This window comes from Streptomyces sp. NPDC046915 (assembly GCF_040644935.1).
Classification (GTDB): domain Bacteria; phylum Actinomycetota; class Actinomycetes; order Streptomycetales; family Streptomycetaceae; genus Streptomyces.
Genome location: NZ_JBEYXB010000006.1, coordinates 113,419 through 167,497, shown reverse-complemented (window position 1 = coordinate 167,497; position 54,079 = coordinate 113,419). Strand labels below are relative to the sequence as shown.

The 54,079-nt window shown below is 72.4% G+C and carries 54 protein-coding genes (2 of these 54 running past the window's edge); 20 read left to right on the top strand and 34 right to left on the bottom strand.

Features of this window, described 5'->3' with window-relative positions; genetic code table 11:
* The 3 genes from ABZ915_RS17365 to ABZ915_RS17355 form a co-directional block, all read left to right on the top strand.
* Positions 1–748, top strand: the 3' portion of a protein-coding gene (locus tag ABZ915_RS17365) for a helix-turn-helix transcriptional regulator (protein ID WP_361802923.1). The gene continues 119 nt to the left of window position 1, outside the view; the window shows 748 of its 867 coding nt (coding positions 120–867); its start codon lies beyond the left edge, outside the window; its stop codon occupies positions 746–748.
* A 97-nt stretch (positions 749–845) separates the two neighbouring features.
* Positions 846–1,709 (top strand): helix-turn-helix transcriptional regulator, encoded by an 864-nt coding sequence (locus ABZ915_RS17360; RefSeq protein WP_361802921.1) that lies wholly within the window; start codon positions 846–848, stop codon positions 1,707–1,709.
* Positions 1,710–1,846: 137 nt separating this feature from the next.
* Positions 1,847–2,662: an SAM-dependent methyltransferase gene (locus ABZ915_RS17355; protein WP_361802918.1), complete on the top strand. Its 816-nt coding sequence runs from the start codon at positions 1,847–1,849 to the stop codon at positions 2,660–2,662.
* Between the two features lie 26 nt (positions 2,663–2,688).
* Here ABZ915_RS17355 and dnaK read toward each other — a convergent pair whose 3' ends face one another.
* The 4 genes from dnaK to ABZ915_RS17335 form a co-directional block, all read right to left on the bottom strand.
* Positions 2,689–4,551 carry a molecular chaperone DnaK gene (dnaK, locus tag ABZ915_RS17350; RefSeq protein ID WP_361802915.1) on the bottom strand — a complete coding sequence of 621 codons (1,863 nt, stop codon included), beginning with the start codon at positions 4,549–4,551 and terminating at the stop codon, positions 2,689–2,691.
* A 152-nt stretch (positions 4,552–4,703) separates the two neighbouring features.
* Positions 4,704–5,129, bottom strand: coding sequence for an OsmC family protein (locus ABZ915_RS17345; RefSeq protein ID WP_361802912.1), 426 nt, complete (start codon positions 5,127–5,129; stop codon positions 4,704–4,706).
* Between the two features lie 128 nt (positions 5,130–5,257).
* A complete protein-coding gene (locus tag ABZ915_RS17340; protein WP_361802909.1) occupies positions 5,258–7,357 on the bottom strand; it encodes a phage holin family protein in 2,100 nt (699 codons plus the stop codon).
* Positions 7,358–7,440: 83 nt separating this feature from the next.
* Positions 7,441–7,872 (bottom strand): hypothetical protein, encoded by a 432-nt coding sequence (locus tag ABZ915_RS17335; RefSeq protein ID WP_361802906.1) that lies wholly within the window; start codon positions 7,870–7,872, stop codon positions 7,441–7,443.
* Between the two features lie 84 nt (positions 7,873–7,956).
* Here ABZ915_RS17335 and ABZ915_RS17330 point away from each other — a divergent pair, with 84 nt between their 5' ends.
* The gene (locus ABZ915_RS17330) at positions 7,957–8,730 is read left to right on the top strand and encodes an MBL fold metallo-hydrolase (protein WP_361802903.1); all 774 of its coding nucleotides are present in this window, start codon (positions 7,957–7,959) and stop codon (positions 8,728–8,730) included.
* Positions 8,727–9,353 carry a VTT domain-containing protein gene (locus tag ABZ915_RS17325; protein WP_361802900.1) on the top strand — a complete coding sequence of 209 codons (627 nt, stop codon included), beginning with the start codon at positions 8,727–8,729 and terminating at the stop codon, positions 9,351–9,353. Before ABZ915_RS17330 ends, ABZ915_RS17325 begins: the two co-directional genes overlap by 4 nt.
* Before the next feature lie 41 nt (positions 9,354–9,394).
* Here the strand turns inward: ABZ915_RS17325 and ABZ915_RS17320 are convergent, their stop codons facing one another.
* The 4 genes from ABZ915_RS17320 to ABZ915_RS17305 all read right to left on the bottom strand — a co-directional run bounded on the left by ABZ915_RS17320 (position 9,395) and on the right by ABZ915_RS17305 (position 13,603).
* Positions 9,395–10,471: an MBL fold metallo-hydrolase gene (locus ABZ915_RS17320; protein WP_361802897.1), complete on the bottom strand. Its 1,077-nt coding sequence runs from the start codon at positions 10,469–10,471 to the stop codon at positions 9,395–9,397.
* Positions 10,468–11,826 (bottom strand): aminotransferase class I/II-fold pyridoxal phosphate-dependent enzyme, encoded by a 1,359-nt coding sequence (locus ABZ915_RS17315; RefSeq protein ID WP_361802894.1) that lies wholly within the window; start codon positions 11,824–11,826, stop codon positions 10,468–10,470. Before ABZ915_RS17315 ends, ABZ915_RS17320 begins: the two co-directional genes overlap by 4 nt.
* A 61-nt stretch (positions 11,827–11,887) precedes the next feature.
* Complete coding sequence (locus tag ABZ915_RS17310; protein ID WP_361802891.1) at positions 11,888–12,607, bottom strand: hypothetical protein; 720 nt, start codon at positions 12,605–12,607, stop codon at positions 11,888–11,890.
* 201 nt (positions 12,608–12,808) lie between these two features.
* Positions 12,809–13,603 carry an RNA polymerase sigma factor SigF gene (locus ABZ915_RS17305; protein ID WP_361802888.1) on the bottom strand — a complete coding sequence of 265 codons (795 nt, stop codon included), beginning with the start codon at positions 13,601–13,603 and terminating at the stop codon, positions 12,809–12,811.
* Between the two features lie 268 nt (positions 13,604–13,871).
* On the opposite strand from ABZ915_RS17305, the gene ABZ915_RS17300 reads away from it, so the two are divergent.
* The 5 genes from ABZ915_RS17300 to ABZ915_RS17280 all read left to right on the top strand — a co-directional run bounded on the left by ABZ915_RS17300 (position 13,872) and on the right by ABZ915_RS17280 (position 19,494).
* A complete protein-coding gene (locus ABZ915_RS17300) occupies positions 13,872–15,680 on the top strand; it encodes a thiamine pyrophosphate-requiring protein (RefSeq protein ID WP_361802885.1) in 1,809 nt (602 codons plus the stop codon).
* A 99-nt stretch (positions 15,681–15,779) separates the two neighbouring features.
* Positions 15,780–16,157 carry a DUF2795 domain-containing protein gene (locus ABZ915_RS17295; protein WP_361802882.1) on the top strand — a complete coding sequence of 126 codons (378 nt, stop codon included), beginning with the start codon at positions 15,780–15,782 and terminating at the stop codon, positions 16,155–16,157.
* Positions 16,154–16,810: a diguanylate cyclase gene (locus ABZ915_RS17290; RefSeq protein ID WP_361802879.1), complete on the top strand. Its 657-nt coding sequence runs from the start codon at positions 16,154–16,156 to the stop codon at positions 16,808–16,810. The genes ABZ915_RS17295 and ABZ915_RS17290 overlap by 4 nt, the downstream gene beginning before the upstream one ends.
* A gap of 36 nt (positions 16,811–16,846) precedes the next feature.
* Complete coding sequence (locus ABZ915_RS17285; protein WP_361802876.1) at positions 16,847–17,389, top strand: type 1 glutamine amidotransferase domain-containing protein; 543 nt, start codon at positions 16,847–16,849, stop codon at positions 17,387–17,389.
* Positions 17,389–19,494 carry a catalase gene (locus ABZ915_RS17280; RefSeq protein ID WP_361802873.1) on the top strand — a complete coding sequence of 702 codons (2,106 nt, stop codon included), beginning with the start codon at positions 17,389–17,391 and terminating at the stop codon, positions 19,492–19,494. The genes ABZ915_RS17285 and ABZ915_RS17280 overlap by 1 nt, the downstream gene beginning before the upstream one ends.
* A gap of 89 nt (positions 19,495–19,583) precedes the next feature.
* Here the strand turns inward: ABZ915_RS17280 and ABZ915_RS17275 are convergent, their stop codons facing one another.
* Complete coding sequence (locus ABZ915_RS17275; RefSeq protein ID WP_361802870.1) at positions 19,584–19,871, bottom strand: DUF6158 family protein; 288 nt, start codon at positions 19,869–19,871, stop codon at positions 19,584–19,586.
* Positions 19,872–19,928: 57 nt separating this feature from the next.
* On the opposite strand from ABZ915_RS17275, the gene ABZ915_RS17270 reads away from it, so the two are divergent.
* Entirely contained in the window at positions 19,929–21,044 is a 1,116-nt protein-coding gene (locus ABZ915_RS17270) for a Vms1/Ankzf1 family peptidyl-tRNA hydrolase (protein WP_361802867.1), read from the top strand.
* A gap of 4 nt (positions 21,045–21,048) precedes the next feature.
* Here the strand turns inward: ABZ915_RS17270 and ABZ915_RS17265 are convergent, their stop codons facing one another.
* Both ABZ915_RS17265 and ABZ915_RS17260 read right to left on the bottom strand, forming a co-directional pair.
* Positions 21,049–22,668 carry an ATP-binding cassette domain-containing protein gene (locus tag ABZ915_RS17265; protein ID WP_361802864.1) on the bottom strand — a complete coding sequence of 540 codons (1,620 nt, stop codon included), beginning with the start codon at positions 22,666–22,668 and terminating at the stop codon, positions 21,049–21,051.
* 42 nt (positions 22,669–22,710) lie between these two features.
* A complete protein-coding gene (locus tag ABZ915_RS17260; protein WP_361802861.1) occupies positions 22,711–23,367 on the bottom strand; it encodes a histidine phosphatase family protein in 657 nt (218 codons plus the stop codon).
* A gap of 129 nt (positions 23,368–23,496) precedes the next feature.
* Here ABZ915_RS17260 and ABZ915_RS17255 point away from each other — a divergent pair, with 129 nt between their 5' ends.
* The 3 genes from ABZ915_RS17255 to ABZ915_RS17245 all read left to right on the top strand — a co-directional run bounded on the left by ABZ915_RS17255 (position 23,497) and on the right by ABZ915_RS17245 (position 26,115).
* Positions 23,497–24,990, top strand: a complete 1,494-nt coding sequence (locus tag ABZ915_RS17255; protein WP_361802858.1) for a phosphatase PAP2 family protein — start codon at positions 23,497–23,499, stop codon at positions 24,988–24,990.
* 90 nt (positions 24,991–25,080) lie between these two features.
* The gene (locus ABZ915_RS17250) at positions 25,081–25,896 is read left to right on the top strand and encodes a class I SAM-dependent methyltransferase (RefSeq protein ID WP_361802855.1); all 816 of its coding nucleotides are present in this window, start codon (positions 25,081–25,083) and stop codon (positions 25,894–25,896) included.
* A 48-nt stretch (positions 25,897–25,944) separates the two neighbouring features.
* On the top strand, positions 25,945–26,115 hold the full coding sequence (locus tag ABZ915_RS17245; protein WP_361802852.1) for a hydrophobic protein: 171 nt from the start codon (positions 25,945–25,947) through the stop codon (positions 26,113–26,115).
* 19 nt (positions 26,116–26,134) lie between these two features.
* Here ABZ915_RS17245 and ABZ915_RS17240 read toward each other — a convergent pair whose 3' ends face one another.
* From ABZ915_RS17240 to ABZ915_RS17180, 13 genes are all read right to left on the bottom strand, one after another.
* The gene (locus tag ABZ915_RS17240; RefSeq protein WP_361802849.1) at positions 26,135–26,425 is read right to left on the bottom strand and encodes a gas vesicle protein K; all 291 of its coding nucleotides are present in this window, start codon (positions 26,423–26,425) and stop codon (positions 26,135–26,137) included.
* The gene (locus ABZ915_RS17235; protein ID WP_361802846.1) at positions 26,422–26,610 is read right to left on the bottom strand and encodes a gas vesicle protein; all 189 of its coding nucleotides are present in this window, start codon (positions 26,608–26,610) and stop codon (positions 26,422–26,424) included. Before ABZ915_RS17235 ends, ABZ915_RS17240 begins: the two co-directional genes overlap by 4 nt.
* On the bottom strand, positions 26,607–27,395 hold the full coding sequence (locus ABZ915_RS17230) for a GvpL/GvpF family gas vesicle protein (RefSeq protein WP_361802843.1): 789 nt from the start codon (positions 27,393–27,395) through the stop codon (positions 26,607–26,609). The genes ABZ915_RS17235 and ABZ915_RS17230 overlap by 4 nt, the downstream gene beginning before the upstream one ends.
* Positions 27,392–27,754 (bottom strand): gas vesicle protein, encoded by a 363-nt coding sequence (locus tag ABZ915_RS17225; RefSeq protein ID WP_361802840.1) that lies wholly within the window; start codon positions 27,752–27,754, stop codon positions 27,392–27,394. The genes ABZ915_RS17230 and ABZ915_RS17225 overlap by 4 nt, the downstream gene beginning before the upstream one ends.
* A complete protein-coding gene (locus ABZ915_RS17220) occupies positions 27,751–28,872 on the bottom strand; it encodes an SRPBCC family protein (protein WP_361802838.1) in 1,122 nt (373 codons plus the stop codon). Before ABZ915_RS17220 ends, ABZ915_RS17225 begins: the two co-directional genes overlap by 4 nt.
* Positions 28,869–29,528, bottom strand: coding sequence for a DNA primase (locus ABZ915_RS17215; RefSeq protein WP_361802836.1), 660 nt, complete (start codon positions 29,526–29,528; stop codon positions 28,869–28,871). The genes ABZ915_RS17220 and ABZ915_RS17215 overlap by 4 nt, the downstream gene beginning before the upstream one ends.
* Complete coding sequence (locus tag ABZ915_RS17210) at positions 29,525–29,788, bottom strand: gas vesicle protein GvpG (protein ID WP_361802833.1); 264 nt, start codon at positions 29,786–29,788, stop codon at positions 29,525–29,527. Before ABZ915_RS17210 ends, ABZ915_RS17215 begins: the two co-directional genes overlap by 4 nt.
* A gap of 29 nt (positions 29,789–29,817) precedes the next feature.
* Positions 29,818–30,588, bottom strand: coding sequence for a GvpL/GvpF family gas vesicle protein (locus ABZ915_RS17205; protein ID WP_361802830.1), 771 nt, complete (start codon positions 30,586–30,588; stop codon positions 29,818–29,820).
* Positions 30,585–31,013: a gas vesicle structural protein GvpA gene (locus ABZ915_RS17200; RefSeq protein ID WP_361802827.1), complete on the bottom strand. Its 429-nt coding sequence runs from the start codon at positions 31,011–31,013 to the stop codon at positions 30,585–30,587. Before ABZ915_RS17200 ends, ABZ915_RS17205 begins: the two co-directional genes overlap by 4 nt.
* 67 nt (positions 31,014–31,080) lie before the next feature.
* Complete coding sequence (locus tag ABZ915_RS17195; protein ID WP_361802824.1) at positions 31,081–31,527, bottom strand: gas vesicle protein; 447 nt, start codon at positions 31,525–31,527, stop codon at positions 31,081–31,083.
* A gap of 106 nt (positions 31,528–31,633) precedes the next feature.
* The gene (gene ligD / locus ABZ915_RS17190; protein ID WP_361802821.1) at positions 31,634–32,575 is read right to left on the bottom strand and encodes a non-homologous end-joining DNA ligase; all 942 of its coding nucleotides are present in this window, start codon (positions 32,573–32,575) and stop codon (positions 31,634–31,636) included.
* On the bottom strand, positions 32,572–34,419 hold the full coding sequence (locus ABZ915_RS17185; protein ID WP_361802818.1) for a transketolase: 1,848 nt from the start codon (positions 34,417–34,419) through the stop codon (positions 32,572–32,574). The genes ligD and ABZ915_RS17185 overlap by 4 nt, the downstream gene beginning before the upstream one ends.
* Positions 34,416–35,984, bottom strand: a complete 1,569-nt coding sequence (locus ABZ915_RS17180; RefSeq protein ID WP_361802815.1) for an FAD-dependent oxidoreductase — start codon at positions 35,982–35,984, stop codon at positions 34,416–34,418. Before ABZ915_RS17180 ends, ABZ915_RS17185 begins: the two co-directional genes overlap by 4 nt.
* A gap of 175 nt (positions 35,985–36,159) precedes the next feature.
* Here ABZ915_RS17180 and ABZ915_RS17175 point away from each other — a divergent pair, with 175 nt between their 5' ends.
* Positions 36,160–37,119: an LLM class F420-dependent oxidoreductase gene (locus ABZ915_RS17175; RefSeq protein ID WP_361802812.1), complete on the top strand. Its 960-nt coding sequence runs from the start codon at positions 36,160–36,162 to the stop codon at positions 37,117–37,119.
* Positions 37,120–37,191: 72 nt separating this feature from the next.
* On the opposite strand, the gene ABZ915_RS17170 is transcribed toward ABZ915_RS17175, so the two are convergent.
* A complete protein-coding gene (locus tag ABZ915_RS17170) occupies positions 37,192–37,674 on the bottom strand; it encodes a phage holin family protein (protein ID WP_361802809.1) in 483 nt (160 codons plus the stop codon).
* A gap of 133 nt (positions 37,675–37,807) precedes the next feature.
* Between ABZ915_RS17170 and ABZ915_RS17165 the strand changes: the two genes are divergently transcribed.
* The 3 genes from ABZ915_RS17165 to ABZ915_RS17155 all read left to right on the top strand — a co-directional run bounded on the left by ABZ915_RS17165 (position 37,808) and on the right by ABZ915_RS17155 (position 39,248).
* Entirely contained in the window at positions 37,808–38,359 is a 552-nt protein-coding gene (locus ABZ915_RS17165; RefSeq protein ID WP_361802803.1) for a hemerythrin domain-containing protein, read from the top strand.
* Between the two features lie 48 nt (positions 38,360–38,407).
* The gene (locus ABZ915_RS17160; protein ID WP_361802800.1) at positions 38,408–38,755 is read left to right on the top strand and encodes a VOC family protein; all 348 of its coding nucleotides are present in this window, start codon (positions 38,408–38,410) and stop codon (positions 38,753–38,755) included.
* Positions 38,756–38,900: 145 nt separating this feature from the next.
* Positions 38,901–39,248: a DUF6204 family protein gene (locus ABZ915_RS17155; protein WP_361802797.1), complete on the top strand. Its 348-nt coding sequence runs from the start codon at positions 38,901–38,903 to the stop codon at positions 39,246–39,248.
* Here the strand turns inward: ABZ915_RS17155 and ABZ915_RS17150 are convergent.
* The 9 genes from ABZ915_RS17150 to ABZ915_RS17110 form a co-directional block, all read right to left on the bottom strand.
* Positions 39,226–39,771 carry a GNAT family N-acetyltransferase gene (locus ABZ915_RS17150; protein WP_361802794.1) on the bottom strand — a complete coding sequence of 182 codons (546 nt, stop codon included), beginning with the start codon at positions 39,769–39,771 and terminating at the stop codon, positions 39,226–39,228. The two genes, ABZ915_RS17155 and ABZ915_RS17150, sit on opposite strands and share 23 nt — an antisense overlap.
* Before the next feature lie 60 nt (positions 39,772–39,831).
* Entirely contained in the window at positions 39,832–40,758 is a 927-nt protein-coding gene (locus tag ABZ915_RS17145) for an LD-carboxypeptidase (RefSeq protein WP_361802791.1), read from the bottom strand.
* Positions 40,755–42,719: a prolyl oligopeptidase family serine peptidase gene (locus ABZ915_RS17140; protein ID WP_361802788.1), complete on the bottom strand. Its 1,965-nt coding sequence runs from the start codon at positions 42,717–42,719 to the stop codon at positions 40,755–40,757. Before ABZ915_RS17140 ends, ABZ915_RS17145 begins: the two co-directional genes overlap by 4 nt.
* Positions 42,720–42,722: 3 nt before the next feature.
* Positions 42,723–44,027, bottom strand: coding sequence for a M20/M25/M40 family metallo-hydrolase (locus ABZ915_RS17135; RefSeq protein WP_361802785.1), 1,305 nt, complete (start codon positions 44,025–44,027; stop codon positions 42,723–42,725).
* Entirely contained in the window at positions 44,020–44,853 is an 834-nt protein-coding gene (locus tag ABZ915_RS17130; RefSeq protein WP_361802782.1) for a M55 family metallopeptidase, read from the bottom strand. Before ABZ915_RS17130 ends, ABZ915_RS17135 begins: the two co-directional genes overlap by 8 nt.
* A 78-nt stretch (positions 44,854–44,931) precedes the next feature.
* On the bottom strand, positions 44,932–45,663 hold the full coding sequence (locus ABZ915_RS17125; RefSeq protein WP_361802779.1) for a class I SAM-dependent methyltransferase: 732 nt from the start codon (positions 45,661–45,663) through the stop codon (positions 44,932–44,934).
* A gap of 143 nt (positions 45,664–45,806) precedes the next feature.
* A complete protein-coding gene (locus tag ABZ915_RS17120; RefSeq protein WP_361802776.1) occupies positions 45,807–48,308 on the bottom strand; it encodes a SpoIIE family protein phosphatase in 2,502 nt (833 codons plus the stop codon).
* A 182-nt stretch (positions 48,309–48,490) separates the two neighbouring features.
* Positions 48,491–50,881: an MFS transporter gene (locus ABZ915_RS17115; RefSeq protein WP_361802773.1), complete on the bottom strand. Its 2,391-nt coding sequence runs from the start codon at positions 50,879–50,881 to the stop codon at positions 48,491–48,493.
* Between the two features lie 138 nt (positions 50,882–51,019).
* Complete coding sequence (locus ABZ915_RS17110) at positions 51,020–51,463, bottom strand: SRPBCC family protein (RefSeq protein WP_361802770.1); 444 nt, start codon at positions 51,461–51,463, stop codon at positions 51,020–51,022.
* Between the two features lie 201 nt (positions 51,464–51,664).
* Between ABZ915_RS17110 and ABZ915_RS17105 the strand changes: the two genes are divergently transcribed.
* Positions 51,665–52,717, top strand: a complete 1,053-nt coding sequence (locus ABZ915_RS17105; RefSeq protein WP_361802768.1) for an Rv2578c family radical SAM protein — start codon at positions 51,665–51,667, stop codon at positions 52,715–52,717.
* 136 nt (positions 52,718–52,853) lie between these two features.
* Positions 52,854–54,079, top strand: the 5' portion of a protein-coding gene (locus ABZ915_RS17100) for an alpha/beta hydrolase (RefSeq protein WP_361802765.1). The gene runs 373 nt beyond the window's last position; the window shows 1,226 of its 1,599 coding nt (coding positions 1–1,226); it begins with the start codon at positions 52,854–52,856; its stop codon lies beyond the right edge, outside the window.

The window sequence follows — 54,079 nt, the reverse complement described above, 5'->3', positions numbered from 1 at the left end:
GGAGCGGCGGCGGATCAGTCAGCTGGAGCTGGCGCTGCGTGCCGACTCCTCCGCCCGGCACATCAGCTTCGTGGAGACGGGCCGGTCGCGGCCGAGCGAGGAGATGGTGCTGCGGCTGGCCGAGCACCTGGACGTGCCGGTGCGGGAGCGCAACGCGCTGCTGCTGGCGGCCGGTTACGCCCCGCACTATCCCGAAACCCCTTTGAACGACCCGGGGTTGGACGCGCTGAGGGACGGAATGGAGCGGCTGATCACGGGTTATGAGCCGTATCCGGCGCTGGTGGTCGACGCGACGTACACGGTCGTCGCCGCCAACCGGGGCATCGCGATGCTGCTGGAGGGCGTACCGGAGTCGCTGCTGGTGCCGGCGCCGAACGCGATGCGGCTGACTCTGCATCCGGAGGGGCTGGCGCCGCGTATCCGTAACCTGAGGGAGTGGCGCGGGCATCTGCTGGCCCAGATGGAGCGGCAGATCGCGCTGCACCGCTCGGACGCGCTGCGCGCGCTGTACGAGGAGGTGGCCGCCTATCCGGTGCCCGAGGCGGGGCACGCGGACGAACCAGCCGAGCCGGTGGCGTACTTCGCGCTGCCGATGCGGATCGAGCACGAGGGCCGGGTCCTGTCCTTCGTGTCCTCGATCTCCACCTTCAACACACCGATGGACGTGACGGTCGCCGAGCTGGCGATCGAGACGTTCCTGCCGGCGGATCCGGCGACGGCCAAGTACTTGCACTCGCTGCTCGGTTGACCGGAGTTGTGAGGTCCCTTTCGGCGTCGACCAGGTGTGCGAGCCCGTCTCGCATGGCACACTGCTCGCGTACTTGGGCGCGTAGGGGAGGCGTGGCGTGAGTGAGCGGCGGGCTGCGCCCACCGTGGGCCAGGTGGTGCTCGGCAAGCGATTGCAGGAGCTGCGGGAGGCGGCCGGGCTGGGGCGTGACGAGGCGGCCCGGGTGCTGCGGGTGGCGTCGGCGACCGTGCGGCGGATGGAGATGGCCGAGGTCGCGCTGAAGATCCCGTACGTGCAGGTGCTGCTCGCGACGTACGGTGTGGCCGAGGAGGAGGCCACGGCGTTCGTGACGCTGGCCGAGGAGGCGAACCAGCCCGGCTGGTGGCAGCGGTTCCATGACGTGCTGCCGGACTGGTTCAGCATGTACGTGAGCCTGGAGGGTGCCGCCCAGGTCATCCGCTGCTACGAGCCGCACTTCGTGCCCGGTCTGGTGCAGACGGAGGCGTACGCGCGTGCGGTGATGGAGGCGGGCACGATCGGCCAGACGGGGCCGGAGACGATCGAGCGCCATGTGTCGCTGCGGATGGCCCGGCAGGGGTTGTTGGAGCGGGAGGATCCGCCGCACCTGTGGGTGATCATGGATGAGACGGTGCTGCGGCGGCCGGTGAGCGCGCACGCCGAGGTGATGCGGGACCAGTTGGACAAGCTGCTGGAGTACGCCGAGCGCGACCGCGTCACGATCCAGGTCGCCGAGTTCGCGAACGGGCCGCACCCGGGGACGTACGCGCCGTTCTCGCTGTTCCGTTTCGCCGAACCGGAGTTGCCGGACATGGTCTACACCGAGTATCTGACCGGCGCCCTGTACCTGGACTCCCGCAAGGAGGTCTCCGCGCACCTGGAGGTCCTCGACCACATGACGGCGCGCGCCGCATCGGTACAACGGACCCGGAAGATCCTTCAGGAGTGCCGTGCGACGTACTGATCCCGCATCCCGCATCCCGCATCACGCGTCCCGAATCCGGCCCCGTCACCGCGCACCGTCCGACCGATCCACACAGCCCCCTCCGGCTCAGCCGATTCAGCGGACTCAGCCGACTCACGCCGAGGAGCACACACCGCATGACCGGATCCGACGCCGCAGTCCCGCGCATCGACACCAGCCGGCCCCATCCGGCTCGTGTGTACGACTGGTGGCTGGGCGGCAAGGACAACTACCCGGTGGACGAGGAACTGGCGCGGAAGATCCTCGCCGTGGACGGCACCGTGGTGCGCGGGGCGCGCGCCAACCGCCGGTTCATGCAGCGGGCGACCCGTGCGGTGGCCGAGGCGGGGGTGCGGCAGTTCCTCGACATCGGTACCGGTATTCCCACGGAGCCGAACCTGCACCAGGTGGCCCAGCGAGTGGCTCCGGAGTCCAGGGTCGTGTACGCGGACAACGACCCGATCGTGCTGCGGCACGCCCAGGCGTTGCTGCGCGGCTCCGCCGAGGGCCGCACCGATTATGTGCACGCGGACGCTCGCGAGCCCGACACCATCCTGCGGCTGGCCGCCGAGTCCCTGGACTTCTCCCGGCCCGTCGCGCTGTCGCTGGTCGCGCTGACGCACTATCTGGGTGACGCGGTCGACGGGGACGACGTGCACGGTTTGCTCAAACGGTACGTCGACGCCCTCGCTCCCGGCAGCTACCTGATTCTGTCCCAGGTCACTCCGGATCTGAACCCGGCGGCCATCGAGAAGGCCGCCGGCTTGTTCCGCCGCAACGGCACCCCGTTCCACCCGCGCGCCCTCGCCGAGTTCTCCCGTTTCTTCGAGGGGCTGGAGCTGCTGGGCCCCGGGGTCATCCCGGTCACCGGCTGGCGGCCGGAGCCCGAGGACGTGGTGGCCCAGGCGGAGGGCATCGTGCCGGTGTACGCGGGGGTGGCCCGCAAGCCCTGAACCCGGCCCTGAGCCCAGTCCTCAGCCTAGGCCGCTCCGCCCTTGGTGTTCTTGTCGTCGTCGACGATCTCCGCGTCCACCACGCCGTCGTCGTCCTGGTGTGCGGTGTGCTGTTCGGCGGTGTCCGTGGGGGTCTGCTGGGCCTGGGCGTACATGGCCTGCCCCATCTTCTGGCTGACGGTGGCGAGTTTCTCGACGCCGGTGCGCAGGGCACCGGTTTCGGCGTTCTGTTCCAGCAGGCTTCTGACGTCCGCGCACGCCGACTCGACCTCGGGTTTGGTGTCGGCCGGGATCCTGTCGCCGTTGTCGCGCAGGAACTTCTCGGTCTGGTAGACGAGTTGTTCGGCCTGGTTGCGGGTCTCGGCGGCCTCGCGGCGCTTGCGGTCCTCCTCGGCGTACTGTTCGGCCTCGCGCATCATGCGGTCGATGTCGTCCTTGGGCAGGGCCGAGCCTCCGGTGACGGTCATCTTCTGTTCGCGGCCGGTGGCGAGGTCCTTGGCGGAGACGTGCATGATCCCGTTGGCGTCGATGTCGAAGGCGACCTCGATCTGGGGGACGCCGCGCGGGGCGGGCGGCAGGCCGCTGAGGTCGAAGACGCCGAGCTTCTTGTTGTAGGCGGCGATCTCGCGTTCGCCCTGGTAGACCTGGATGCCGACCGAGGGCTGGTTGTCGGTCGCGGTGGTGAAGATCTCCGAACGGCGGGTGGGGATCGTGGTGTTGCGTTCGATCAGTTTGGTCATGATGCCGCCCTTGGTCTCGATGCCCAGGGACAGCGGGGTGACGTCGAGGAGGAGTACGTCCTTGACGTCGCCGCGGATGACGCCCGCCTGGAGGGTGGCGCCGACGGCGACCACCTCGTCGGGGTTGACGCCCTTGTGCGGGTCCTTGCCGGTGAGTTCCTTGACGAGGTCGGTGACCGCGGGCATACGGGTGGAGCCGCCGACGAGGATGACGTGGTCGATCGCGGACAGTTGGACGCCGGCGTCCGTGACGGCCTGGTGGAAGGGGGTCCTGCACCGGTCGAGCAGGTCGGCGGTCAGCTCCTGGAACTGAGCCCGTGTCAGTTTCTCCTCCAGGTGCAACGGGCCCTCGGCGGAGGCGGTGATGTAGGGCAGGTTGATGCCGGTCTCGGAGGACGACGACAGTTCGATCTTGGCTTTCTCGGCGGCCTCGCGCAGTCGCTGCACGGCCATCTTGTCGCCGGTGAGGTCGATGCCGTACTGCCCCTTGAACCGCCCGGCGAGGTGTTCGACGATCCGCTGGTCCCAGTCGTCGCCGCCGAGGTGGGTGTCGCCGTTGGTGGCCTTCACCTCGATGACGCCGTCGCCGATCTCCAGGAGGGAGACGTCGAAGGTGCCGCCGCCGAGGTCGAAGACGAGGACGGTCTGCTCCTCGCCGCGGTCGAGGCCGTAGGCGAGGGCGGCGGCCGTCGGCTCGTTGATGATCCTGAGGACCTTCAGGCCGGCGATCTCCCCGGCCTCCTTGGTGGCCTGCCGCTGGGCGTCGTCGAAGTACGCCGGTACGGTGATCACCGCGTCGGTGACGTCCTCGCCGAGGTAGGCCTCCGCGTCCCGCTTGAGTTTCTGGAGCACCCGCGCCGACAGTTCCTGGGCGCGGTAGCGGGTGCCGTCGACGGAGCCCTGTTCGGGGAAGCGCCAGTCGGGGTCGCCCATGTGCCGTTTCACCGAGCGGGCGGTGCGTTCGACGTTGGTGACGGCCTGCCGTTTGGCGACCTCGCCGACGAGTACCTCGCCGTTCTTGGCGAAGGCGACGACCGACGGTGTGGTCCGCGCGCCCTCGGCGTTGGCGACGACGGTGGGCTCACCGCCTTCCAGGACGGCCACCACCGAGTTCGTGGTTCCGAGATCGATTCCCACCGCGCGTGCCATCTGCTCTCCCCTTCCGCCAGGGCGCCGGCTCGTTCCGCCTTCCCAGCACAGGATGCGAGTGGGCCGTTGTCAATGGCGGGTACCCCCGGGGGCGCGGACAAGACGGTGCCGCGCCCCGGTCGCGGGGCGCGGCACAGGTCCAGGGGCAGGAGTCAGGCGAGCTTCGCCGTCAGGGTGATGGTGGTGCCGGTGAGGGCCTGACTGACGGGGCAGTTCTTCTTGGCGTCCTCGGCGGCGGCGACGAACGCGTCGTTGTCGAGGCCGGGAACGGTGCCCTCGACGGTGAGGTGGATGCCGGTGATGCCCTCGCCCGGCTGGAAGGTGACGTCGGCGGAGGTGACGAGCTTGGTGGGCGGGGTGCCGGCGCCGGTCAGGCCGTGCGACAGCGCCATGGAGAAGCAGCTGGAGTGGGCGGCGGCGATCAGCTCCTCGGGGCTGGTCTTGCCGTTCGCCTGTTCGGCGCGCGACGGCCACGACACCGGCTGCTGGCCGATGCCGGAGGAGTCGAAGGTGACGACGCCGTTGCCCTCGAGCAGGTTGCCTTCCCAGACGGTGTGTGCGGTGCGCGTGGTTGCCACGGTGTGTCCTTTCGCGTGTGATCCCGGGTCCGGGATCCGTTGTCCGGGTGCGTCGCCCCCATCCGATCACATTCCGGCCCGTCGTACCCGCAGGACCCCGTTCACCCCGGGTGAACGGCGAGCGGTGCTCAGGCGGCCCTGCTGTTCCGCTCCGTCTGCGCTTCGGCGTCCGTGACCGGCACCTCGGGTCCGTTGGACTCGCGCAGCCAGCGGCGCAGGACGCGGTGCACCTGCTCGGCGCCGGTGATCCGCTCCCCGTCGTCGACGGGCGGGGACAGGGCGAGCGGGGACAGCAGGAACGGGCGGGCCTGGGTGCCGCCGAGGCCGCCGTGGGAGCCGATCTGCTCCTCGAAGGCGAGGACTTCGCCGTCGGCGGGGTCGTGGAAGGAGTTGACCATGATGTCGGCGGTGTGCGGGAAGGAGTGGGTGCGGCGGACGGCGTCGGCGGCGCCGGGGCCGAAGACGGCCAGCGGGCCGGGTTCGTCGTCGAGTCGCCCGAGGGGGATCTCCGCGCCGTACGCGCCGAGCACCACGCCGTCGTGTTCTGCGCTGCGGACCAGCAGGAAGCCGATGCCGGGATGGTTGGCGAGGGTGGCGAGCAGGGCGGGGTGGCGGGCGTCGATCTCCTCCTTGGTCATGCGGTGCGGGACGTCCGGGAAGGAGATCAGACCGAGGTTGCCGGAGGCCAGCACGATCGGCTCCGAGTGGCGGGCGGGGCGGTTGCGTTCGCCGCGGGTCTCGGCCGGGCGGCGCAGGGCGGCGCGGACGGCGGCGCGGGCCTCGGCGCCGCTGTGGGTGCGTTCGGCCTTGCGCGGGACGGGCAGGCCGCAGCCGGCGCGGACGAGGTCGGCGAGGGTGAGGCCGTAGCGGGCGCGGAAGGTTTCACCGGGGCTCTGTCCGTGGTCGGACAGGACGACGATCCGGTAGGGGCGGGGGGCGTGTTCGGCGACGTTCTCGATCAGGGCGAGGGAGCGGTCCAGCCGGGCCAGGACCTTCTCGGCGTCCCGGCTGCGCGGCCCGGAGTGGTGGGCGACCTCGTCGTAGGCGACGAGGTCGGCGTAGACGGCGGTGCGGCCGGCGAGCATGTCGCCCATGACGGCGGTGACGACGACGTCCCGTTCGACGACGGTGGCGAAGGCGCGCACGAACGGGTAGAGGCCGCCGCGGCCCACGCGCGGCCGCTGCTTGCGCATCCTGGCGTGGGTGGACTGGCCGATCTCGCGGGCGACCTCGGCGATGAAGGACAGGGCGGTGCGGACGGCGTTGGCGGGGTCGGAGAAGTACGCGAAGTAGCCGGCCCGCGAGCGGTTCTCACGGCCGCGGCGGCGGGTGGCGATGGACAGCACGAGGGCCTGTTCGTCGGCGCCGCCGCTGAAGAGGTTGCCGCGGCTGGCGCCGTCGACGGTGAGCAGTCCGCCGTCGCCTGTATGCGATGTCGCGCGGCGTTGCAGTTCGGCGGCACTCGTCGGTCGATTGCATACCATCACCTCGCCGCGGTCCTTCTCGTACCAGCGGAAGGCGGGGACGTCGTAGGTGCTGCCGTGCAGGATGCCGAGCTGGCTGGCGCCGGTCTGGCTGGACCAGTCGGTGTGCCAGGGGGTGAGCCGGTGGGTGGGCCGCGCGCCGTCGCCGGCGGCGAGCCAGCGGCCGACGGTGGGCATCACGCCCTTGGCGACGGCGTCGCAGAGGACGTCGTGGCCGACGCCGTCGAGCTGGACGAAGACGGTGCCGGGGCCGGCCGGGCAGGGCGGGCGGGTTCTTCGGCGGCGGTCGGCGAGCCGGTGGAGCCTGCGCCGGTAGGCCTCGTCGTCGCGGACGGTGAGGGCGGCGCCGGTCGCGGAGGCGACCGCGGACATCACGGCGGCGACGATGACGGCGGTCTCGGGTGCGGCCTCGCTGTCGCCGGAGGGGTTGATCCGCAGGGCGAGCAGCAGCAGCGAGCCGTTGAGGAAGAACACCAGCAGGCCGAGGACGAGCGCGGGCACGAGCAGCAGCAGCCGTACGAGGAGGGGCCAGACGACGGCCGACAGGACACCGAAGGCGCCGGCGCCGAACGCGGCGGTGACGGCGATACGGGTCGTGCTGTCGCCGTCGGTGGACTGGAGCTGGAAGTCGGGCAGCAGGCCGGCGAGAACGAGCATGGTGAAGGTGGAGACCGCCCACACCGCGATGCTCCGCCCGATCTGACCGGCGATCCGCCGCCACCGCCCGCCACGCACGCCCCGCACCCCTTTGACGTCCTCGGCCCGCGGCCGCCGCGGGCGTTCGGTCCCCCACCCTGTCATACGGGCCGGGCGACCGCCGCGCGCGGTTACCGGCCGTCGTAGCCGGCGGTCGGCATCGACAGCCGGCGGTGCACCTGTGCCTTCATCTGCGCGTCGTAGCGGGGTTCGGCCCGTCCGACGGTCTCCACGCGCACTCCGCGCCGGCTCGCTTCGGCGGTGAACTCCTCGACGGAGGACAGCGCGGACTCCAGGACGCGGCGGCTGGGGGCGACGAACAGGTCGAGTCCGGGGCGGACGCCGTCCCAGAGCGCCGCGTGGTCGTGGCGCAGCCGTCGTACGAGGAGTTCGCGGGCGACGACGTAGCCGTGCTCGGCGGCCCAGCGGGCGCACATCGCGTGCTGGCTGCGGGAGTCGACGAGGAAGGGGTCGATCTCCAGCTCCTCCAGGGGAGTCAGGCTGGCGATCGCGGTGACCCGTACCAGCGCGGCCCTGCCGGAGGCAACCCGTAGCTGTCCCATGGCGTCCCCCCTCACCTCCGGGTTTTCCCGCCGACCCTACTCCTGCCCGTAGGCTTCGGGGAGTCGCGCGAAGGAGGCAAAGCGGTGCCGGTGGAGATCACCTGGTGGGGCCATGCCACCTGCACGGTCGAGGACTCGGACACGCGCGTGCTCACCGATCCCCTGTTCGCCCGCCGGCTCGCGCATCTGCGCCGGCGCCGGGGTGCGCTGCCGCCGCCGGGGGCGTGGCACGCGGACGTGGTGCTGGTGTCGCATCTGCACGCCGACCATCTGCATGTGCCGTCGCTGGCGCGGCTCGCGCCGGGCACGCGCCTGCTCGTGCCCCGGGGCGCGCCCCATGCGGTGCCGGGGCTGCGCCGGCTCGAGGGGCTGCGGATCACCGAGGTGGTGCCCGGGGACCGGGTGGAAGTGGGTCCGCTGGTGGTGCGGGCGGTGTCCGCGCGGCACGACGGGCGGCGGCTGCCGGTGGGTCCGCATCGCTCCCCCGCGCTCGGGTATGTCGTCCAGGGTGAGGCGCGGACGTACTTCGCGGGGGACACGGGCCTGTTCGAGTCGATGGCCGAGGAGGTCGGGCCGGTGGACGTGGCACTGCTGCCGGTGGGCGGCTGGGGCCCGCATCTCGGTGAGGGGCACCTGGACGCGGGGCGGGCGGCGCGCGCGCTGGCCGGGCTGGCGCCGCGGGCCGCGGTGCCGGTGCACTACGGGACGTACTGGCCGATCGGCATGGACGCGGTGCGCCCGCACGAGTTCCACGCGCCGGGTGACGAGTTCGTGCGGCGGGCGGCCCTGCACGCGCCGGAGGTGATGGTGCACCGGCTCGGGCACGGGGAGAGCGTGCGCCTGGAGGTCGCCCGGTGATACGGCTCGCCGCCGTGGTCACGGTCGTGCCGGCCGAGTCGACCCAGCAGGCCGTCGGGTATCCGTCGTTGTTCCTGCTGGTGCTGATCGGGGCGCTGGTGCCCGTGGTGCCGACGGGGGCGCTGGTGAGTTCCGCCGCGGTGGTGGCGTTCCATCAGACGGCGCCGTTCTCGCTGGCGCTGGTGTTCGTGACGGCGTCGCTGGCGGCGTTCCTCGGGGACGCGGCGCTGTACTGGCTGGGGCGGCGCGGAATGGGGTCGAGGAACGGGTCGCGGTGGCTGGCGGCGATCCGGGCGCGGGCGCCGGAGGACCGGCTGACGCAGGCGCAGGAGAAGCTCGCCGAGCACAATGTGGCGGTGCTGGTGCTGTCCCGGCTGGTGCCGGCCGGGCGGATACCGGTGATGCTGGCCTGTCTGATGGCCGAGTGGCCGCTCGGACGGTTCGCACGGGGCAATCTGCCCGCGTGCCTGGCCTGGGCGGCGACGTACCAGGTGATCGGGATCCTCGGCGGGTCGCTGTTCCCCCGCCCGTGGGAGGGTGTGGTCGCGGCGGTCGCGCTGACCGTGCTGGTCGGCGCGACGCCGAGTGTGTGGCGCAGGGCCCGCCGGGCCGTCAAGGCCTGAGGGGCCGACGGGCGCTCACGGCCCGCGGGTTCGACGGGCCGTCACGGAAGGATCCGTGAGCCTCCCACCGGCAGGTCCCACAGGTCCTCCCGGTCCAGTCCCGCCTTCTCCCAGGCCGCGTGTACGCGCGTGAGCGGTTCCAGGACCGGCTCCGCCGACAGGACGAAGGTGCCCCAGTGCATGGGGGCCATGCGCCGCGCGCCCAGGTCCAGGGCGGCCTGCACCGCCTCCTCCGGGTCGCAGTGGACGTCGCTGAGCCACCAGCGCGGATCGTAGGCGCCGATGGGCAGCAGGGCGAGGTCTATGCCGGGGTAGCGGCGGCCTATGCGGGAGAACCAGTGGCCGTACCCGGTGTCGCCGGCGAAGTGGACGCGCTGTCCGTCGGCGGAGCTGAGGACCCAGCCGCCCCACAGGCTGTGGCAGGTGTCGGTGAGGGTGCGCTTGGACCAGTGGTGGGCGGGCACGAAGTCGAAGCGGACACCGGTCAGTTCGGCCGCCTCCCACCAGTCCAGTTCGGTGATGGCGGTGAACTTGCGGCGGCGGAACCAGCTGCCGAGGCCGGCGGGCACGAACACGGGCGTGTCGCGCGGGAGTCGGCGCAGGGTGGGGGCGTCCAGATGGTCGTAGTGGTTGTGGCTGATGACGACCGCGTCGATGCGCGGCAGTTCCTCCCAGGCGACGCCCACGGGCGTGATGCGGGCGGGGGTACCGAGGATGCGGCGGGACCAGACGGGGTCGGTCAGGACGGTCAGCCCGCCGATGGACACCACCCAACTGGCGTGGCCCGCCCAGGTGACGGCGACGGTGCGGGCGTCCACGCGCGGCGGCGGACCGGGGGCGTAGGGCAGCCGGGGGATGTCGGCGAGGCCCTCCTTGCCGGGGCGCACGGCACCTTCGCGGGCGAAGCGGGCGATGGCCTTGAGGCCGGGCAGCGGAGCGGTCAGCCGGTCGTGGAAGGTCCGCGGCCACACCCGGGTCTCGCCCAGGGGACGGGGCGCGGCGAGCGGGGGGCAGGGAGGTGTGAGGGGGGACGTGGCCGTCGGGTGGTCGGCTTCCGTGGTGGCGGTGGTGGCGGTGGGGACGGCGGTGGTGGTGGTCGACTCGGACTGCTGCGTCATCGAGGAGGCTCCCATCGCTGGGCGTCGTCGCGGAGATCGTCGAAGACCGACCTCAAGGAGATCAACGCGCGTTGCACGTGTGGCAGTTCCAACGGCGCGGGTGCCGTGAGGCATTCCGTGCGTTCCTCGTCCGTGCCGCCCAGCAGCGGCCCGGTGGCGAGGCGCACGCGCAGTGCCGCCAGGTCGTCGCCGAAGCGATGGCCGCCGGGAGCGGGCATGCCGAGCCGGGCGGTGAGGAAGTCCTCCAGTTCCTGCGCGTCGCCGACGCCTTGCGCGGCGAGCGCGGCGCGCAGCGGTTCGAGATCGGCGTACAGGTGCCGGCCGGCCTGGGGCGGCCGGGCCAGGGCGCCCGCGGCGGTGACGGCGGCGTGCGCGGCGGCGGCCACGCGCGCGTGCAGCCGTACGGCGGCGGCGCGGCGTTCGGTGACGGGCTCGGGTTCGTCCAGCGCGTACCCGGCGGCGGCCGCGACCGGCCCGGCGACGCTCGCGCCCAGCGCGGTGAGGACGTCGAGCACGCGCGCGTGGAGCCCCGCTCCGGTGTCCGAGGCGGGGAAGCGGGCGACGGCCGCGGGCCAGCCGGGCGGCAGCAGGGAGCCGGCGAGGTCGGTGACGACGCTGACGTGGTCGGGCAGCATCTCGGCCGGGCTGAGCAGCACGGTGTCGTGCGCGGCGTGCAGGGTGTCGCGCCAGGTCTCGTCGCTGACCAGGTGCAGTCCCTCACCGACGGCGGCCTCAAGGGTCTCGTGCAGCAGTTCGGGCGGTGCGACGGTGGCGGTGGGGTCGTCGGCGACGGAGAGCACGAGCAGCCGCGGGTCGCCGCCTTCGGCACGGACGCGGCGTACGGTCTCCAGCAGCGCGTACGGGTCGGGCACACCGCCGGACTCGGCGGGGGTGGCGACGTGGAAGGCGGGCCTGCCGAGCAGGCGCGCGTACGGTGCCCACCAGGCGGCGCAGGGCCGGGGCACGAGAACGTCGCCGCCCTGCGCGGCGGTCAGCGCGAGCAGCAGCGACGGCGCGCCGGGGCCGGCCGCCGCCTGGCCGGGCTGCGTGGGAAGGCCGCGCCGCGTCCAGTAGCCGCACGCCGCCTCCAGCAGTGCCGGGCCGCCGCCGGCCGGCTGGCCCTCGGCGCGGCCCGCGGCGGCGGCGAGCACGGCGGACAGTTCGGGCAGGACGGGCAGTCCGTCGCCGGGCAGGGCCGGGCCGTAGCGCACCGGGCCGTGGCCTTCGGGGGCGTGGCTTTCGGGGCTGCGGCCTTGGGGGCTGTGGCTTTGGGGGTTGTGGGCACCGGCGTTCCGGCCGCCGGTGCCCGGGTCGGAACGGACGGAGCCGTCGTCTTCCGGGTCCGTCCGCCGCATGTCCGCCTCCGCGCTGTCCGTGTGCCGTGTCCGGTCGTGTCCTGGCCCCGTCCCGGCCCCGTTACGGGCCATCGCTGTGTCGTGATGCTCCGGGGACTCTCCAGTGCCACGGGTACCCAGAGGTGAGCCCGCGCATCCGGTACACCGCACCCGCGCCCGCCGCCGCGATCAGCACCGCGCCGGCCACCAGCGCGGGCACGGACACGTCGAAGGTGCCGCCCGCGCCCGCGTGCGCGCCGTGCTGGACGGTGGGCGGGGCGCAGGAGGGGTCGTCTCGGGACTCGGCGCAGTCGTGGCCGGCGTCGTCCCGACCACCGGTGTCCGGTCCTGCGGTGTCCGAGTCTCCGGTGTCCTGTCCGCCGCCCTCCTGCCGATCGCCCTCGTGCCGATCGCCCTCCTGCCGACCGGCGCCCTGCCCACCGGCGTCCCACGCGCCGTCATCCCGGCCGCCCTCGTCCCGCCCGGTCCCGCAGGGCTTGGCGCTCGGACCGGTGGTATGCGGAGCGGCGCTGGTCGGACCGACGGCATCAGGCGCAACGGCATCAGGCCTGACGGCATCAGGTGCGACGGCATCAGGCCCGACCGCATCCGCACCGCCCCCGTCGGCGTCGCCGGAGTCTATTCGGGTGGTCCCGCGGTCGGCGGTCCCGGCCGACCGGCCGTCGGCGCCGGTGAGCGCGCCGCAGGACGCGGGGACGGGCTTCGCGTACGCGTCCGGCGCGACGGCGAACGCGGCCGCGGCCAGGGCGGCGACGGACAGGGCGCGTGCGGTGCGGCGCATGGTACGGGCTCCTCGGAACGACGGCTGCGACGGCGGCTGCGACGAGCGCGGCCTGCGCGTCCTTGCCTGCCATCACAGCCCGCCGCACCGCGCGCCGCGCGCGGCCGGAGCCCATTGGCGGGACGCCCGGGGGCCTTCCGGGTGATCCGGCTCCCCGGCTGGTTTCGGTCCGGCGGGTTTCACCGCAGGCCCGGCGCCGTCCTACGCCACGTCCCTCATCACCTGCTCGCGCAGCCGGTCGCAGCAGCGGCTGATCAGCCGGGAGACGTGCATCTGGGAGATGCCCATCTGCTCGGCGATCCGGCTCTGGGTCATGTCGCCGAAGAACCGCATGTACAGGATGGCCCGCTCGCGTTCGGGCAGGGCGGCCAGCCGGGGCTTGACGGCCTCGCGGTCGACGACGGTGTCGAGCGCGGGGTCGGCGGCGCCGAGGGCGTCGCTGAGGGAGTAGCCGTCGTCGCTGCCCGGCAGTTCGGCGTCCAGGGACAGCGCGGAGAAGCTCTCCAGTGCCTCCAGGCCGACCCGGACGTCCTCCTCGGTCATGTTGGCGTGCTGGGCGATCTCCGCGACGGTGGGACGGCGGCCGGGGATGGTCTGGGAGAGGTCCTGGGAGGCGAACCGGACCCGGTTGCGCAGGTCCTGGACCCGGCGGGGCACGTGCAGGGTCCACATGTGATCGCGGAAGTGCCGCTTGATCTCGCCGGTGACGGTGGGCACGGCGTAGCTCTCGAAGGCGTTGCCGCGTTCGGGGTCGTACCGGTCGACGGCCTTGACCAGGCCGAGGGCGGCGACCTGCCGCAGGTCCTCGTAGCTCTCGCCGCGGCTGCGGAACCGTCCCGCTATCCGTTCGGCCATGGGCAGCCAGGCCTCGACGATCTCCTCGCGCAGGGCGTCGCGTTCGACTCCGGGCGCGAGGCCGGTGAGGTGGCGGAAGGCGTCCGTGGTGTCGGGGGCGTCGTCGTGGGGGTGGTGCTTCGTGCTCGCTCGGTTCGGCATGGTGCGTCGCAACTCCCCTGGAGTGCTGGGTTCGACGGTCACCGTGGGAGCGCATCCGGTCCCGGACAGACGCACCCATGGCGACGCTTCGCCGCTCCCACGGGGGTGTGCCTCCTGTCCGAAGCACTGTGCTGCTGCGCCTGCCCCCGGCCCGAGGGGGCAAACACCCGTCCGACGACCCGCCGGCGAGGTTTTCCGCATGCCCGGGGGGTGACTCGGAAACCGCTGACCGGATCGTCCGCTTCCTCACCACCTGGAGGTTGTCTCCATGAGCACCAAGGTCTCCGACCACATCCTCGCGCGGCTGCGCGAGTGGGGTGTGGAGCAGGTCTTCGGCTATCCCGGCGACGGGATCAACGGCCTCCTCGCGGCCTGGGGACGGGCCGATGACCAGCCGCGGTTCATCCAGTCCCGGCACGAGGAGATGTCCGCCTTCCAGGCGGTCGGCTACGCCAAGTTCTCCGGGCGTCTCGGGGTGTGCGCGGCGACTTCGGGGCCGGGTGCCATCCATCTCCTGAACGGGCTGTACGACGCGAAGCTGGACCATGTGCCGGTGCTGGCGATCGTCGGTCAGACGCACCGGTCCGCGATGGGCGGCTCCTACCAGCAGGAGGTCGACCTGCACACGCTGTTCAAGGACGTGGCCTCCGACTTCCTGGAGACGGTGACCGTTCCCGAGCAGCTGCCGAACGTGCTGGACCGGGCGATCCGCACCGCGTACGCCCGGCGCTGCCCGACGGCCGTCATCATCCCGGGTGACGTGCAGGAACTGGACTACTCGGCGCCCACGCACGAGTTCAAGATGGTGCCCTCCAGCCTGGGCATGAGCGAGTCGACGGCGATCCCGACCGACGACGCGCTGCGCAGGGCCGCGGAGATCCTGAACGCCGGTGACAAGCCGGCCATCCTGATCGGCCAGGGCGCCGCCGGGGCGGTCGCGGAGGTGCAGCGGATCGCGGAGCTGCTCGGCGCGGGCGTCGCCAAGGCGCTGCTGGGCAAGGACGTGCTCAGCGACGAGCTGCCGTACGTCACCGGTTCGATCGGCCTGCTGGGCACGCGCCCGTCGTACGAGCTGATGCGGGACTGCGACACGCTGCTGACCATCGGCTCGTCGTTCCCGTACACGCAGTTCATGCCGGAGTTCGGCAAGGCTCGGGGCGTGCAGATCGATCTCGATCCGCACATGGTCGGGATGCGCTATCCGTACGAGGTGAATCTCGTCGGCGACGCGAGGGCGACCCTTCAGCGGCTGATCCCGCTGCTGGAGACCGACCGCGGGGGCCGGCCCGAGGACCGGGAGTGGTTCGACACGGTGTCCGCGAACGTGCGGCGCTGGCACGAGACGATGGAGCGGCGGGCGCATCTGTCGGCCGACCCGATCAACCCGGAGTACGTGGCGCGGGCGCTGGACCCGCTGCTGCCCCAGAACTCGATCATCACCTCGGACTCCGGTTCGGTGGCCAACTGGTACGCGCGGCACATCACCATGCGGCCGGGCATGCGGGGTTCGCTGTCCGGGACGCTGGCGACGATGGGCGCCGGGGTGCCGTACGCGATCGGCGCGAAGTTCGCGCATCCGGACCGGCCGGTGTTCGCGCTGGTCGGTGACGGTGCGATGCAGATGAACGGGCTGGCGGAGGTGATCACCGCGGCGAAGTACCGGGACCGGTGGACGGATCCGCGGCTGGTGTTCGCGGTGTGGAACAACCAGGACCTCAACCAGGTCACCTGGGAGATGCGCGCGATGGAGGGCGCTCCGTCCTTCCTGCCCTCGCAGGAGCTGCCGGACGTGCAGTACGCCGCGTTCGCGCGTTCTCTGGGGCTGACCGGGATCCGGGTGGAGAAGCCTCAGGACGTGGAGGCGGGCTGGCGCGCGGCGCTGGAGGCGGACGGGCCTTCGGTGGTGGAGTTCCTCACCGACCCCGCGGTGCCGCCGATTCCGCCGCACGCCTCCTGGGAGCAGATGGAGGCGACGGCCGAGTCGATCCTGAAGGGCGACGCGGACCGCGGGTCGATGATCAAGCAGGGTTTCATGGCGAAGGTGCAGGAGTTCCTGCCGGGGCACGACGGGAAGTAGCGGCGGCTGCGTTTCCGGCGCGTTTTCACCCCGTGGATCCCGTGTCGGTGTGCGGTCCCCGGGTACGCGGTGCGGACCCCCGAAGATCTGGAGGGAGACATGCAGCGAGGCAGTGACCGGCTGAGCGTCCACCGGGACGACGAGATGAAACACGAGCTCCAGGGCCTGCTCCGGTCCGGGCACCCGACGCGCACGGAGGAGTGGCACGACCCGGAGCCGACCGCCGAGGACGACCCGGAGGTGTGGGGCGGCCCGGTGGCGCCGGGACGTTCCGGGGCCACGTTGGAGACGGTCCGGTTCGAGCTGGCCCGGATTCTGGGGCGCAGCGCGTTCCCGGCGGGGCCGGCCGACCTGGCGCGGATCCTGCGTCGCAAGAACGCGCCGGACGCCATGATCGAGGCGGTGTCGCGGCTGCCGCGTCAGGGGCACTTCACCACTGTGCAGGAGCTGGCCGAGGCGTTGGTGGGCCGCGGATGAGCCGGGGCCAGGCGGCGGAGATCGCCGCCACGGGCGTCACCGTCGATGTCGGTGACGCCACCACCCGGTACCTGCTGTACGGGCTGCTGCCCGGCTGGTTCGTACCGGGTCTGGCCGACTGGGTGATGCACCGGCGCACCCGTATCGAGGACACGGCCGGGACGAAGGAGTCCCTGATCCATTCGCTGATGATGGCCGAGGTGGGTCTGCCGATCGCGCTGACGCTGCGCTACGAGGTCAACCCGCTGCTGCTGTCGGTGCAGCTCGGGGCGGCCGCCGTGCATGAGGCGACGGCGCTGTGGGACGTGCGGACGGCGGTGGACAGCGATCGTGAGGTCAAGCCGGTCGAGCAGCACATCCACAGTTTTCTGGAGGCGCTGCCGTTCGGTGCGCTGAGCGCCCTGATGTGCCTGCACGCCGACCAGGTGCGGTCGTTGCTGCGCGGCGGCCGGGGCGATCCGGGCGCGTGGCGTCCGGTGCGGCGCCGGCGGCCGCTGTCGCCCGGCTATCTGGCCGCCGTCGGCGTCGCGATCGGCGCGTGTGTGCTCCTGCCGTACGGCGAGGAGCTGCTGCGCTGCCGGCGGGCGGGCCGGACGAAGAAGAAGCACGTCGAGGACGACGCGGCCCGGTGGCATGCGGCCGACGAAAGCTGAGGCGTTGCAATCGCGTATACGGAAAGGAGGCCAGCCATGCGCATCGCGTTCCTGGTGGCTCCCGAGGGGGTCGAGCAGGTCGAGCTGACCGAGCCGTGGAAGGCGGCTTCGGAGGCCGGGCACGAACCGGTGCTGGTGTCGACGAAGTCCGGGAAGATTCAGGCATTCAATCATCTGGACAAGGGGGACACGTTCCCCGTGGACGAGGTGGTGGGCGAGACGTCGGCCGGTTCGTTCGGGGCGCTCGTCCTGCCCGGCGGGGTGGCCAATCCGGACTTCCTGAGGATGGACGAGAAGGCCGTCGCGTTCGTGAAGGACTTCTTCGACCAGAGCCGTCCGGTCGCCGCGATCTGCCACGCCCCGTGGACGCTGGTCGAGGCGGATGTCGTACGCGGCCGGACGCTCACCTCATGGCCGAGCCTGCGGACGGACATCCGGAACGCGGGCGGCACCTGGGTGGACGAGCAGGTGAAGATCTGCGACGCCGGCTCCAACCAGCTGATCACCAGCCGCAAGCCGGACGACCTGAAGGCGTTCTGCGACGCGTTCCTGCATGTGTTCGCCGGGGAGGCCGGCTGATGGGTACCCCTTCCGACGGCAAGCAGCGGCAGCGCGAGGCGTTCCACGCCGAGGATCCGGCGTCGGGTCCGCTCACCACCGACCAGGGCGTCGACGTCGACCACACCGACGACTCGCTGACGGTGGGCGAGCGCGGGCCGACCCTGATGGAGGACTTCCACTTCCGGGAGAAGCTCACCCACTTCGACCACGAGCGGATCCCGGAACGGGTGGTGCACGCGCGCGGTGCGGGCGCGTACGGGTATTTCGAACCGTACGAGTCCTGCGCTCAGTTCACGCGGGCGGCGTTCCTCCAGGACCCGTCCGTGCGGACGCCGGTGTTCGTGCGGTTCTCCACCGTGCAGGGCCCGAGGGGGTCGGCGGACACGGTGCGGGACGTGCGGGGCTTCGCCACGAAGTTCTATACGTCCGAGGGCAATTACGACCTGGTGGGGAACAACTTCCCGGTCTTCTTCATCCAGGACGGCATCAAGTTCCCGGACTTCGTGCACGCGGTGAAGCCGGAGCCGCACAACGACATCCCGACGGGCGCGTCGGCGCACGACACCCTGTGGGACTTCGTGTCGCTGCAGCCGGAGACGCTGCACGCGATCATGTGGCTGATGTCGGACCGGGCGATCCCGCGCAGCTTCCGGATGATGCAGGGCTTCGGCGTGCACACCTTCCGGTTCGTCGACGCCGAGGGGCGCGGGACGTTCGTGAAGTTCCACTGGAAACCGAAGCTGGGCGCGCATTCGCTGGTGTGGGACGAGGCGCAGGAGTGCCAGGGCCGCGATCCGGACTTCAACCGGCGGGACCTGTGGCTCGCGATCGAGGCGGGCGAGTACCCGGAGTGGGAGCTGGGTGTCCAACTGGTGCCGGAGGAGGACGAGTTCGCGTTCGACTTCGATCTGCTGGACGCGACGAAGGTCATTCCGGAGGAGCAGGTGCCGGTCCGGCCGATCGGCCGGATGGTGCTGGACCGCAATCCGGAGAACTTCTTCGCGGAGACCGAGCAGGTCGCCTTCCACACGGCGAACGTGGTGCCCGGCATCGACTTCACCAACGATCCGCTGCTCCAGGCGAGGAACTTCTCCTACCTGGACACGCAGCTGATCCGGCTGGGCGGCCCCAACTTCACGCAGATCCCGGTGAACCGGCCGGTGGCGCCGGTGCGCACCAACCACCGCGACGGCTACCACCAGGGCGCGATCCACCAGGGCACGAACTACTTCCCGAACTCCCTCGGCGGCGGCTGCCCCGCGCACGTCGGGGCCGGCGGGTCGGCGTTCACGCACTACACCGAGCGGGTGGACGGCGCGACGATCCGCCGGCGCAGCCCCAGTTTCCAGGACCACTACAGTCAGCCCGCGTTGTTCTGGCACAGCATGTCCGACTGGGAGAAGCAGCACATCGTCGCCGCGTTCCGGTTCGAGCTGGGCAAGGTCGACGCGCGCGCGGTGCGGGCGCGTACGGTCGAGCAGCTGGCCAGGGTGGACGGCGGATTGGCGGCGCAGGTGGCGCGCGGTATCGGGTTGCCCGAGCCGTCGGCCGAGGGGGCGGCGCAGGTCAAGCAGGTCTCGCCCGCGCTGAGCCTGGAGGCGCTGCGCGGCGACGGTTCGATCCGGACCCGGCAGGTGGCCGTGCTGGTCGCCGACGGTGTGGACGCCGGACAGCTGGGGTCGGTGCGCGAGGCGCTGGTGGCCGAGGGGGCGAACGTGGAGGCGCTGGCGGCGACGGAGGAACCGGTGACGGGGGCGGACGGGCGATCGTATACAGTCGACCGCTCATTGTCCACGGTCGCTTCCGTCCTGTATGACGCCGTCCTGCTCCCCGGCGGGCCCACCGGCACCCCCGCGGTCACCGGCGATCCGGACGCGGTGCGTTTCGTCCGCTCCGCCTACCGGCACGGCAAGCCGATCGGCGCGCTCGGGTCGGGCGTCGGGATCCTGTCGGCGCTCGAGCCGGAGGGTCTGAGGCTGTCGACGGAGTTCCACCACATGATCAGCGACCGGGGCGTGGTCACGGACACCGCTCCCGGTACCGCGCACACGGATTTCGTGAGGGCGTTCGTGGCCTCGATCGCGGCCCACCGGCACTGGGGCCGGCCTCCGCTGCGCTGCTGACGGCGGACCGGCGGAGCCGGCGCGGCGTACGGGCTGCGCCGTGGCCGTCAGACATCCTTTTGGGGCTCCCCGCGCGGGGAGCCCCTTCTTCAGGTGCCGGAGCCGTCGGGCGTCGCCGTCTCCGCGCAGCTGCGTTCCCGGGCGCCCTCCCGGGTGCGGCCCGCGGCGACCAGACGGCGCGGATTGCGGCGCAGATACTCGCCCTCGAGCTGGGCCATGCGTTCGTTGTGGGCCCGCAGCGCGTCGTTCGAGCCGTACAGCAGGGTGTCGTGGCGCGTGCGGTGGATCGTCTCCAGCTCCTTCATGAGCTGCTGATCGTCCAGGCGGCTGGGGTCGACTCCGGTCATCGTGATGTCCCGCTCGTCGTGTTCGTTCATGCGGTACGGGTACCCGCCCCGGACGCAGTACCCCCGAGCGGCATCCGGGAGGGAGCCATGGATCTCGCGTTTCTCAATCCACTGTACGAACAGTCCGGCCCCTGGGCCTCCGTGTACGTCGACACCTCCCGGCGCACGGAGGACACGCCGCACGAGCTGCGCCTGACCGCCCAGGCGATGGGGCGCGAGCTGAGGGAGCAGGGCTCGGACGACGCCACGTCCCGGGCGGTGGAGGAGGCGATCGAAGCGCTGGGCCACTCCCCCGATCCGCACGGCAGGGCCGTGTTCGCGCGGCGCGGCGAAGTGGCCCTCGACCCGGTGCTGGCGCACGCCCCGCCGGGCGACCGGGCGGTGTGGGCACCGCTGCCGCGGGTGGCCCCGCTGCTGGACCTGGCCGGGGAGGACCCGCTGGCGATCGTGTCGTACATCGACCGCCGCGGCGCCGACTTCGAACTGCGCAGCGCGCTGGGCCGGCGGAAGGCGGGCGCTGTCGTCGGCCGGCAGCATCCGATCCACCGCACGTCCAGCGCCGACTGGTCGGAGCGGCACTTCCAGCTGAAGGTGGAGAACACCTGGGAGCACAACGCGGCGGAGATCGCCGATGCGCTCGCCGTCTGCCAGGACGAGACAGGGGCTGACCTGCTGATCCTCGTCGGTGCCGAGCGGGAGCGGCGCGAGGTGCGCGAGCGGCTGCCGAAGCGGCTGCACGAGCATGTGGTGGAGTCCGAGCACGGCACCGGCAGCAGGCTGCTGGACGACGAGGTGGAGCGGGTGCGCACCGACCACGTGCACCACCGGATCGAGGCGGAGCTGGACCGGTTCCGTGCCGCGCGCGCCCCGGACGGCCAGGGCCGCGTCCGCGCCGCCGAGGGCGTGCCCGAGCTGGTGGAGGCCGCCCGCGAGCACCGTCTGGAGGAGCTGCTGATCCGGCCGGACGGGCCCGACGCCCACCGCGAGGTGTGGATCGGCGAGGACCCCGACCAGCTGGCGGTGCGCCGTACCGAGTTGCAGATCCTCGGCGAGCAGAACTCCTGGTCCGCGCGCGCCGACGACGCGCTGCTCCGCTCCGCCGTGACGACGGACGCCGCCGCGCTGTCCCTGGCGGCGGTGCTGGAGGGCACGGGGGACGACACTCCGGCGGGCGGCCTGGGCACGCTGCTGCGCTGGAGGTGACGGGCTACCGGGCCCGCTCCACCCTGCGCTCGTCCCACACCGGCTCGGGTGTCTCACGCACCCGGCCGTCGCTGCCGAAGACCAGGAAGCGGTCGAAGGAGCGGGCGAACCAGCGGTCGTGGGTGACCGCGAGGACGGTGCCGTCGAAAGCCTCCAGGCCCTCCTGGAGGGCTTCGGCGGACTCCAGGTCCAGGTTGTCGGTCGGCTCGTCCAGGAGCAGCGCGGTGACGCCGGCCAGTTCCAGCAGGAGGATCTGGAAGCGGGCCTGCTGGCCGCCGGAGAGCCGGTCGAAGGGCTGCTCGGCCTGCTGGGTGAGTTCGTAGCGGCGCAGCCGGGACATGGCCGCGCCCCGGTCCTGGGAGTGTTCCTTCCACAGGATGTCGAGCAGGGTGCGGCCTTCCAGCTCCGGGTGGGCGTGCGTCTGCGCGAAGTGTCCGGGGACGACCCGCGCCCCCAGCCTCCACTCCCCCGTGTGGGCGACGTCGTCGCCGGCGAGCAGGCGCAGGAAGTGCGACTTGCCGGAGCCGTTGGAGCCGAGGACGGCGACCCGTTCGCCGTAGAAGACCTCCAGGTCGAACGGTTTCATCAGGCCGGTCAGTTCGAGGTCCTCGCAGGTGACGGCCCGTACGCCGGTGCGGCCGCCCTTCAGGCGCATGCGGATGTCCTGCTCGCGCGGCGGCTCGGGCGGCGGCCCGGCCTCCTCGAACTTGCGCAGTCTGGTCTGCGCCGCCTGGTAGCGGGAGGCCAGCTCGTGGCTGATGGAGGCCGCCTGGCGGAGGTTGAGGACGAGCTTCTTCAGCTGGGCGTGCTTCTCGTCCCAGCGGCGGCGCAGCTCCTCGAAGCGGGCGAAACGTTCGCGGCGGGCCTCGTGGTAGGTGGCGAAGCCGCCGCCGTGCACCCAGGCGTCGGCGCCGGCCGGTCCGGGCTCCACGGAGACGATCTTCCCGGCGGCGCGGGCGAGCAGTTCACGGTCGTGGGAGACGAACAGGACCGTCTTGCGGGTCTCCTTCAGCCGTTCCTCCAGCCAGCGCTTGCCGGGTACGTCCAGGTAGTTGTCCGGCTCGTCCAGCAGCAGCACCTCGTCGGTGCCGCGCAGCAGCGCCTCCAGGACCAGCCGTTTCTGCTCGCCGCCGGACAGGGTCCGCACCTGCCGCCACTGCGCCCGCTCGTAGGGCATGCCGAGCGCGGCCGTGGTGCACATGTCCCACAGCGTCTCCGCCTCGTACCCGCGTGCTTCGGCCCAGTCGGCGAGGGCCTGCGCGTAGGCCAGCTGGGCGGCCTCGTCGTCGACGGTCATCACGGCGTGCTCGGCCCTGTCGACGGCCCGCGCGGCTTCCCGGATGCGGGGCGGGGCCACGGAGACCAGCAGGTCACGGACGGTCGTCTCGTCCCGTACGGAGCCCACGAACTGACGCATGACGCCCAGGCCGCCGCTGACGGTGACCGTGCCGCCGTGCGGCTTCAGCTCGCCGGCGATCAGCCGGAGCAGGGTGGTCTTGCCGGCGCCGTTGGGACCGACCAGGGCGACGGCGGCGCCTTCGCCGACCCGGAAGGACACGTCCCCGAGCAGGGTCCTCCCGTCGGGGAGGTGGTATTCGAGGTGCGCGGCTTCCAGGTGTCCCATGGGCAGGCATTCTGCGGGGCGCCCGCGACCTGGGGCAAACGCTTATCCGGCCGCGTCGAGGGGCTGTCCGGCCGGTCCGCTCTCCCCCGCCGGGGCCACGACCGCGCCCTGCCAGGTCAGTGCCTTCCAGCCGTCGGACGGGGAGCCCTCCAGCACCACCACGCCGGTGTTGTCCAGGGGACGGGCGGCGGCGAAGGGCACGTCGACGTTGTCCGCGCGGGCGGCGGTCCACATCCGGATGGCCGCGCCGTGGCTGACCAGGGCGACGGTGCCGGCACCGCTGTCCGCGGCCTCGGCGACGACGGCGTCGTACCGGGCCAGCGCCTCGGCGCCGCTCTCCCCGCCCGGTATGCGCGGCGCGGTGTCCCCGGCCGCCCACGCGAACACCGTGCGCATGTACAGCTCGCCCCGCTCCGAGTGGCCGGGCAGCATCTCCAGGTCGCCCGCGGACACCTCGCGGATGCCGTCCCGGACGATCACCTCGAGGCCGTGGGCGGCGGCCAGCGGGGCGGCCGTGAGCCGGGTGCGGACGAGGGTGGAGGCGTAGACGGCCTCGATGTCCTCGCCCGCGAGGGCCTCGGGGAGGGCGGCGGCCTGCCGCTCGCCGAGCTCGGTCAGCCCCGGGCCGGGTACGGCGGTGTCCAGCAGGAAACCGGCGTTGGACGGGGTCTGGCCGTGCCGGATGAGGAGCAGGCGCATACAGGGGTCCTTCCGCGTCGTGGCCCTTCCGCGTCGAGGTCCGTCCGCGTCGGGGTCCGTCCGCGTCGGACGGTCGCCGGCGCACCGTGGGCCGACAAGAAACGGCCACTTCAGGGTATCCGGACCCACATGAGCCCAGACGTCGACCTCACCGTTCCCCTGCCCGGCCGGCACGTCCTGCGCGACAAGCTGCTCGCGCTGGACTGCCGGCTGTTCGAGGTGGCCGCCGAGCGGCACTGGCCCGGCGCCGAGCGGGTGCTGCCGCGGCTGAGCCGCAGCGCCAACCACGGAGTGCTGTGGTTCGCGACCGCCGCCGCCATGGCCGCCGTCCGCACCCCGCGCGCCCGCCGGGCCGCCGCCCGGGGCCTGGCCTCCCTGAGCCTGGCCTCCCTGACCATCAACACCCTCGGCAAGCGCTCGGTGCGCCGCCCGCGGCCGGCACTGGACCCGGTGCCGCTGGTGCGGCAGCTGAAGCGGCAGCCGATCACCACGTCCTTCCCGTCGGGTCACTCCGCGTCGGCGGCCGCGTTCGCCACCGGGGTGGCACTGGAGTCGCCCGGCTGGGGCGCGGTGGTGGCGCCGCTGGCGTTCTCCGTCGCCATGTCCCGGGTCTACACCGGTGTCCACTTCCCGAGCGACGTCCTCGCCGGCGCCGCTCTCGGCGCGGGCGCCGCGTACGCGGTCCGGGGCCTGGTGCCGACCCGGGCGCAGAGCAGCCCGCCGGCCCGGCCCCGTGCCGAGGCGCCGGCCCTGGAAACGGGCGACGGTCTGGTGGTCGTCGCCAACAACGGCTCGGGCACCGCCGACCGGGCCCGCGCCCTGCGGGACGCCCTGCCCGGGGCGGAGGTCGTGGAGTGCGCACCGGGCGAGGTGCGGACCGAACTGGAGAAGGCGGCGGCGCGGGCCCGGGTGCTCGGGGTGTGCGGCGGCGACGGCACGGTGAACTCGGCCGCCGGGGTCGCCCTGCGGCACGGCCTGCCGCTCGCGGTGCTGCCGGGCGGCACGCTCAACCACTTCGCCTACGACCTCGGCGTGGAGGACGTACGGGACCTCGCCGGGGCCGTCCGGCAGGGCGAGGCGGTGCGGGTGGACGTCGGCCGGTTCCGCGCCCGCGACCGTGAGGGCGTCTTCCTCAACACCCTCAGCCTGGGCGTGTACCCGGAGCTGGTGCGCGAGCGGGAGCGCTGGTCGGGCCGGATCGGCGGCTGGTCGGCCGGGGTGCTCGGGGCGGCGCGTGTGCTGCGCGCCGACCGGCATCCGCTGGCGGTGGAGGTGGGCGGCAGGACCCGCCCGCTGTGGCTGCTGTTCGTCGGCAACGGCGTCTACCACCGCCGGGGCCTGGCGCCCGGCCGCCGTGCCGACCTGGCGGACGGGCTGCTGGACGTCCGGGTGGTGCACGGCAGCCGCAGGCCCGCGCTGCGCCTGCTCGCCGCCGCCGCGGCGGGTCCGCTGACCCGCTCCCCGGCGCATGCGGCGGTGCAGGTGGGCCGGCTGCGCCTGGCCGGGGTGGAACCGGGGACGCCGCTGGCGTACGACGGCGAAGTCACCGAGGTGTCGGGCGAGGTGACGCTGGAGAAGCTGCCGGAAGCACTGACGGTCTACCGTCCGCTGCCCCGGAATTGACGCCCTGTCAGTCCATATGCCAAAACGCGGGTCTCATGATGCGGCATGCGGGCGTACGGTGATCCCACCGACGACACAGGGGGTTCAGCGATGCCGAAACCGCAGGAGACCGCCGTATACACGCACGGGCACCACGAGTCGGTGCTGCGCTCGCACACCTGGCGGACCGCCGCCAACTCCGCGGCGTACCTGCTCGGTTCGCTCAAACCGCACATGCGGATCCTGGACATCGGCTGCGGCCCGGGGACCATCACCGCCGACCTGGCGGCGCTGGTCCCCGACGGGCACGTCACCGGCGTCGACCACGCGCCGGGCATCCTGGAGCAGGCCCGGGCCACGGCCGCCGGGCGGGGCCTGGCGAACGTCGATTTCGCCGTCGCCGACGTGCACGCCCTGGAATACCCGGACGACACGTTCTGCGTCGTCCACGCCCACCAGGTGCTGCAACACGTCGGCGACCCGGTGCAGGCGCTGCGCGAGATGCGCCGGGTCACGAAGCCCGGCGGCTTCATCGCCGTCCGCGACTCGGACTACTCGGCGATGACCTGGTATCCGGCGGAGCCCGGCCTGGACGACTGGCGCCGGCTGTACCTGCGGGTGGCCCGGGCGAACGGCGGCGAGCCGGACGCCGGACGCCGGCTGAAGTCCTGGGCGCTGGCCGCCGGGCTCAGGGACATCACGGCCACCTCCGCCACCTGGACCTTCGCCACGGCCGAGGAGCGGGCCTGGTGGAGCGGGCTGTGGGCGGACCGCACCGTCGCCTCCGCCTACGCCGACCGCGCCACCGCGGGCGGGCACGCCACCACCGAGCAGCTCACGGCGGTGGCACGGGCGTGGCGGGAGTGGGGCGAGCGGGAGGACGGCTGGTTCGCCGTACTGCACGGAGAGATTCTGTGCCGCAAATGAGCCTGATCCACGTATTCCGGGAAACCCGGAATACAGGAGGTTCACATTATGGTTCCCATCCTGCTGGTACTGCTTCTGATGCTTCTTCTTTTCGGCGCCGGATTCGCGGTGAAGTTGCTCTGGTGGCTCGCCCTGGCAGTTCTCGTCGTCTGGCTGCTGGGTTTCCTGGTTCGCGGAACCGCCGCGAGCGGCGGCAGGGGCCGCTGGTACAGGTGGTGAACTGACCCCGGGGGCGCCGTCATTCCCGGGGCAGCAGAGGTCCGAGCGGCCCGAGGTCCAGATTCAGGTCCTCGGGCCGCAGGCCGTAGCGGTCGCGCAGCTCGGCCATCCGGTCCTCCAGGAGCATCAGGGTGAGCCCGATCCGCTCCTCCTGCTCCTCGGTCAGATCGCCCACGTCGAAGCGGCGCAGCGCCTGCCGTTCCATCAGCTGCCGCAGCAGCTCCACGACGGTCAGGACGAGTTTCACCAGGTCGCGCTCGACCGTGTCGGGCTCGAGGTCCAGATGGTTGCGTGGTCGGCGCGCGGTCATGACGGCTCCTCGAACGGTGACGGCACCTGCGCGTTCACCGAGCTGATGAGAGCGTTCAGGTCGATGCGGACGAGGTCGACGTCCGCGATGCGCAGCGTGACGTCACCCGTGATCACCACCCCGCCGGCCAGCAGCCGGTCCAGCAGGTCCACCAGGGCGACCTCGCGGCGTTCTATGACGGTCACGCGCCTTCCCCACCCTCTTCCGGCGCCTCGGCCGGGTTGTCGCCGGTGAAGGAGTAGGGAGCCCAAGGGCCGGTGAGTTCCACACGCAGCCCGGGTGTCTCGTCCTTCGCACTGTCCACGATTTCCACGAATTCCTCGGAATCCGCACGCTGCACGAGATAGGCCGCGTTGAGCACGTTCCGCCCCGAGGCCCCGGAAAGCGCGGGATTCTGCGGGGCGTGCAGACGGGAATCCTCCGCCCATCCGGAAAGCGCACTGTGCAGGTGTTCCGCGAACGATTCCGCTTTCTGCCACGTGTCCTCGTGCGACCGGGTCTGCGCGCGTCGCTGCCGCAGATAGTCACGGCCCGAGGCGGGTTTGGAAGCGGGTTGTTCCGGCTGGGCCGGGGCGAGGTCGGCGTACACCTTCACCCCCCATTCCACCCGGCCCTCCAGCCGGTCGAGGGTGCGCAGGAACTCCGCCTCCCGGGCCTCCATCATCGTCCGTACTCCGCTGTCGTCCCGGAAGACGGTGGCCAGGCGCAGCGGCAGCGGGGTGGTGACGGTGGTGAGCGCGTCGACCACGCCCTGATGGGCGCGAGCGGTCGCGGTCAGCCAGTCCATGTCCTCCAGGCGGACGCGCAGGGCGCCCTCGGCGAAGTCGGCCTCGGGGACCGTACTGACGACCGCGACCAGTCCGTGGTGGTGCAGCAGCGCGGGCGGGGCGCCCCCGACGCCCGTCAACTGGGCCTGGAGTGGCGCGCCGAGAGGGCGGCAGACGGCGTACACGTACCGCAGTCCGGTCATGATTCCTCCCTGTGTGCGCGGCGGGGCTTGGCCTTGGGCCCGGGCTCCAGCTCCAGTTCCTCCAGACGCGTCAGCCGTTCGCGCAACTCGGCGTTCTCACGGGCGAGTTGGTCACGGCGGGCGCTGGTGGAGAGGGCTGGGTCACTCTCCCACCAGTCGATGCCCATCTCCTTCGCCTTGTCGACGGAGCAGACGATGAGCCGCAGTTTCACGGTGAGCAGTTCGATGTCGAGCAGGTTGATCTTGATGTCGCCCGCGATGACGACACCCTTGTCGAGCACACGCTCGAGGATGTCGGCGAGGTTGGCGCCCCCGCCCTGACCGTAGTAGGGCTCGGGGACCCGGCGGGGCGTCGTCATCGACGGCTCCCGCGCTCCGCGTACTCGGGCTCCTCTTCCTCTTCGTAGGCCTCCTCGTAGCCCTCTTCCTCGGGCTCCTCCTCGGGCTCCTCCTCGTACTCACCGTTCTCTTCCTCGGCGTACGGTGCCTCTTGCTCTTCGCCCTCTTCGCCCTCTTCGCCCTCGTACTCGTTCTCGTACTCCTCCTCGTCCTCCTCGGGCGCCTGCTGCTCTTCCTCCTCCTCGGCGACGGCGTCCTCGTGGCTGCGGACGACCTCGCCGTCGCGGATCTCGCCGCGCCAGCCGTCCTCCGCCTCGCCCTTGAGGGTGATGTAGCGGTCGAAGTTCTTGAAGTCGAGGCGGACCCGGCGGCCCTGCGCACGCCAGATGTTGGCGGTCTTCTCGAAGAAGCCGCTCGGGTAGTACTCCATGACCAGCAGGATGCGGGTGAGGTTGTCGTCGAGCCGGTGGAAGGTGACGACGCCCTTGTTGGTGCCCTTGGCACCCTCCGACGTCCACTGGATCTTGTAATCGGGGATCTGCTCGACCGTGTGGCCCTTCCAGCTCCGGTTCGACCACCAGATCTTTCCCTGCCAGTCGGAGTTCGTGTCGTCCGCACGGTTGGCGCTCTTCACGCCCTTGGCGAAGGTGCTGAAGTCGTGGTATTGGGTCCACTGGTCGTAGGCGGTGCGCACCGGCACGCCGACGTCGATGGACTCGACGATGACGGTGGGCTTGTTGCCGCCGCCCTTGCGCTTGCCCTTGCCACCGCCCAACAGGCCCTTCACCTTGCCCATGACGTTCTCCTTGATGCTGGAGCCGCCGAGCTCCAGCGCCGAGCGCAGCGGGCCCTTGCCCTCGGCGAGCTTGCGGCCGCCTTCGAGGGCCAGCTTGGCGAAGCCCGGGCTGTTGCCTTCGGCGATGTCGTTGAGCTTGACCGTGGTCTCGCCGAGCTTGCGGCCGATGCCGGCCAGCATGCGCTGGGCCTGAGCCTCCAGGTATTCCTGGACCTCCTCCTTGAGGCGGTCGGCGGCCTCGCTGTGGGCCAGGTCCGCCAGGGGGGTGTCCTTCGCCGCGCCGGTGGCTCCGCCCGCCGCCTTTCCCGCTGCGGACGTCGCGGATCCGAGGCTCTCGGTCATCCTTCATCGCCGCCCTTCGGCTGCCGGGACCGCGTGGCGTTGCCGGCCGCGGCCGTCTTCCTCGCGGCCGTCTTGCCGGCCGCCTGGGTCTTCTTCGCCGTCTTCTTGGCGGGGGCCTTCCTGGCCGGAGCGTTCTTGGCCGCCGCCTTCTTCGCGGCGGGGGCCGCCTTCTTCGCCGGCGCCTTCTTGGCCGCCCGCTTCCTCGGCGCCCGGGACTCGTTCCCGGCCGCCGCGTCCCGGTCCTCCGGCTCGTCCTGCTCCTCGTGCGCCTCCTCGGCGTCCTCCCCCGGCTCCTCGTCCCGGGAGTCCTCGGCGTCCTCGGAGCCGGTGTCCGGGACCACGCCCGAGAGCTGGTCGCGGACCTGGGCCGTGCGACCGTGCAGCCGGTCGGCGAGCGCGTTCATCTGCCGTTCGGCCATGGCGCCCGAGGCCGCCTTGCCGACGCCCCGCATGTCCTCGCGCAGCTGGTCGCCGATCTCCTTGAACTGCGGGTTGTTCCGCAGTTGCTGGTTCGCCAGGTCCGCGAGCGCCCGCGGGCCCAGGTTCAGCTTCTTGCCGGCCACCAGGGAGCCGACCGCGAGGGCCATCTTCATCTTCTTGGTACGTCCGAGGAGGTATCCGGCCCCTATCGCGAGGCCCAGTGCCGTTCGGTTCATAGTCCCGTCCCGTTGCCGGTCGTCTCGCCGGAGCCCATCCCGTGCTCCAGCCGGTCGAGGAGCTCGTCCTCGCGCAGGTCGAACTCCTCCTCGGTGATCTCGCCCGCCTCCAGCTGTTCCTCGAGGCGGGCGAGTTCGGCCCGTACGGTGGCGGGGTCGTAGTAGATCCGCTCCGCTTCATGGAGCACCTGTTCGATCACCCATGCGCTGCCGCGCACCGGCGCGAACGGCACCAGCAGCACTTCACCGATCAGTCCCATCCGCTACTCCCTCCGCTGCACGCGGGGTGCTATTCCATTCCCGCGTCCGTGCCGACCGTGGTGCCCGCGGGCTCGGCGGGGCCGGGCTCGACGAAGCTGTACGGCGGCAGCGGCCCGTTGACGCGCAGTTCGAGGTGGGCGAGGGACTTGCGGGTCCGCTCCACGGCGGTCACGAAGTCCTCCGCGGTGCCGCGGTCCACCAGGAACGACACGTTGACCAGCCAGCCCGTGGAATCGGGGCCCACGCTCACCGCGTCGGTGAACGGCGCCAGCAGCCGCTGCACCTCGGCGGCGTCCTCGGCCTCCTTGTCCTTGACCGCGGCGGCCACCAACTCGCCGAGACGGATCTTGTCGTCGTAACTGCCGCCGCCCGACGTACGGTTGGCCTCGGCGAGGGCGCGCAGCTCCGGGCTCTCGGCCATCACGCGGTGCAGGACGGCTTCCTCCACGTGCGTGGCCTTGACGTTGTACTCGACCTTGCCGTCCAGTGCCTGGAGTCGCTCGTTGTAGTGCGTGGCGCGTTCGGCGAGCACACCGGTGACCGTGCCGTCGTCCGGGGCGACGCTGCCGAACCGCATGGGCAGCACGCAGCCGGCCGCGCCCGCCTCGGCGAGCACGTTCTGGTGCGCGAGCAGGTCGCGGCGCTTGGGGCGCAGCCCCTCGGGGGCGTCGCTGACGATCGCGGCCAGGTCGCCCTCGTTCAGGATCCGCACCTGCTGCGGCGGCTCGCCCACGCCGCCCATGCCGTCGGGGAGCGACGGGTGAGAGCTCGCGGTGATGGCGTAGACGTATGTGCTCACTCCTGCTCCTCCTTCCTGCGGGCGGCCGTGCTCTTGCGGGGCCGCGGCCTGGGCTCGTGTTCCTCACCTTCGTCGCGCGCCTGCTTGAAGGCGTCCGAGATGGTCTCGGCGGCGCCGGACAGCGCCCCCTTGGACTTGCCTCGGGCACCGGACTCGGTGATCTCGCCGACCAGGTCGGGCAGCCCCGGGCTCTTGCGGGGGCCGGCCTCGAGGTCGAGCCGGTTGCACGCCTCGGCGAAGCGCAGGTACGTGTCGACGCTCGCGACGACAACCCGTACGTCGATCTTCAGGATCTCGATGCCGACCAGCGAGACCCGCACGAATGCGTCGATGACGAGCCCCCGGTCGAGGACGAGTTCCAGTACGTCGTAGAGGCCGCTGCTGCCGCCTCCGCCGCTGGACTGCTGTGCCGGGACTACGGTCATGCCGACCGCGCCTCCTTGTCTGTGTCATGGTCGTGACGGTCTTCGGGTGTGGTCGCGGGAGGGCGGTCTAACGGCCGCCGGGCCTGTGTGCGTCGGCCCGCCCACGCTCGTAGCGGCGCACGCGCCGGTATCCGGTGAGCTGTCCCCGCGGGTCGAGGTCGACCTGGTAGCTCGCCATCAGGCTCATCGTGTCGGGAACCCTGGCGATCTCCAGGACCTCCACCTCCAACACCCAGCCGTCCTCGGTCTGTTCGAAGGACGTGACCTGCTCGGGTGCGAGACCGGTGAGTTCCGCGAGCTGGGCGCGCGCCTGGCGCAGCACCTCCATCGGGCTCGGCCGGTTCTTGCCCGCCGTGTGCGGGTCCGCGTCCTCCTGCGGCTCCTGCGAGTTCTGGGATTCCTGAGAGTTCTGGGGGTTCTGGGGTTCCTGCGTTTTCCGCGTGTTCTGGCGTTCCTGCGATTCACGGCTTTTCTGTGAACCCTGCGAAGCCGGTGTGTTCTTTGTGTTCGACATGGCCACCTCTCCCCTCCGTGTGGCCGGAAGGACGTTGGCCAAACATTGATCAGGGCACGCGTCGCCGCCCGCGGGCCGTCGGGCCTGCGCAGGGGCGGTATGTGCATCAGCCACGCAGTGCGTCGAGCCGGCGCCGGGCCGGGCCCAGAGCGCGTCCGCGGCCGGGCAGGCCCGCCCAGGGGTCGGTGCGGGCCTGCCCGACGGCGTCCTCGATGGTCCAGCGGCGCGGGCCGAGGCCGGGGTCGTCGAGCCGGTCCCAGGAGACGGGGACGGCGACGGGGGCGCCGGGCCGCGCGCGGACGGTGAAGGGCACGACGGCGGTCTGGGCGTAGGCGTTGCGCTGTACGTCCAGGTAGAGCCGGTCGCCGCGGTCCTGCTTGCGGGCGGCGGTGGTGAGCCGGTCGGGGTGCTCGGCGGCCAGCAGCTCGGCGACGTCCCGGGCGAAGGCACGGACCTCGTCGAAGTCGTGCCGGCCGCTCAGGGGCACGACGACGTGCAGTCCGCGCGAGCCGGTGGTCATCAGCGCCGAGGGCAGCCGCAGGTGGTCCAGCAGGCCGCCGAGGAGGCGGGCCGCCTCCCGTACCGCCGCGAAGTCACCGGCCGTGTCGCCCGGGGGGTCGAGGTCGAGGACCATCCGGTCCGGGTGGCCGGCGCCGTGGCCGCGGTCGGTCCGGGACAGCCACCGGTGCAGGGTGAGGCAGGCCTGGTCGGCGAGGAAGACCAGGGTGGCGGTGTCGTCGCAGACCACGTGTGTGACGGTGCCGTCCTCCTTGGCGACCTCGGCCCGGGTGATCCAGTCCGGGTAGTGGTCCGGGGTGTTCTTCTGCATGAACCTCGGGCCGTCGAGGCCGTCCGGATACCGCTCCAGCATCAGCGGCCGGCCGCGCAGGTGCGGCAGCATGAACGGCGCGACGGAGCGGTAGTACTCGACGAGGTCACCCTTGGTGTACTCCTTCGCGCCGTCCCCGCCGGGGAAGAGCACCTTGTCGGAGCGGTGCACCTCGACCGTGCGGCGGCCCGCCCGTACCGTCCGCACGTCGTCGGTCATCGCACGACCGCCTCCCCCACCAGCAGCCGCCCGGCCGCGGCGATCGCCGTCGCGTCGATGCCCGCGGCGTTCAGCTGCTCGTCGGGCGCGGCCGAGCCCGGCATCGTGCGCACGGCGAGCCGGACCAGCCGGGGTACGGGCCTGCCGTCGGTGAAGGCGTCGAGGACGGCGTCACCGAGGCCGCCCTCCTCGTGATGGTCCTCGACGGTGAGCAGGCAGCCGGTCTCCTCCGCGGCCAGCCTGAGCGTCTCCCGGTCCACCGGCTTGACCGAGTACAGGTCGACGACCCGGATCCGGATGCCCTCCTCCTGGAGGGCGTCGGCGGCGGCCAGCGCCTCGGGCACGGTCACCCCGGCCGCGACGACGGTCAGCCGGTCCTCGCCGGAGGAGCGCAGCACCTTGCTGCCGCCGACGGGGAACCGCTCCTCGGGGCCGTAGATCACCGGGGTCTCGCCGCGGGAGGTGCGCAGGTAGCGGATGCCGTCCAGGTCGGCCATGGCCGCGACCAGCTGGGCGGTCTGGTTGGCGTCGCACGGGTACAGCACGGTCGAGCCGTACAGCGCCCGGAACATCGCCAGGTCCTCCAGGCCCATCTGCGAGGGCCCGTCCTGGCCGATCGCGACGCCCGCGTGGGATCCGACGAGGTTGATGCCCGCGCCGCTGATCGAGGCCATGCGCGCGAAGTCGTGAGCGCGGGTGAGGAAGGCGGCGAAGGTCGCGGCGTAGGGCACGTGGCCGCGTACGGCCATGCCGACGGCCGAGGCGACGAGCTGCTGTTCGGCGATGTAGCACTCGAAGAACCGGTCGGGGTGCTCCTTGGCGAACTGCTCGGTGCGGGTGGAGTCGCCGACCTCGCCGTCCAGGGCGACGACGTCACCGCGGGCGGTGCCGAGCGCCGCGAGGGCGGCACCGAAGGCGTTGCGGGTGGCCACCTTGTCGCCCTTGTCGTACGTGGGGAGTTCCCGGGAGCCGTCGGGTACGGCGTGCAGCAGGCGGGCGGCGGGCGGCTCCTGCACCCGGACGACGAGGTCGCGCGGACCGCCCAGTTCGGCGATCGCCTCCTCCGCGTCCGGCAGCGGCTTGCCGTGCAGGCCCTCGCGGTCCTCGACGGAGGCGACGCCCTTGCCCTTGAGGGTGCGGGCGAGGATCACGGTGGGCTGTCCGGTCGTCGAGGTCGCCTCGCCGAAGGCGCGGTCGATGGCGTCCACGTCGTGGCCGTCGGTCTCGATGGTGTGCCAGCCGAACGCCTGGAAGCGGCGGGCGTAGGCGTCGAGGTCGTGGCCGTGGCGGGTGGGGCCGCGCTGGCCGAGGCGGTTGACGTCGACGATCGCCGTCAGGTTGTCGAGGTGCTCGTACGCGGCGTGCTCGGCGGCCTCCCAGACGGAGCCCTCGGCGAGTTCGCTGTCGCCGCACAGCACCCACACCCGGTAGCCGGTGCGCTCCAGGCGCTTGCCGGCCAGCGCGATGCCGACGCCGACGGGCAGGCCCTGGCCGAGCGAGCCGGTGGCGGTCTCCACCCAGGGCAGCCGCCGCGGGGTGGGATGGCCCTCCAGCCTGCTGCCGAGCTTGCGGAAGGTCGCCAGTTCGCCGTCCTCGATCGCGCCGGCCGCCTTGTAGGCGGCGTACAGCAGGGGCGAGGCGTGCCCCTTGGAGAGTACGAAGCGGTCGTTGCCGGGATGGTCGGGGCGCTCGAAGTCGTAGCGGAGGTGGCGGGCGAGCAGCACCGCCATCAGGTCCGCGGCGGACATCGAGGACGTCGGATGCCCTGATCCCGCGGCCGCGGCGGCCCGCACGCTGTCCACGCGCAGCTGCTGCCCGAGTTCGACGAGTTCGGCGCTGTTCATGAGTCTCCTTCCGACGGGATGTCGGTGCGTTTGACGGGGCCCGGGGCCGGGTGATCGCCCGGGGGCCCGGAGCCGGGCCGGTCCTCGGCGGGTTCGCCGCCCGGCTGGTTCTTCGCGGGTTCTCCGCCGGGCCGGTCCTTGGCGGGTTCACCGCCGGGCTGGTTCTTGGCGGGCTCGCCGCCCGGCTGGTTCTTCGCGGGTTCCTCGCCGGTGTCCGCGGCCAGGGCCGCGCCCGGTCCGGTCCCGGCCGGCTGCTCGCGTCCGCCGGGTACCCGCGCCAGTTCCGGGGAGGCCGTGTCCAGCGGCACGGACCAGGAGCGTACGAGGCCCAACTGGACTCCCTGGCGCGGCAGTACGGCGTCCAGGAGCCAGTCGGCGGCGACCCGGACGCGGTTGCCGGGCATCGCGGCCAGGTGGTAGCCGCGGGTGACGGCACCGGCGAGCGGACCGGACAGCGCTACGCCGAGCGGGTTGGCGGCGGCCTTGACGCCGCCCAGGTCGACGACGAAGCCCAGGTCGCGGTGGCGGTAGGGGCGTCGCTCGCCGAGGCCGAGCGACGCGGCCACGTTGTGCGCGGCGGTCTTGCCGTGCCGCCAGGCGTGCTGGGCCGTCATCGGCGTGTACTTCCCGGGGGCGCCGAGGTCGGGTACGGCGGCCGCGTCCCCGCACGCGAACACCTCGGGCCTGCCCGGCACCTGAAGGTACGGGTCGACGAGGAGGCGTCCCCGTTCCAGGGGCTGTCCGGTGCTCTCCACGAGCGGATCGGGACGGACGCCGACGCACCAGACGAGGCTGCGGGTCTCGACGAACTCGCCGTCGGTGAGCAGGACGCCGTCGTGGGTGGCCTCCTTCACGGAGGTGCCCATGCGTACGTCGACACCGCGCTCACGCAGTACACGGTCGGCTGTATGCGATAGACGTTCGTCCATCTCCGGCATCACGCGCGGCGCGATGTCCAGCAGCATCCAGCGGGGCCGCATGCCCAGCCGCCGCGGCTGCCGGCGTGCCAGCCGGTCGGTGAACATCTGCATGTGCGCGGCCACTTCGGTGCCGGTGTACCCGGCACCGACCACCACGAAGGTGCACCGGGCGGCGCGGGCCTTGGGGTCGTCGGACGCGGCGGCGAGCTCCACCTGCCGGGTGACGTGGTCGCGCAGGTACAGCGCCTCGGGCAGCCCGCGGAAGCCGTGCGCGTGCTCGGCGACGCCGGGGATGGGCAGCAGCTTGTTGACGCTGCCGACGGCCAGGACGAGACGGTCGTAGGACAGCGTGCCGGTGCCGCCCTCGGGGTCGGTGTAGTGCACGGCGCGCTCGTCCAGGTCGACGCCGTCGGCCTCGCCGAGCACCGGCCGCACCCCGGGCAGGGTGCCGGAGAGGGAGACGGCGACCCGGCGGGGTTCCAGGATCCCGGCGGAGACCTGGGGCAGCAGGGGCAGGTAGAGGAAGTAGTCGGTCGGGTTCAGCAGGGTGATCTGGGCGCGGTGCCGGGTCAGCCGGGAGAGGGTGCGGGCGGCCCGGTATCCGGCGAAGCCGGCACCGACGATCACTATGCGGGGTCGACTCACGGTGCGCCTCCGGCGGTGTGGCTCGTCCGAGGCCTACCGCGTCCCCCTGGTCAGGGCCGCCAAACGCCGTGGCGGCGGAGCGTTTCGCCCCGACCGCGTCCGGTTACCCGGGGCGCGACCCCCACCCGACCCCGTCTCACCAGACACGACCGCCCGTGTCGCGGAGGTATCCCCCATGCCCGAATACGGCTATTTCCTGGCGACCGAGGAACACGGTCCCGCCGAGCTCGTGGAGCAGGCCCGCATGGCCGAACAGGCCGGGTTCCAGGCGCTGTGGATCTCGGACCACTACCACCCGTGGAACGGCGCGCAGGGCCAGAGTCCGTTCGTCTGGTCGGTGATCGGCGCGCTGTCGGAGGCGGTGTCGCTGCCGATCGAGACGGCGGTGACCTGCCCCACCGTGCGGATCCACCCGGCGGTGGTGGCGCAGGCCGCGGCGACCAGCGCGGTGATGACGGGCGGGCGGTTCCGGCTCGGCGTGGGCACCGGCGAGGCCCTCAACGAGCACATCCTCGGCGACGCCTGGCCGCCGCTGCACATCCGGCTGGAGATGCTGGAGGAGGCCGTCCAGGTCATGCGCCGGCTGTTCACCGGCGAGGAGGTCAACCACCACGGCACGCACTACACCGTGGAGAACGCCCGCCTCTACACCGTCCCCGACGAACCGGTCCCGATCGACATCTCCGGCTTTGGCCCCAAGGCCACCCAGCTCGCGGCCCGGGTGGGCGACGGCTACATCACGATGATGCCGGAGGAGGAGATGGTCACCCAGTTCCGCAAGGGCGGAGGGGGCACCGATCTTGTCAGCGGCGGTACGAAGGTCTGCTACGGCGCCGACCGGGACGAGGCCGTCCGCCGGGTGCGCGAACTGTGGGCCAACGAGTTGCTGCCCGGCGAGATGGGCCAGATCCTGCCCACCCCGCGCCACTTCGAGCAGTTGCAGCCGCTGATCACCGAGGACAGGGTCCGCGAGAGCCGGGTCTGCGGAGACGACGTCGAGGAACACGTCTCGGCCCTGGCCGCGTTCGCCGACGCCGGGTTCGACCGGGTGTACGTCAACCAGATCGGCCCCGACCAGCGCGGCTTCTTCGACTTCTACCGTACGAAGGTGCTGCCGCAGCTGACGGGGAGCTGACCGGGAACCGGCGGGAACGAAGAGTGGGCCGGGCCCGGCTGAGGGGCCCGGCCGACGGCCGGCGGGTGCCGGTCAGGCCCGGTGGTGCGGGCCCCCGGGGTCGATGTCGTCGGGGCGCGGGGGCTCCGGCTCACGCATGCCCGGTGCCGGCGCACCCGGTGCATTGGGCGGCATCGGCGGGTACGGCATGCCGAGGCCCCCGGGAGGTGCGACGGGCGGGGTGCCGCCGAGCGCGTGACCGGGAGCCGCCGCGTGGTCCCCGTGCTTCGGGCGGGCCGCGTCGCGCAGCACATACGCGACGACGCCCAGGATGGCGGCGGTGATCAGCGCGGCCGCCCAGCCGGGCAGGCCGATGGCGAGGGCCAGGCCCAGGGCCAGCGCGAGCGCACCGCCCGCGTACAGGGCGACGGCGCCGGACGCCGCGTACAGCATGGCCGTGCGACGCTGCTTGCGGCTCTGCTCGCGCAGCTCGTCGCGCACGGTTTCGCGCGCCACCTGCGCCAGCTCGTCGACCAGTTCCTTGTCCAGGTGCTCCAGATGATCCAAGCGGTCCATACCTCGCGGGTACCCGTACACACGTACGGATAACGCCGTCCGGGACACCACCGCACCGGCGCGTGAGCCCGCGACCGCCGGGTACCCGCCGGCCCGCACCCCTTGCCAGGTCCGTCAGGAGGAAGAGACGAGGATGACCGCCGAACGCACCGATGTCGTGGAGCTTCTCAAGGAGCAGCACGCTCAGATCCGGCACCTGTTCGACGAAGTGGCGCATACGAAGGGCGAGGAACGGAGGCAGAACTTGCATGACCTCGTCCGCCTCCTCGCGGTGCACGAGACCGCCGAGGAAGAGGTCGTCCATCCCTTCGCCCGCCGGCACGTCGACGGCGGCGAGCAGGTCGTCGAGGACCGGATCGCGGAGGAGGAGAAGGCCAAGCAGGCCCTCTCCGCCCTGGACGACATCGACCCCGACTCGCCGGAGTTCCTCGACCGGTTCGCGGCGCTGCGCCAGGACGTGCTGGCGCACGCCGAGAACGAGGAGCGGTACGAGTTCGCGCACTTCGACCGCGTCGCCGACCGCGGCAGGCTTCAGACCCTGGCCCGCGCGGTGCGGGCGGCCGAGGCACTCGCACCGACCCGGCCGCACCCGGGCACCGACACCACCCTGAAGAACGCGGTGGTGGGTCCCGTCGCGGCCGTGATCGACCGCACCCGGGACGTCGTGCGCGGGGCCATGGACTGATCCGGTACAACCCGGTACGCCGTTCCCGCCGCCAACTAGGCTCGTCCCATGGAGATTCAGGGCGCCGCGCTGCGCATCTACGTCGACGACATCGACACCGCGATTCCCTTCTACGAGCGCCTGACCGGCGGCGCGGCGATGCGTTTCGCCCGCGGCGGAGTGCAGGTCGCCGCCGTCGGCTCCTTCCTGCTGATGAGCGGTCCCGAGACGGAACTGGAGCTGCTGCGCAAGGTGACCGCGACCATCGCCGTGAAGGACGTCGAGGAGGCCCACCGGGTCCTCACCGGCCTCGGCGCCCGGATCATCGCGGGCCCGCTCGCGACACCGGTGGGCCACAATCTGATCGCGATGCATCCGGACGGAGCGGTGTTCGAGTACGTGGACCAGGCGGGCTGAGCCGCGCTCCGCGCTCGCCGGGACGAAATTCCGCGTGGGACGCGTCGCCTCCGGCATACAGTCGGCGTTCGGTGCGGATCGTATGCACAGATCGCATACACGCGATGCATACACGCGACACGTATACGAAGGGACACGACGGCGGATGAGCGAGCAGCACACCTACCGGGTCATCGTCCGGGGCACCTGGGACGGGCTGACCGAGGAGTCGCGGGCGCGGCTGCTGGCGGAGGCCGCCGAGCACGGGATGACGAGCATGCGGTTCACCGAGGAGGGCTCGCTGTCGTACGAGCCGTCGCCGCTCAAGCACTTCTCCATGCGGTACGTGGTGGTCTCGGACGCGGCGGACGGCGAGGAGATGGCGGCGGCGATCGCCGAGGACCGGGCGGAGACCGCGCTGCGCGGTCTCGGCCACGGCTTCACCGGGCTGCGGTCGACCGTCACGGACCTCGACACCATGAAGGTCAACTTCAAGCCCGCATCTCGGCGGTGATCGCCCACCGTTCGTGATCCCGCCAGGCCCCGTCGATGTAGATCATGTTCGGTGAGAAGCCCTCCAGGCGGAAGCCGGCGCCGCGGGCGAGGGCGATGGACGCGGTGTTGCCCGGCTGCGCGTTGATCTCCAGCCGGTGCAGCCGCATCGGCCCGAACGCGTGGCCCACCACCAGGTCGAGGCCCTCGCGCATCAGCCCGCGCCCGGCGGCGTGGGCGAAGACGCCGTAGCCGAGGGCGCCGCACTGGAAGCCGCCGCCGACGATGTTGTTGATGTTGATGAAGCCGGCGATGGCCCCGTCGTCCTTCTCGCAGACCAGGAATCCGGCCTTCGTCGGGTCCTCGATCAGCCGCCCCGCGTACGCCTCGTACGCCTCTTCGCTGCTCGGCGGGAACAGCCAGGGTTGGTGCAGGTCCTTGCTCTCCCGGGCGCGGGCGGAGAACTCCGGAGCGTCCTCGTAGGTGAAGTGCCGTATCCCCACGCGGGGGCCTTCGGCGAGATATCGGGACACGGCATGGGGCATCCCGTCAGCCTACGACGCCCTCGGCCCGGCGTCCCGTGGACACGGGGAACCCGCGCGCGGTCAGCGCAGCGCGGGTTCGTCGAGCGTCAACGTGCCTGCGTCCGCGTCGAGTTCGGCGACGAGTCCGAACGGGATCGTCAGCGCCCCCTCGCAGTGGCCGAAGCCGAACTCCTCCACGACGGGGACGCCACCGAGGGCGCCGAGCCGGTCGGCGAGCAGGGCGCGCACCCTCTCGGGGCTCTCGCACCGCTCCCAGGACCCGAGCAGCACCCCGTGCACCCCGTCGAGCCAGCCGGCACGCAGCAGCTGGGTGAGGTAGCGGTCGAGGCGGTACGTCTCCTCGCCCACGTCCTCCAGGCACAGCAGCCCGCCGCGCGCCGAGGGCCGGGCGTGCGGGGTGCCGCGCTCCGCGGCGAGCAGGCACAGGCAGCCGCCGAGGGTGACGCCCCGGGCCCGGCCGGGGACCAGGGCGCGGCCACCGGAGCGGATCGTGCGGACGGTCTCCGGGGCGAAGAGGGTGGCCTTCAGATGCTCCTGGGCCCGCGTGTTCTTGATGAAGTCGACGCCGGCCGCCATCGGGCCGTGCAGCGTGGCGAGCCCCAGCCGGGTGGCGAAGGCCTCGTGCAGTGCGGTGATGTCGCTGAAGCCGACGAACACCTTCGGTCCGGCCGCCCGCATCGCCTCCCAGTCGAGCAGGTCGGCGATCCGCTGGACCCCGTATCCGCCCCGGGCGCACAGCACCGCGTCGACGGCCGGGTCGCACCAGGCGTTCTGGAGGTCGGCGGCGCGGTCCGCGTCCGTGCCCGCCAGGTAGCCGAGCTCCGGGTGCCGGTCGAGGACGTGCGGCGCGAGAACCGGGTCGAGGTCCCAGCCGCGCAGCACGTCCAGCCCGGCCTGGAGCCGTTCCTCGGGCACCGGGCCGCTGGGGGCGACGACGGCCACCCGCGCCCCGGGGGCGAGGCGTGCGGGACGGGCCAGCTGCTTCATGTGACGAGCTCCAGGGTCGGGACACCGGCCGGGTGCAGGCCGAACACCTGAGCGTACAGAGACAGCTCCGCCTCCAGCGCCCTGACCAGCGTCTGAGCCCGCCGGAAGCCGTGCCCCTCGCCCTCGAAGGCGAGGTAGGCGTGGGGCACGCCGCGTCCCCGGATCCGGGCGAGGAGGCGTTCGCACTGGGCGGGCGGGCAGATGACGTCGTCCAGGCCCTGGAGCAGCAGGAAGGGAGCGGTGATCTTGTCGGCGTGCTCGGCCGGTGACCGTTCGGCGTACCGTGCGGGCACCTCGGCGAGCGGTCCGACCAGGGTCTCCAGGTAGCGCGACTCGAAGTCGTGAGTCTCCCCCGATGCCCAGGTCGTGAGGTCGAGGACGGGGTAGACGATGGTGCCGCAGGCGTAGACGCCGGTGGTGGTCAGCGAGGCGGCGGCGGTCCAGCCGCCGGCGCTGCCGCCGCGGATCGCGAGCCGGTCGCGGTCGGCGGTGCCCTCGTCGGCGAGGGCGAGGGCGACGGCCGCGCAGTCCTCGACGTCGACCACGCCCCACTGCTCGCGCAGCCGGTCCCGGTACGCGCGGCCGTATCCGGTCGAGCCGCCGTAGTCGACCTCGGCGACGCCGATGCCGCGCGAGGTGAAGTAGGCGATGCCCAGGTCGAGCACGAGCGGTGCCCGGCTCGTGGGGCCGCCGTGCGCCCACACGATGTACGGCGGCAGTTCGCCGCCGGGGGCGACGCAGCCGGGGTGGTGGGGCGGGTAGATGTGGGCGTGCACCTCGCGGCCGTCGGGGCCGGTGAAGGTGCGGATCTGCGGTTCGGGGTAGTGGGCGGGGTCCACGCAGTCGCTGTGCGGGGCGCCGATCACCCGGGCGTGGCCCGTCCGGGCGTCCAGTTCGACGACTTCGTAGGCGCTGCGCGGGCTGGCTCCGACGGCCGTCACCCGGTCCCCGCGGACCGCGAGGGTGGGCGCGAACTCGGTCCAGGGGCCGGCCGCGTCGACGACCTCACCGGTCTCGGGATCCAGTATCCCGAGTGCGGTCGACCCGCGGCCGTGGACGACGGCGATCAGCCCGCTCGCCAGCGGCGCGAACCAGCGCTGCCCCAGTTTCCACAGCGGGCCGGCGAACTCCTCCTCGCGGGGGCACAGCGGGTCACCGTCGCGGTACAGGTTCCACCAGCCGCTGCGGTCGCTCGCATACAGCAGACCGCCGTCCGTCGACCATTCGCACTGCGCGACGGACTCCTCCGGCCCACCGGCCACCGTGCGTACGGTGTGCAGCGTGCCGTCGGTACCGACCTCGGCGCGCAGCAGCTCCGTACCGTCCCACGGCATCCGCGGATGGTCCCAGGCCAGCCAGGCGGCATGCCGTCCGTCGGGCGACAGCCGCGGCCCGGTCACGAACCGGTGCCGTTCGCCGGTGAGTTCACGGACCGCGTCCCGGTCCTCGGCGGCGGAACCGTCGAGCGGCACGGCGGCCGGCACGCGGCGCACGTCGCCGGATCCCTCCCCGGTGAACTCCTCCAGGACGCACCAGACTTCGCCCCGCTCCGGCAGCAACTGGGGATCGGCCCAGCGCAGTCCGCCGCCCAACGGCGACACCGGGGTCAGCGGGCGGGGCTCGGCGCCGGGTTCGTACCGGTAGAGGCGCTGGTCGGCGAAGTGGGTGAACACCACGAGGGGTTGTCCGTCGTCGAGCGCTCCGGCCCACGGCTGTCCACCGTATTCGATCACCCGGCTGCGCACGTTCCACGGTGCGGGCAGCACCGACTCCTCACGGCCGTCCGCCCGCCGTCTCATCAGCGTGCGGCGGCCGCCTTCGCCGGGCCGGGGCTCCGTCCACCAGGTCTCGTCGCCGACACAGCCGACCCAGTCGGGCTGCCCGTCGTGGGCGGCGGCCAGTGCCGCGTCGATGGGCGAGGGCCAGGAACCGTAGGCGAGCGTCCGCACACCGTCCCCCATCACCTAGGCCGACCGCAGGAAGCGGTCGAGGACGCGGACGCCGAAGTGGAGGGCTTCGACGGGGACCCGCTCGTCGACGCCGTGGAACAGCGCCTGGTAGTCGAGGCCCTCGGGGAGCTTCAGCGGCGCGAATCCGTAGCCGGTGATGCCCAGCCGTGAGAACTGCTTGGCGTCCGTGCCGCCGGACATGCAGTACGGCACCACGTGCCCGTCGGGCGCGAACTCCTCGACGGCGGCCCGCATCCGGGCGTAGGTCGGGGAGTCCACCGGCGCCTGGAGGGCGACTTCGCGATGGTGGAACTCCCAGTCCACGTCCGGCCCGGTCAGCCGGTCGAGGGTGGCGCGGAACTCGTCCTCGCCGCCGAACAGATAGCGGCCGTCGACGTAGGCGACCGCCTCGCCCGGAATCACGTTGACCTTGTAACCGGCCTCCAGGACCGTCGGGTTGGCGCTGTTGCGGACGGTGGCCTCCACGAGCTTCGCGGCCGTGCCGAGCTTCTCCAGCAGCAGGTCCACGTCGTCCAGGCCCGCGTCGAGGCCGTACAGGGCGGCGAGTTCGGTGAGGGCGGCGCGTACGGTCGGGGTCATCCGCAGCGGCCACTCGTGCTCGCCGATCCGGGTGACGGCGGCGGCGAGCCGGGTCACCGCGTTCTCCTCGTTGACCTTGGAGCCGTGTCCGGCGCGTCCCCGGGCGGTGAGTTTCAGCCAGGCGGTGCCGCGCTCGCCGGCGGCGATGGGGTACAACTGCCGTCCGCCGCCGTCGTGGAAGGTGAACGCACCCGACTCGCCGACTGCCTCCGTACAGCCCTCGAACAGCCCGGGGTGCCGGTCGGCGAGGAACCCGGCGCCGTCCTCGGCGCTGGCCTCCTCGTCGGCGGTGAAGGCCACCACGAGGTCCCGCCGGGGCCGTACGCCCTCCCGGGCCCAGGAGCGCAGCACGGCGAGGATCATCGCGTCCATGTTCTTCATGTCGACGGCCCCGCGTCCCCACACGACACCGTCGCCGACCTCGCCGGAGAAGGGGTGGACGCGCCAGTCGCGGGCCTCGGCGGGCACCACGTCCAGGTGACCGTGGACGAGCAGCGCGTCGGCGGACGGGTCGGTGCCCTCGATCCGGGCGACGACGTTCGTCCGCCCAGGGGTCCGTTCCAGCAGCACCGGCTCCAGCCCCGCCCCGGCCAGTTGCTCGGCCGCGTACTCGGCGGCCGGGCGTTCCCGGCAGTCGCCGCCGCCCCGGTTGGTGGTGTCGATCCGGATCAGGTCGGAGGTGAACCGGACGACCTCGTCCAGTGCCTGTTCGTCAGCCATACTGCTCCTCCACCGCGGCCGAGACGATCGTGGTGACCGCCTTGAAGGTACGGATCCCCTCGTACATGGTGTCGCTGGTGTACGCCACCTTCCGCTCCCCGATCCGGTCCACGCCCGGTACGACGGTCGCGGCGGGGGCGAGGTGCTCGGCGTCGAACTCCAGGGTGATGGTGAACGGGCCGCCGTGCACGGGTTTCCGACGGACCGCCAGGGAGGCTGCCTCTTTCGCGGCGGCGCGGATGTCCGCGGCGGTCCTGGCGGGTGTGCGGCACACGGCCGCGTACCGCGACACATGGTCCTTGACGGCGACCTTGAGCGCCTCGGGCGCGTACCCGAGCGCGTCCTCGCAGGCCACGTCGTCGCCGGTGACGAGGACGACGGGTACCCCGAACTCGGCGACGACGTGCGCGTTGAGCAGGCCCTCGCTGGCCCGCTCGCCGTTCAGCCACACCCCGGTGACGGAGTTGGCCAGGTAGGTGTGGGCGAGGACGCCCTCCATGCCGGCGCCCGCGTGGTAGCCGACGAACGCGATGCCGTCGACGTCACCGTGCTGCACGCCCTCGACCATGGACAGCGACTTGTGCCGCCCGGTGAGCATCTCCACCCGCTCGTCGAGCTGTTCGAGGAGCAGGTTGCGCATGGTCCAGTGGGCCTCGTTGACGAGTACGTGCTCCGCGCCGCCGTCGAAGAAGCCGAGCGCGGCGGCGGCCACGTCCGAGGTGAACATCGCGCGGCAGCGTTCCCACTGCGGTGTCCCCGGCAGGACGTCGGCCGGCCAGGTGACCCCCGTGGCGCCTTCCATGTCGGCACTGATGAGGATCTTCATACGACGTCACGCTACGCGTCGCGGAACCCCCGGGCCAGGACCGGACACGCCTTGGTGCGCGGCTCCGGCGTGCGGCGCTCAGCCGGCCGTGCCCTCGCGGGCGAGGACGAACCAGCGTGCGGGGAGATCGATGAGGGTGCCGTCCGCCATGCACTCGGTCTGCGGCAGGGTCGTTTCGCCGTCGGCGAGGATCTTCAGTCCCGCCGCGGTCAGCAGCTTCGGGATCTCCTCGTCGTCGGCGTCGGCGGGCTTGAGCCCGTGCTGGAAGACCCTGCGCAGTTTGGGCGGCGGGCCGTCCGGGTCGGCGGAGGCGCGGCGCAGGACCTGCCGGGAGCCGGAGGTGAGTTCGACGACGAACGCCCGCCCCTGGGAGCCGATGATCTCGGCGACCGCGGCGGCCACCGAGGCGCGGGCTTCCGGTTCGCTCTGGTGGATGACGGCGCGCATGTAGACGTGGCTGTCGCCGAGACGGGTGTGCAGGGCGCGGACGGCCTCGGTGTCGGTCAGGTCGAGTTGCTGGAACTCGGCGGTGTCGCCGTCCTCGGCGCGGCGGGCGTGTTCGATGGCGGCGTGCGAGAGGTCGACGCCCACGGCGCGGGCGAACCGGGTGGCGAGGTAGCGCGTCTGGGTGCCGTTGCCGCAGCCGAGGTCGACGATGGTGCGTGTGGTGTCCGCGTACGGCAGGAGCAGCTCGCTGTGCGGTGCGGCGCTCTGTGACGGATCGGCGTCCCAGATGGCCGCGCCCCGTCCGTCGGACGTTTCCCGCCAGTAACTCTCCCAGTTGTCGCGGTAGTTCTCCGAGACCTTCATGCGAGCTCCCCAGGTCGGTTCCGTGATCGGAGTATCGCGGTCACGGGGTACCGGGCAAGGGGCGGGGGTCACCTTTCACCAGATGTTCGAGCCGGCGCACACCGGGGGTACGCGCGGGCGAATCGTGCGCCCCTGGCGTCGCGTCAGCCTCGGCGGCGGGGTGGTGTCAGTGCCTGTTCGAACCACACCGTCTTGCGGTGCCCGGCGGCGCTGGCACCCCATTCGCGGGCCAGGCGGCTGACCACGCGCAGGCCGCGGCCGGACTCGTCGTGGGTGCCGGCGCCGAGCAGGGTGGGAAGGGCCGGTTCGTCGTCGGTGACCTCGCACAGCAGCGCGTCGGTGCGGACCATTCGCAGGCCGATCCGGTCACCGTCCCCGTGTTGCACGGCGTTGGTGACGACCTCGCTGACCAGCAGTTCCGCGGTGTCCGCCGCGTCGGCGAGACCCCATTCGAGCAGCCGGCCGCGGATGAGCCTGCGGGCGCGGGCCACCTCGCGCGGGTCGCGGGCCAGGTGCCATTCGGCGACGTGGCCGGCGGGGACGCCGTTCAGGCGGGCCATGAGCAGCGCGACGTCGTCCTTGCGTCCGCCGCGTGTGTTGAGGGCGCGGATGATGGTGTCGCAGGCGTCGTCCATGGAGGCCGCGGGGTGCGCGGCGGACTCGCAGAGCGCGGCGAGGCCGTCGCCGATGTCGGCTCCGCGTACCTCGACCAGGCCGTCCGTGCACAGCACCAGCCGGTCGCCGGGCGAGACCCGGACGACGGTGGACTCGAAGGGGACGCCGCCCACGCCGATGGGGGCACCGGTCGGCAGGTCGAGCAGTTCGCTGCGGCCGTCCTCGGCGCGCACCAGGACGGGCGGGATGTGCCCGGCGTTGGCGAGGTGCACCTCGCCGCGGATCGGGTCGTACACGGCGTACAGGCAGGTGGCGAGGTAGTTCTCGCCGAGCCGGCGGGCCAGGTCGTCGAGGTTGCGCAGGAGTTGGGCGGGCGGGGTCTCCATGGTGGCCATGGTCTGTACGGCCGTGCGCAACTGGCCCATCATGGCGGCCGAGTTCAGTCCGTGTCCCATGACGTCGCCGACGACGAGGGCGGTGCGTGAGCCGGGCAGCTTGATGGTGTCGAACCAGTCGCCGCCGATCCGGCCGAGCCGGGTGCCGGGCAGATAGCGGGTGGCGACGTCGCAGCCGGCCATGCGCGGGGCGACCTGGGGCAGCATGCTGTCCTGGAGGGTGTCGGCGACGTTCTCCTGGTAGGTGTACATGCGGGCGTTGTCGAGTACGAGGCCTGCGCGGGCGGCGAGTTCGGCGCCCGTGGTGCGGTCCATGTCGTCGAAGGCCGGGCGGTCGGGGCGGCGCATCAGCACCATGAAGCCGAGGACGACGTTGCGTGCCTTGAGCGGCACGATCAGCAGGGAGCGGGCGGTGATGAGCGGCCGGAGGTCGCGTTTCTCGAACTCGCCGGAGATACGGCCCGAGAGTTCCTCGGTGACCCTGGGGATCAGGACCGGTTCGCCCGTGACCATGCACTTGTAGAACGGGGTGTGCTCGGGGAAGGCGAAGGTCTCGCCGACCGGCACGGTGTCGTCCCAGCGGCCGGGTTCGTCGTTGTGCTCGACCCAGACGCGGTGCATCACGGTGTGCGCGTCCGGCGGGCCGTCCGGGAAGCCCTCGCCCGCGAGGACGGCGGCGCGCAGGTGGGTGCCGGCGAAGTCGGCGAAGCGCGGCACGGCGGCGCTGGTGACCTCCCGGATGGTCTCGCCGAGGTCGAGCGAGGAGCCGATGCCGGAGCTGACCTCGTTGAGGAATTCCAGCCGTTCGCGGACGGCCGCGTACTCCAGCTCGTGCTCGGCGCCGACGGGGACGGGGACGACGGCCACCGGCCGTCCCTGCGGGGTGGTCCCGGTCTCGACCGGGCGGCGTCCCGCGCGGCGCGGCACTCCCCAGTCGGGGGTCACGGGCACCCGGTCGTACTGGCTGAACTCCAGCACCGGATAGCCCAGTTCGAGGACCTGGGAGACGATGCGGCCGCTGAGGCCGGGGCCCATGTTGGGCAGGATCTCGGGCAGCCGCCGGGCCAGTTCGCCGGAGGCGGGGAGTTCGGTGTGGCGGGTGAAGCCGGGCGCGATGCGTTCGGCGGTCTCGTCGTCGTAGCCGCGCTCCAGGTGCAGCCGGGTGGCGTCGGCGGCGAGCACCAGGAGGCGGGCGGGGCCGGGGCCGACGAGTGGGTAGGCCCACCACAGGATGTCGAGGCGTTCTCCGCCGGCTTCCGGCCGCGCGGGCCGGTCGGGGTGGTGTCCGGAGAGCCGGGCGCGGCCCGCAGTCGGGTAGGCGGTCCGGCCGCCGAGCGAGGCTTCGAGGTCGGGGCCCAGCCCGTCGTACGCCTCGTAGGGGCCGTAGTCGTCCAGCGGTGGTTCGGTCTCGGGGCCGTCGGGCAGGGCGCCGGAGACGGGCAGCAGGTCGGGGGCGGGCCGGCCGACGGCGTCCTCCCGTTCCACGCCGAACAGCCGCCGGGCGCCCATGCTCCAGTGCGACACCAGTCCGTCGCGGTCGACGACGACCACGGCGAGCGGAATCCGGCCGGCCCCGGCAGGCCACTGCGCGGCGCCGTCCCCGGAGTCTGCGCCCACTTCCGTGCCACGGTCCATCGCCCCGACCCTCTCTCCCCCTGGACTGCGCGGGCTCCCCGTCGGCACCGCACGATCCACGTCATGATCTGTGCCGCCTACTCCACGGTACGGCCGCCGCACGACGCGTGTGCGGCAATTGGTGAATTGCCGTGCGCGACGCCCCGGCGCACGCTATGCACCGGTACGGGCAGTCGGAGATGTCAGTCCTCGTGGCCCAGTTGGAGGTCCCGTTCCGTCCTGCCGCCGCCCGCCACCTGGAGCACGGTGGCCACGGGCGGGTATCCGGCCGCGATGACGGTGTACTCGCCGGAGGAGAGGTCGACGAACCGGAACGCTCCGTCTCCGCCCGTGGTGAGCGTGTCGACGACGTTGCCGGCGGCGTCGAGCAGGGTGACGCGGGCGTCCTCGACAGGGCGTCCGCCGCCGGCCCGGACGGTGCCGCGCAGCAGGGCGCCGCCGGCGAGTTCGACGTCCTGGCGGGTCTCCCGGGAGGCCTGGACGGTGACGGGGAGCGCGGCGGGCCGGAAGGCGGGCGCGCTGGCGGCGAGGGTGTACTCGCCGGCCACGAGTTCGGTGATGTCGTAGCCGCCCTCGCGCCCGCTGCGGGTGCTCGCGACGACCTCGCCGTGCACGTTGGTGAGGGTGACGGTGGCGTCCCGTACGGGGCTGCCGTCGGCGGTGAGCACCGCGCCGGCGAGGCGTCCGGCGCCGCCGAGGACGACGTCGAGTTCGACGGGGCGTTCGCCGACGGTGAGGGAGACGGCCTGGGGCTGGTGGCCGCCCGCGGCGGCGATCAGTACGTACGAGCCCGAGCCGGGCGTGGCCAGCGCGTACCGTCCGTCCTCACCGCTGGCGCCCCGGCCGACCTGCTGTCCGGCGACGTCGATCAGGGTGAGTGCCGCGCGGGGCACCACGGTCCCGTCGAGGTGCTGCACCGTGCCGCAGACCGGGATCGAGGCGGTGTACGGCGAACGGGCGTGCGGGATCGGGGCGGTCACCGGCGCGGTCTCCTGGTCGGTGGCGGAGGCGTTGTGGGACACCAGTGGTTTCTCCTTGAGGAAGAAGGCGAGCAGCAGGCCGAGGACGAGCACCGGGACCAGGTAGAGGAAGATCCGGGGCATCGCGTCGGCGTAGGCGGCGACGCAGGCGTCGCGCAGCGCGGGCGGCAGCGCGTGCACGAGCCGCGGGGTGAGCGACTCCGGGTCGGGGAGGCGGGCACCCGCGCGCGGGGGGAGGCGCCGGTGCAGGGCGCCGGTGAGCCGGTCGGTGAGGAGGGTGCCGAAGACGGCGGCGCCGACGCAGCCGCCGATCTGCCGGAAGTAGTTGTTGGCGCTGGTGGCGGTACCGAGGTCGGCGGGGCGCGCCGAGTTCTGCACGGCGAGGACGAGGACGGGCATCACCATGCCGACGCCCGCGCCGAGGACGGCCATCCAGATGCTGTAGTGCAGCCGGGGCGTGTCGGTCTGGAGCCGGGACAGCAGCCACATGCCGGCCACGGAGAGGGCGCCGCCGAGCACGGGGTAGACCTTGTAGCGGCCGGTGCGGCTGATGAGCTGCCCGGCGACGACGGAGGCGCCGACGATGCCGCCCATCATGGGCAGCATGAGCAGGCCGGACTCGGTGGCGGAGGCGCCGTAGACCATCTGGAGGAAGGTCGGCAGGTAGCTGGCGGCGCCGAACAGTGCGACGCCGACGACCAGTCCGATCAGGCCGGTGACGGTGAAGACGGAGTCGCGGAACAGCCGCGGCGGGATGAGGGGTTCGGCCGCGCGGTGCTCGGCGAGGACGAAGAGGGCGGTGGCCGCCGCCGCGCCGGCGCCGAGACCGAGGACGACGCGTGACTCCCAGGCGTACTCGGTGCCGCCCCAGCTGGTCAGCAGCACCAGGCAGGTGGAGGCCGCCGTGAGCAGCAGTGTGCCGAGCAGGTCGAAACGGCCCCGGGCGGGCGGCTTGGGCAGTTTGAGGACGGCGGTGACGACGGCCAGGGTGAGCAGGCCGAAGGGCACGTTGACGTAGAAGCACCAGCGCCAGGAGAGGTGGTCGGTGAAGTAGCCGCCGAGCAGGGGTCCGGCGACGGAGGCGAGGCCGAAGGCGGCGCCGATCAGGCCGAGGAAGCGGCCGCGCCGGCGGGGCGGCACGATGTCCGCGATGATCGCCTGCACGCCGGTCATGAGTCCGCCGGCGCCGACGCCCTGCACGGCGCGGAAGGCGATCAGCTGGTCCATGGTCTGCGCCCGCCCGGCGAGGGCGGAGCCGACGACGAAGACGAGGATCGCGCACTGGAAGACGCCCTTGCGGCCGAGGAGGTCGCCGAGCTTGCCGTAGACGGGCAGGCCCACGGTGGAGGTGAGCAGATAGGCGGTGATCGCCCAGGACATGCGGTCCAGGCCGTGCAGTTCGCCGACGATCCTCGGCAGCGCGGTGGCGACGATCATCTGCTCCAGGGCGGCGAGGAGCAGGGCGAGCATCAGCCCGGCGAAGATCAGCCGCACCCGGCGGGGGCTGAGTCCGGTGGCCGGTGCGGACGGTGGGGCGGATGGCCGGTCGGGTGCCACGGCCGGCTCGTCCTGCACCAGAATCGTCCCGCCCACGTGCCGCTCCCCTCGTCGCGCTGCCGCACGATTCCCCGCGTAACCACTCATCGGGGACAACTACGAGCAAGCGCGACGAGTTACGGCACCGCACCGGGCCGCGTGGACATCCACTCGAACCGGTGAGTCAGGCTCGGGTCACTTCTCGACCTCGGCGGCGAGCTTGGCGAGGACGGCGTCGTAGATGCGGCCGAGACCCTTGGGGGCGAAGGTCTTCTCGAAGAAGCCGCCGATGCCGCCGGCGCCCTGCCAGGTGGTGGTGACGACGACCCGGGACTTCCCCTCTCCGGCGGGGGTGACGCGCCAGGTGGTGACCATGGAGGAGTTGCGGTCCTTCTCGACCAGCTCGCCGTCGGTGGGCTCGCCGACCTCGAGGAGGCAGTCGCGGACGCGCTTGCTGGTGGCCTGGAGCTTCCAGTGGACGAGGGTGCCCTCGCCGTCGCCGCCCTCGCGCACCTCGTACTCGCTGAAGTGCTCGGACAGCAGCCTCTCGCGCGTGCCGGTGTAGTCGGCGAGGGCGTCGAACACCTTCTCCGCGTCCGCTGCGACGACCCGCTCCGTGGTGGCCTCGACCTGCGCCATTGCGTTCCTCCAGGACCTGCTGTGCTCGGGGTTGCTCAGGGTTGGGGCAAGCCAACCACCCCGGTCCCCGGCCGCCCAAATCGGGGTGCCCACGGCTGTCCGATGCGGTTGCCATGCGGTCTTCGCGCGGTCGGAAACCACCCTTGCACGATCACGGGAACAGGTGTTCTATTCTGTGTTCAGCGCTACCGAGGAGGCCTGATGCGCTGGGAGAACCTCACAGCCGAGTCCGACCACGGCCGGGCCGACACCGCACTGTTCGATGCCGACGCGGTCACCACACGGACGATCGACACGCCGGAGTTCGCCGGGATCACCTTCCACGAGGTCCGGGCCCGCTCCATCCTCAACCGGGTGCCGGGCGCCTCTCGCATGCCCTTCGAGTGGACGGTGAACCCCTACCGGGGCTGCACGCACGCGTGCGTGTACTGCTTCGCCCGCAAGACGCACGGCTACCTGGACCTCGACACGGGCATCGGCTTCGACACCCAGATCGTGGTCAAGGTGAACGCGCCCGAGCTGCTGCGCCACCAGCTGGCCTCGCCCCGCTGGCAGGGCGAGCACGTCGCGATGGGCACGAACGTCGACTGCTACCAGCGCGCCGAGGGCCGCTACCGCCTGATGCCGGGGATCATCTCCGCCCTCACCGAGCGCGCGAACCCCTTCTCGATCCTGACCAAGGGCACGCTGATCCTGCGCGACCTCGACCTGCTCACCCGGGCCGCGCGGGCCACGGACGTCGGCATCTCGGTCTCCGTCGGCTTCACCGACCAGGACCTGTGGCGGACCGTGGAACCGGGCACGCCCGCGCCCGAGCGCCGCCTGGACGTCGTACGGACCCTCGGCGAGCACGGCATCGGCTGCGGGGTGCTGATGGCGCCGGTGATCCCGTTCCTCGGCGACCACCCCGACCAGCTGCGGGCCACCGTGCGGTCCATCGCGGCGGCCGGGGCCACCTCCGTCACCCCGCTGGTGCTGCACCTGCGGCCCGGGGCCCGCGAGTGGTTCATGTCCTGGCTGGCCGCCCACCACCCGCACCTGGTGCGCCGTTACGAGCGGCTGTACGCGGAGGGCGCCTACGCGCCGAAGTGGTACCAGCGCCGGATCACCCGTCAGGTCCACGAACTGGCCGAGGAGTACGGCATCGGCCCCACGCGCGCGGGCACGCACCGCAGGATCCGCCCGCCCGATGCGGACGAACCTCTTCCCACCGGGTCCGGCACCCGGGAACCGACGCAACTCACCCTGATCTGAGAGCGTTCGAGGGCATCCCACGGCCCAATCGGGTCAAGTATCCGCACAACACGTTCTCACCGGTGCGCTTGTCGGGACGATCCGGCAAGGACCGTGACCCTCGCGGTCCTTGCCCGCCGCCGTCCCGGGAGGACCCATGAGAACACGCGCAGCCGTGCTGTGGGCTGCCGTCGCCGTCCTCGCCGGGTCGGTCACGGCCGTCCCCGCGGACGCGAGCACACACGCGAGCACGGAACGGACCGCGCGGCCCGCGCCCGCCGCCCCGCCCGCCGAGCCCGCCTGGAAGAAGTGCGGCACCACCGACTATCCGACGCTCCAGTGCGCGTCCCTGAAGGTGCCGCTCGACCACGCCCACCCGGCCGGAGCGCAGATCACGCTCGCCCTCTCCCGCGTACCGCACACCGCCAAGACCTACCAGGGCCCGCTGCTGGTCAACCCCGGCGGCCCCGGCGGCAGCGGTCTGACACTCGCCGGCTTCGTCGCCTCGGCGCTGCCGAGGCAGGTGGCCGGCCAGTACGACGTGATCGGGTTCGACCCGCGCGGCGTCGGCAGGAGCACCCCCGCGCTGGACTGCGCGTCCGGCTCCTTCCGTCCCGTACGCCCCGACACCGTCCCCGCCACGCCCGCGCTGGAGAAAGCGGGCGTCACGCGCGCGAAGGCCTTCGCCGCCGCCTGCGGCAAGAAGTACGCGAGTGTACTGCCGTACATGGACACCGTCAGCGCCGCCCGGGACCTGGACACCGTCCGGCACGCCCTCGGCGCCGAGAAGGTCAGCTACTTCGGCTACTCCTACGGCACCTACCTCGGGGCCGTCTACGCCAAGCTCTACCCGCGACGGGTGCACCGGCTGGTCCTGGACTCCGTCGTGGACCCGACCGGCGTCTGGTACGACGACAACCTCGGCCAGGACTACGCCTTCGACGACCGCCACCGCGCCCTGATGGCGTGGATCGCCACGTACGACTCGACCTACCGGCTCGGCACCGACCCCGCGAAGGTCGAGGCCGCGTGGTACGCGATGCGGGCGGCGCTCGCGAAGAAACCCGCGGGCGGCAGGGTCGGCGCCGCCGAACTGGAGGACACCTTCATCCCCGGCGGCTACTACAACGGCTACTGGCCCTACCTCGCCGAGGCGTTCGCGGCCTACGCCCACGACAAGGACACCGGCCCGCTCCTCGAGGTGTACGACAAGCTGGCCGCGGTCGACGCCTCGGGCGACAACGGCTACAGCGTCTACTCCGCGGTGCAGTGCCGTGACGTCTCCTGGCCGCGCGACTTCGGCCAGTGGCGCAAGGACACCTGGGCGGTGTACGACCGGGCGCCCTTCATGGCCTGGAACAACGCCTGGTACAACGCGCCGTG

Bases quoted from the DNA above. Each gene is read 5' to 3' on its own strand.
- ABZ915_RS17225 (WP_361802840.1), bottom strand. From the start codon at position 27,754: ATGACGACGCCCCGCCGGGTCCCCGAGCCCTACTACGGTCAGGGCGGG.
- ABZ915_RS17170 (WP_361802809.1), bottom strand. From the start codon at position 37,674: ATGGACCGCTTGGATCATCTGGAGCACCTGGACAAGGAACTGGTCGAC.
- ABZ915_RS17195 (WP_361802824.1), bottom strand. From the start codon at position 31,527: ATGTCGAACACAAAGAACACACCGGCTTCGCAGGGTTCACAGAAAAGC.
- ABZ915_RS17300 (WP_361802885.1), top strand. From the start codon at position 13,872: ATGAGCACCAAGGTCTCCGACCACATCCTCGCGCGGCTGCGCGAGTGG.
- ABZ915_RS17275 (WP_361802870.1), bottom strand. From the start codon at position 19,871: ATGAACGAACACGACGAGCGGGACATCACGATGACCGGAGTCGACCCC.
- ABZ915_RS17105 (WP_361802768.1), top strand. From the start codon at position 51,665: ATGCGCTGGGAGAACCTCACAGCCGAGTCCGACCACGGCCGGGCCGAC.
- ABZ915_RS17320 (WP_361802897.1), bottom strand. From the start codon at position 10,471: ATGACGCAGCAGTCCGAGTCGACCACCACCACCGCCGTCCCCACCGCC.
- ABZ915_RS17185 (WP_361802818.1), bottom strand. From the start codon at position 34,419: ATGAACAGCGCCGAACTCGTCGAACTCGGGCAGCAGCTGCGCGTGGAC.
- ABZ915_RS17210 (WP_361802833.1), bottom strand. From the start codon at position 29,788: ATGGGACTGATCGGTGAAGTGCTGCTGGTGCCGTTCGCGCCGGTGCGC.
- ABZ915_RS17290 (WP_361802879.1), top strand. From the start codon at position 16,154: ATGAGCCGGGGCCAGGCGGCGGAGATCGCCGCCACGGGCGTCACCGTC.
- ABZ915_RS17175 (WP_361802812.1), top strand. From the start codon at position 36,160: ATGCCCGAATACGGCTATTTCCTGGCGACCGAGGAACACGGTCCCGCC.
- ABZ915_RS17140 (WP_361802788.1), bottom strand. From the start codon at position 42,719: ATGGGGGACGGTGTGCGGACGCTCGCCTACGGTTCCTGGCCCTCGCCC.
- ABZ915_RS17250 (WP_361802855.1), top strand. From the start codon at position 25,081: ATGCCGAAACCGCAGGAGACCGCCGTATACACGCACGGGCACCACGAG.
- ABZ915_RS17160 (WP_361802800.1), top strand. From the start codon at position 38,408: ATGGAGATTCAGGGCGCCGCGCTGCGCATCTACGTCGACGACATCGAC.
- ABZ915_RS17155 (WP_361802797.1), top strand. From the start codon at position 38,901: ATGAGCGAGCAGCACACCTACCGGGTCATCGTCCGGGGCACCTGGGAC.
- ABZ915_RS17305 (WP_361802888.1), bottom strand. From the start codon at position 13,603: ATGCCGAACCGAGCGAGCACGAAGCACCACCCCCACGACGACGCCCCC.
- ABZ915_RS17130 (WP_361802782.1), bottom strand. From the start codon at position 44,853: ATGAAGATCCTCATCAGTGCCGACATGGAAGGCGCCACGGGGGTCACC.
- ABZ915_RS17245 (WP_361802852.1), top strand. From the start codon at position 25,945: ATGGTTCCCATCCTGCTGGTACTGCTTCTGATGCTTCTTCTTTTCGGC.
- ABZ915_RS17120 (WP_361802776.1), bottom strand. From the start codon at position 48,308: ATGGACCGTGGCACGGAAGTGGGCGCAGACTCCGGGGACGGCGCCGCG.
- ABZ915_RS17135 (WP_361802785.1), bottom strand. From the start codon at position 44,027: ATGGCTGACGAACAGGCACTGGACGAGGTCGTCCGGTTCACCTCCGAC.
- ABZ915_RS17215 (WP_361802836.1), bottom strand. From the start codon at position 29,528: ATGAACCGAACGGCACTGGGCCTCGCGATAGGGGCCGGATACCTCCTC.
- ABZ915_RS17335 (WP_361802906.1), bottom strand. From the start codon at position 7,872: ATGGGACAGCTACGGGTTGCCTCCGGCAGGGCCGCGCTGGTACGGGTC.
- dnaK (WP_361802915.1), bottom strand. From the start codon at position 4,551: ATGGCACGCGCGGTGGGAATCGATCTCGGAACCACGAACTCGGTGGTG.
- ABZ915_RS17150 (WP_361802794.1), bottom strand. From the start codon at position 39,771: ATGCCCCATGCCGTGTCCCGATATCTCGCCGAAGGCCCCCGCGTGGGG.
- ABZ915_RS17110 (WP_361802770.1), bottom strand. From the start codon at position 51,463: ATGGCGCAGGTCGAGGCCACCACGGAGCGGGTCGTCGCAGCGGACGCG.
- ABZ915_RS17310 (WP_361802891.1), bottom strand. From the start codon at position 12,607: ATGCGCCGCACCGCACGCGCCCTGTCCGTCGCCGCCCTGGCCGCGGCC.
- ligD (WP_361802821.1), bottom strand. From the start codon at position 32,575: ATGACCGACGACGTGCGGACGGTACGGGCGGGCCGCCGCACGGTCGAG.
- ABZ915_RS17265 (WP_361802864.1), bottom strand. From the start codon at position 22,668: ATGGGACACCTGGAAGCCGCGCACCTCGAATACCACCTCCCCGACGGG.
- ABZ915_RS17230 (WP_361802843.1), bottom strand. From the start codon at position 27,395: ATGACCGGACTGCGGTACGTGTACGCCGTCTGCCGCCCTCTCGGCGCG.
- ABZ915_RS17145 (WP_361802791.1), bottom strand. From the start codon at position 40,758: ATGAAGCAGCTGGCCCGTCCCGCACGCCTCGCCCCCGGGGCGCGGGTG.
- ABZ915_RS17295 (WP_361802882.1), top strand. From the start codon at position 15,780: ATGCAGCGAGGCAGTGACCGGCTGAGCGTCCACCGGGACGACGAGATG.
- ABZ915_RS17220 (WP_361802838.1), bottom strand. From the start codon at position 28,872: ATGACCGAGAGCCTCGGATCCGCGACGTCCGCAGCGGGAAAGGCGGCG.
- ABZ915_RS17285 (WP_361802876.1), top strand. From the start codon at position 16,847: ATGCGCATCGCGTTCCTGGTGGCTCCCGAGGGGGTCGAGCAGGTCGAG.
- ABZ915_RS17125 (WP_361802779.1), bottom strand. From the start codon at position 45,663: ATGAAGGTCTCGGAGAACTACCGCGACAACTGGGAGAGTTACTGGCGG.
- ABZ915_RS17255 (WP_361802858.1), top strand. From the start codon at position 23,497: ATGAGCCCAGACGTCGACCTCACCGTTCCCCTGCCCGGCCGGCACGTC.
- ABZ915_RS17260 (WP_361802861.1), bottom strand. From the start codon at position 23,367: ATGCGCCTGCTCCTCATCCGGCACGGCCAGACCCCGTCCAACGCCGGT.
- ABZ915_RS17315 (WP_361802894.1), bottom strand. From the start codon at position 11,826: ATGCGGCGGACGGACCCGGAAGACGACGGCTCCGTCCGTTCCGACCCG.
- ABZ915_RS17200 (WP_361802827.1), bottom strand. From the start codon at position 31,013: ATGACCGTAGTCCCGGCACAGCAGTCCAGCGGCGGAGGCGGCAGCAGC.
- ABZ915_RS17270 (WP_361802867.1), top strand. From the start codon at position 19,929: ATGGATCTCGCGTTTCTCAATCCACTGTACGAACAGTCCGGCCCCTGG.
- ABZ915_RS17280 (WP_361802873.1), top strand. From the start codon at position 17,389: ATGGGTACCCCTTCCGACGGCAAGCAGCGGCAGCGCGAGGCGTTCCAC.
- ABZ915_RS17355 (WP_361802918.1), top strand. From the start codon at position 1,847: ATGACCGGATCCGACGCCGCAGTCCCGCGCATCGACACCAGCCGGCCC.
- ABZ915_RS17240 (WP_361802849.1), bottom strand. From the start codon at position 26,425: ATGACCGCGCGCCGACCACGCAACCATCTGGACCTCGAGCCCGACACG.
- ABZ915_RS17165 (WP_361802803.1), top strand. From the start codon at position 37,808: ATGACCGCCGAACGCACCGATGTCGTGGAGCTTCTCAAGGAGCAGCAC.